Raw genomic sequence first — 57519 nt, 5'->3', positions numbered from 1 at the left:
CTTTGGCCAGGTTCCATATGTGATTCTGACCGATAACGTTCGCTATATGGTCGGTGCAAGAACGCCTCAGGGCTACCGAATATCCAGTGTTACACCTGCTGGTATTGAGTTGGTTAAAGGCGGGCGGGTGATAACAATAGAACTTGGATATGAAGGTGAGACGAACAATGACAAATCTTGAACAAATTTTAAATAACGACACAAACGGTGCGGAAGTGCACAAGATTAAGAGCAAGCTCTTAGAAGCACAAGCGGTGGTGAAACGTCAGTTGGATTTAGGGTGCTCACCACAGCAGTACCAATTGCTACTCAAACAGTATGAAGCTTACACAGCCGCCCATGCGGTCGTTGAATCATACGAAGCTAACTAAAAAATACGAGGAAGTCTTATGTCATTTTACGATGCTAGTAACAGTGTAAACCTTGATGATGTTAAAACTAAGTTAGAAAAACAAGCGAAAGATGCCAACACAGAGGTGACGACTGCCATCAAGAACCTAGAAACAAACGCCGATGATCCATCTAAGCTGGCTGAACTTCAGCACGCGATCAACAAATGGTCTGTTGTTTACAACATCAATGCGACCACTACTCGTGCGATTAAAGATGTGATGCAGTCGATTCTCCAGAAGGTATAAAGCATGGAACGAGAAATGCGCCAATTGCTGGCTGAAATCGCGCTGATGGCAACCGGTATGCATCGTCATCAAGAAGCTAACACGATTGCGGACGGCCTTGAAGCAAGCTCTGGTTCTGAAGAGGCCGTGGTGATGATTCGTACAATGAGCCTTATGAATAAAGGCTTGTACGAAGAGGCTCATCAATTGCTCGAACCACTTTGCAACGCCTATCCAGATCTGATCAGTTTAGCGGCCCTTGCTTCCGCCAAAGCTGGTTTCTTGAGCAAAGCGGAAAGTTGGGTAGAACTCGCATCACAGGGAAGCGAAGAAAGCCAAGCATTTGCTGCAAGCTTTTCTCAGGACATTAGGAACCTTGGATGATCGTTGATTCAAGTAATCTAACTCTTCAGCCTCAACCTCTGCGCCAATCGGAGTCGCGCCATTATGAGCGGAGCGATGAAGATAAGATGAATGTGCTCATGGAGCGTAATGCCAAGCAAGCGGAAGCCTCACACGCCTCTCCAAAAGAGACGTTAGAGAAAACAGAAGCGAAACTGGCGGACATCAAAGCGTGGTATGAATCACTAAAAGACGCAGATGTTGTCAGTAAACAAAGCGTCTTATCGTCGTTGAATGAAGCGTTCTCCGATCCTCAAGTTAAACGAGAGGCAATGTGGTACGCCTTTTATGAGGCGAAGAGTGCAAAGGGCACCGAACACCCGCAAGCCGATTTATTAAAGGTGTTGAAGCAGGAGTTGCTAGGGGATTTTTCGGGCCAGCTTATTGCCGAGCCACCTGTCGATAAAGCAGCACTTAAAGAAATGTTGGCGCAGCATTTTCCACTTGGTGCCCAGAAAGAACAAGCCTTGTGGCACTGCTGGGCTGAGTTGAAGTCGTTACCTGATATGGCATCAACGCTGGACATGGTCCGTGATGAGCTTAGCTTCATGATCCAAAAAAATGCGATGGTGAAAAACATCGTGACTCATAGTCACAAGTTAGATTTGTCTTAGGAGTACATATGATAAACACGCAGTACACCGAGGTGATGCAAACCAACATTGATAAGTTGCAGGATGCACAAGTCGAGGACGGTTTAAGTGAACGTTTCGAACAAGCTATGTCGGTTCCCGAGGCGAATAATGGCTTGGAGGGCGGTTTGCTCGAAAACATCAGCGAGTTAAAAAATACTATCGATAACGCGAAAAGTAACCTGCAAGACAACATGAAGATGGTGGGTGATGATCCGGCGCAATTACTGCAAATGCAGTGGGCACTGACGCGCATTACTTTTCAAGAAGAGCTGATCGCGAAAACCGTGGGTAAAACCACACAAAACGTAGAAACCTTATTGAAGGCACAATAGTGATGATGAATAAAATGAGAGCGGTTTTCATCATGCTCACGTTGTTTCTGGTGGGTTGTCAGACCGAGCTGTACACCAACGTAACTCAGAAAGAGGGGAATGAGATGTTGTCGATCTTATTATCCGAAGGTGTCGTTGCAACAAAAGAACCTGACAAAGACAACACCGTCAAGTTAATGGTAGACAGTTCTCAAATCGCCTTCGCTGTAGACGCGCTGAAGCGAAAAGGGTATCCAAGAGAGCAGTTTTCTACATTGAAAGAGGTGTTTCCCAAAGACGATTTGATCTCGTCGCCATTAGCAGAACGAGCACGTTTGGTGTACGCGAAATCTCAAGAACTTTCTTCAACCTTATCTCAAATTGATGGCGTGCTGGTGGCACGTGTTCATGTTGTTTTAGAAGATCAAGATCTACGTCCAGGAGAGCGTCCAACGCCTGCATCTGCCTCTGTGTTTATTAAACATGCGGCGGATATTGCGCTTGATTCGTATGTTCCGCAGATCAAGTTATTGGTGAACAACAGTATTGAGGGGTTGAATTACGATCGAATCAGCGTAGTGATGGTACCCTCATCAGAGGTACGAGTTGCTACTCAAAACAATCAATTTAAAAGCATTTTGTCGGTTCAGGTCACCAAAGAGACGGCGAATAATTTTGTCGCCATTTTGGTGTTCTTGGTAGCTGCGCTTATCGGTTCAAATATCGCTACTTTTACTTGGTGCCGCAGGAACACAAAGCGTGGTTAAACCAGAAACACCACTCGCGCAGGTACAACATCAGTTTAACTACGCGCCTTGCCAATACATCCATAAAAGTTGGATAGAACAGAAACAGCCTTGGTTACTAAATATTGAAGGTTGGAGAGATAACCCCATGTTTAACCAATGGTGCATAAATGAGTGGGCGTTATCTCCAGTTCCAGAGACGGCTTTTAACAAACCTTGCCATAGCTTGGCGTTGCTCCCAGCGGATGCGTTGAACCAACTCGTACTGATGGTGGGCGGAGCTTTACATTGTGTGGCAATGCGAGGCGTTGTTTTAAAACATCCGAAACAGGTTCTGAACAACGTCTTTGGATTGGAAGGCGCTCGGTTCTTGATTCAAAACGGGCCGATGTTGTTATCCAGTTGGCCGCAAGGTTGGCAACATCCGTTGCCAGAATCATTGGATGAGCGGTCTGTTGAAGCAAAAATGCAAGCGCTTGGGTACGCCTGGATAAGGTTTGTTTTAGTTAACTCGCCAGAAGACATTGTCCTGCGTTGGCAATTCAAACTAGAACAGCAGCTCAGCGAGAGTACGGAAATGGCTAGCTGGTTGGCAAAAGATCAGCGAGATCTGGCGTATCGACTCACAAAAAAAATCGCAAAACAGGTTATTCCCCAATGGTTTCATTTGTTGAAATAAAAACAGACAACTTGCAGCTGGCACCTGGCTTAAAGGTGCTGAAAGCGAAAGATTATGCCAGTTATCTTGATTCGCAACACTTAGTTGAAGCCGCGAACTCCAAAGCTGAAAGCATAATTGCTAATGCCCAACAAGCCTACGAAACTGAAAAACAACGTGGTTATCAAGATGGTCTCGCACAAGCCAAGATTGAAAATGCGCAAACGATGGTTGAAACCCTAGCGCGTTGTAATGATTACTATCAGCAAGTCGAAGAAAAAATGACAGGCGTGGTGTTAGAAGCGGTACGTAAGATCATCGATACCTTTGATGATGTCGATACCACGGTGAGCGTCGTGCGAGAAGCGTTGCAATTGGTGAGCAACCAAAAGCAGGTCATTTTACATGTCCATCCAGAGCAGGTTGTTGATGTGAGGGAAAAGGTGGCTGGTGTATTGAGTGATTACCCTGAAGTCGGTTACGTTGACGTGGTAGCAGACGCTCGCTTGAAAAATGGAGGCTGCATTTTGGAAACTGAAGTCGGGATCATCGACGCCAGTATTGATGGACAGTTGCATGCATTAAAGCAAGCGATGGTGAAGCAGCTCAGTGAGCGTAAAATTACGATTCATGAATAAATCTTAAAAACTCAGCACTTGCTGAGTTTTTTCATTTTAATGCCTTTAAACAAAAAAAATCCGACCATTTCTAAAATATTCACTGCCATAAATCCTTAAGAATACACCTAAGAAAGCTGCTTAGTTGATAAGTGTTGCAACCAAGCAGCGCCTCTAAAACAACAAAAATAGGATTATTTAGTCGAATGGCTAATGGATTTATAACTTCTTTACTGACAGATTTTGCCAGCCGCTGCCAACTGGAGTCGCTGGTTTTTGATGAGGATGATTGTTGTCATCTACTCATTGACCAAAACACAGCAATCACAATTCGCGCACAAGAAGATCGCCTGACACTTATTGGGCTGATTTCAGGCGATAAGCCGAGTGATGATGTTTTGCGTCAACATATGAAAGATGCCTTAACGCAAGGCTCTCCAGCGGTATTCTGGGAGGCAGAAACGGGATACATCGGTTTCACACACCTGCACCAGCAACTGTTAACTGCTTCTTTTCTTGATGAATCATTAGCGAATTTCATCGAATGGCTAAAAAGTGCGAACACGCAAAAAGTAATCAATAAAACAACCGAAGTCCCGGTAACGAGTACTACTCATTTTTCCACATTAAGGGTTTAAAACATGATCAGTTTTGGAAGTGTTAGCGCATTGCAGGTTGCCATGCCGCAAGCTCGCAACGAGATACTAAACGAAGGCAAGCTGAGTATTGGTGGCAAAGAATACCAAATCAACGCAGCGACCCAAGAATTTACTCGTACCAATCCTACTAATGGTGCGGTAGCGCGATTTTTTGAAGCGACAGGAAAATTGTTTCGCGAAGGCAGCTCACAATCGGTTGCGAAAGCCCTTACAAAAGCCGTATTTGATAATGAGCAAGGCCAAGCTCAGCGTTTACGAGCTGCTTCTTCTGTTGAGCATGGACAAATGTTCTTCAAAGATGGAAACATAAAAACCGCATCAGATGTATTAAATGCATTCGCAAAATTGGATAGCAAAACGGTCCAATCGCACTCTGCTGAGCTAAACCAGTTAGCGGAGCGAGCAATGACAGAATCAATGCTAGAAACCGATTCTGGTAAAAACCTCACATCACTGATTGGCGAAAGTGCAGCGAAGTCGCTTGCTGGACGTGTAGTAAAAGACTATGGCGGTGGTGTGTCTGCAGCGCAAAAAAATCCAGCAGGTAGCATCACTCAAATGCAAGCGGTGTTTGATATGGAGGTGATGCATCTTAAATCGGCGCAACGCCATATCGAAGGTCTAGCAAGCACCGATCTAAGCCAAGGTGTATACGCTGAAGGACTGGCAGAGGATGCGTTTAACAAAAGTGGCGTCACCGATAATGTCGAACGAGCTGCGGCGTGGATCATTAATGCTTCTAACTCTAAAGGAAACGATGCCGAAAACATTACGTCTTTACTTAAAGAATACGCGTCTAATGGTAAAGACTTATTGAATATGGACAACTTAAAAGAGCTACACGCTCGATTGGTACCTGATGTTGAACGTGACTACCGAGGGCCAAATATTTCGGGTGGTACTTTGCCTTCAAGTATTGGCGGTGAGGGGATGCTAAAGCAGCACATTGAAGGATTTTTGAAAGAAAACCCAGTGGCGGATAAAGACCTGGGTAAACACTTGTTTGCAGGAGTCATTGGGTATCACGGGTTCACCGATGGAAACGGTCGCATGGGACGCATGCTATACGCGATAGCAGAACTTCGTAACGACTCATTCAATCCTTTGGCTATGAACGCAGAGAACAGCCTTCACGGCATCAAGTAATTTTTCTCTTCTATTCCAATTTTAGAGCGGCGATTGCCGCTCTTTTCTTATTTCTTTATCCAACTTACTCTTCATTTTTCTACCTCGCTAAAACGGCTAATAGCAATAAAATTGAGACGTTTAAATAAAGCTCTTGTGTCTATCACGCCATAAAATCGCTCTTATCCTTATGAGCTTATTTAAATAAGCCGTTATACCCAAGTCGTCTCGCTGCATCATATATTTCGAGGCTACTTAGGTATATTAAATTAGACAGGACACAACATGGATACAGGAAAGATTAATATGCTTCTCTCTGAACTGGGAGAAGTGCTGAACCTTGAGCGCGTGACAGCGTATGACGATCAAATGTGGTCACTGCATTTTGCTGAAAATAACAGTGTCGATGTTCTGCTTGTGGAGGAAAAAGGCGAGTTGTTGATTTCTAAAAACCTGCACATAGAACAAGAGGATATTACGTTAGACAAACTTCAAGTTTTACTTGAATACAACTTCTTATATCGAGAAACCGGCGGTGTGCAGTTTTGCGTTAATCCAACCACTAAAGATGTGGTTCTTCAGGTTGCCATCGCGGCCGAGAGTGAACTCACCAATATTGCTAACTTAATGATCCAACTGAATGAGCTAGTGGATACTTGGGCTCAGCTATTTCAGAACAATACGGTTGTAGATTTTAGCCAAACAGACGTACACGCATTTATTCAGGTTTAAGGCATCAAACATGGTCAATATTAATACATCACACATGCATTCGTTGAGTCAGTTAACGTCCCATTTGGCGACACAAAATCAAGCTGACGATAAAGAGGTTCGAGCGCATAATGGCAAAGATATTTTTGTTAAAGAAGGGGCGCCTAAAAACAAAAGCGTCAGCGCGCGTATTAGCCACCAGAATAAAGCGAAAGACATTGTGGTGAATCTGCTCACGAAGCAGGGCATTCCTAAAGACGTTGCGAAGCTGATGCTACAAAATGTGTTGAACGGTGAAAACAAGTTAACGCTCGGTAGTCTGAAAAATCTTGAGAGATTGTCGTCTGGTCCTAGCTCACATTGGCCAGCCGCACAAACGGCCTCTTCTTCTAAAGCGAATAAAACCTCATCGAGTGTAGCGCTGATCAACGAACATAAAACTAACCTTCAAAAGCTTGGTGATTTTGCCTGTACAGACTTAAATACATTTGGTGTAAAAGGTTCGCAGTTTTATGAAACCAAAGGAAAGCCTAGACTAGAAGCGCTTCACGCGAATCAAGCGCGAATCATGCAAGATCAACGAGCGACTATGTCCGCAAACGGAGTTCAAGCTGCAGCACAAAGAGGAACCGCACCGCAATTAAGCACTCTACAGAACATTGCTAAGGCAGTACAAAACGCGAAAGCCGGCTGCTGTACTACATTTGCCTTTGCTGCCGCAGCGGAGATGATTCAAGGCATGTCAGGCACACCTGAAGGTGAGCCTAAAGTCGAAGTGGTTGCGTTTAAAAAGGGTCATTCAGGTACACACCTTTATGTACTGGTTGGTCGACAAGAGGGGAGTGATATTAAAGAGCCCTCAACATGGAGTAAGGATGTGAAAATTGTTGATCCTTGGGCCACATCCGCATTCGGTGCACCAATGTTTGGAGATGCGCAACGACCACCTGTTTCGAATATGTTCCCGCCAACAGAAGTCATTTTTGATAGTCATAAACTGGGTTAGTCGCTCTGCAAAAGAAGTAAGCAAATACATAATGCTAGTCATCCAACCTTTATTGAAAGAGCAGCCCTGAGCTGCTCTTTTTGATTACTCTGGCAACTCGTTTTTAGAGCGAGATTTCTGCGAAAAACCTCACAATGAAGGCGAAAAAGTGACAAAAATAAAGCCATTACCGACATCGTTCAATCTGCAATCGTTGTTCAATAGAGTTATTGAAACAAAAGGAAAAAGTTATGAACACGATTCAACAACTGCTCTTGGAGTTTTGCCAACTCAATGAGTTGCCCGAACTGAATTTTGAAGACAATGAACGTTGTCAGCTACTGGTCGATGATCGCTACATGCTGTATTTCATCGCGACAGATACGGATGATTTAATGTTGTCCGTGACGTTCGGAGGATTAGAAAAGTCGGGCGAACAAAGACTCAAAGGTTTAGAGCTTCTTGCTCATGCTAATTATCAGGGCATCGGTAGTGGCTGCCTTGCACTTGCTTTAGCCCCAAATGGTCGACAGCTTGTCTTAGCGGGACGTAAACCAGTTGAGCACCTAAACACGACGAATCTTACTGCTTGGTTTCATGAGGTTATTGAACAGACTGAACTGTGGCAAGCGCGTTTTGCAATGTTGGATCAAGCGATTCCAACCACCCCTAATCATGAACAAGCTCATGTTCAATCACTTCGTGTGTAGGAGAGAAAAATGGTCAATACAACGCAAAAAATCAGCCAAAGCCCAGTACCTGATCTAGAACAGTTTCGTGCAGTCGCTGCGCAAAAAGATGACCGAGTGATCAGTAAAAGAGGTGAGGTAAAAGAACCTTCAACGTTCCACAAAGGCCACAAGTTTGCTTCTATCCACGAAGGCGTGTTGAGAAGCAAATACACTAAGTTTTTCCAAGAAAACATCAAAACTCACCTTGATTTGAAACAGGCACTACTTAAACAAGAAAAGCCTGAGGTTGCCTTGCTAGCTTACTCGTTGGTTAGCCCTTCTGGTTATCGCGGTGAGCCGCTTACTGAGCGCAAAATCCTAGAAGTTGTCAGCTTGTTGGATGAAGTCAAGGTGAGCAGCGATACGTACCAGCAGCTTAAAAATACGTTTGATGCGATCAGCAAAGATCCGCGTATGCAGGTGAGTTTAGAGGCTCAGTACCCGGGGAAAATGGATGGTTTTGGTGCCGAACTGTTACAGATGGGCAAAGAAAAACTGAAAGGTTCTGGCGTTAATGCAGTCATCAACCTAGCTTTGCCTGGCGTAGGGCTATTAATTTCAACAGGACGCGAGCTGCACAAAGCGGCAGTCAATGGCGATGCTGAAGCTTACCACCATCAGCTGGAGCAAATTTCGCAGCTTCCAGGGCGAGACCAACGTCTCTCTATGCCGATGCAACAAACATTGGCTCAAGGTCATGCAATGTTATCAGCTGAAGGTGCAGTTGGGGCAACATTGGGCATGGCGACAGGGAGCTTGGGTACTTTTGGGGTGAGCTCCGTAGCGACAGCGGGTGTTACGCCGATAGCAAAAGAAGCCATTGGCTCGGCTGCCACGACTGGCATCATCAGTGGTGGTGGTTTTGTTGCGAATCAAGCTGGAGCATACGGGTTAAATACGGAAGTAAAAGAACAACTCATGCAAGGTGAGATGTCTGGTGTTTTACCAAGGCTTGAAGTTTCTAATGCCAAAGGAGACTTTACCTTCAGCATGCAAGATCCGGCTTCTGTACGCGCATTAATGGCGTACCTTGGCCCTAAAGAGAACACGGCGATGACATCACCTCAAGCGCCTAAAGAAGCACAAGAGATGGAAGCGGCTCGCTTAACGTTGAAAAAGATGTTGGGCTCAGAGTCAGGTGAACACTTAGTCCCTGACGTTGATTCTATCTTGAAGTTAAGTCCAGAAGATGCGCCAAGTAAAACTGAGGCAACTGCTCATAGTGCGTTTAAAAAGCTATTGGGCGAAGATTGGGATTGGCTCATGCCTGCAGTTCGAGCGATCGATAAAGGTGAGGCGAGTCAAATCAATGAAAAGCTGACTTACAAACTGCCACTTGATGCAGAAAATGGACGAGTATACCTTGATAAATGCCCAAACCTGAGTGACGCTCAGTTGGATGCATTAGATAAACTGGGCTCACCAAGTCAATTGCGACTGATGTACTTAGCGGAAGGTTGGGTTTAATTGAAAGTAAGGGAGCAGATGCTCCCTTACCGTATATGGTGTTTTGCCGGATGTTTATCTAGGCGTTAAATTGGCCTACTGATTTCGCTTAAAAAAGCGCTCGGCATTAGCAAATAGAGATTCACAGTGCTTTTTCTGCTTGTCGTAGTCAGCCGAACCTTCTGGCATTGCGTCTAATACTTCTTTTGCGCTGTGGTATTCTTTTACCATCAACTCAAATTTATCTTCATAATTGCTTTTTTTATTCTTTTTTTGAAAGCTATCTCGTTTTTTTCTCATTTTTATTCCTCTAGAGCGTGTTTATAAAAGGTCAATCTAATTAACCTCTACTTTTATAGGAATAACGAAGTCAAAATGGTTTAAATTAAGTCTAAATATTCCATTGTCATCGCGCTGATTAATATATTTCACCGCTAATGACTATTCCTAAATAGTGATGATATATACACGACGTGGCTATGCGCGTTATGTCTTATTTTGACGATTACTGATTGTTTTTATAAGGTTAAATTCCTTATAAACCTATCGATGTAAAGACAGCGCGTTGTAGTAACCATGCTAAGAGAGCTAACTCTCGTTCGTATTTAAATCAAAACTGAGGCTATTTAATGGAAGATAAAGAATAAGTTGCTACAGGAGTTGAGTAACGAAATGACTCGAAAGAAAACTAAGAAGAGACTCGAACTAAATATTTCATCAATAGCTCACGGTTAGGAGCTGAGCTCACTATACACCGATTATAAGAAATAGATAGGACTTTCTATTTTTCTTCAGACAAAACCGTCCATGAAGGAAGCTTGCGCGTTGCAAAGCAATACCTAAAGATACAAAGGCATGCGTACATGCCTTTGTATTTGTGCCTAGCACACTTGGCGCTATGGTAGGTAGGCGCCGCCACATACTGGATTGTATGTGCCCGTGATATGTCCGCTTTTTTCACTTGCCAAGTAGCTCACGGTGTTTGCTACGTCTTCAGGTGTGGCAATTTTCTGCGTTGGTGTGAACATTCGAATGGTTTCTTTAAACTCTTCAGGAGCACCTTTTGTTGCGTCTGTTTCTACAAGGCCCGGAGCAACGACATTAGACGTAATCCCGAAAGGACCAAGTTCTTGAGCGAGGTATTTACTAAAGCTATCAAGTGCACCTTTTGCACTACCATGAGCAATAAAGCTTGGTGCAGGAGCTTCTGATAAGGTGCTAGAGATAAAAATTAAGCGACCAAACTGGTTGGCTTTCATGTTTTCTACCGCCAATTTTGCCGTTTGATATGCAGCGTGCATTTCGTCATTTAGCTTTTGTGCAAACTCTTCCCACGACTGCTCCGTGAAAGGTTTAGCGGTAAAGCTCATGTTTGCGTTTGAGACAAGAACATCAACGCCACCATGTTCATTTGCGATGCTGTCGAACATTCCTTGTATTTGTGCGTCATCTCGAACGTCAGCTTTTAAAGTGTACGCCTCACCATCGGCGTTTTGAATTTCTTGAGCTAACGCTTCCGCGACCGCAGCACTATTTACGTAGTTGATAAAAACTCGGTAACCATCTGCAGCGAGTGCTTTTGCTGTTGCTGCACCAATTCCACGAGCGCCACCTGTAATTAAAGCATTGCGTTTTGTCATCGTATTTCTCCAAGGTTGAGCCTGACTGTTAAACCAGCTTCTGTCGCAACGTACGCTGATAAGTTAAATTTGTCCGTTAAGCTTGCGTAAGTTCGCTACCACGCTAGAAAGTTGCTGTTTGCTGTTGTCTAGGTCGGCATCAGCAAGGTTCTGTTGGGCTTCTTGCAGTACTAGCGAAGCGATATTTGCACATGTATCAACGGTGTCTAAAGATTTTTCTGTTAGCACGACTAACTTACTTCGACTATCCGTTGGCGAAGGTTTCCTCTCTGTCCAACCGCGCTTTTCAAGCCCATCAATTGAGCGACTGACGCTCGATTTTTCTAAGTACAACAGTTCACAAATCTGACTTTGAGAAAGAGCACCGTTGTTTCGCAACAGCAACACGACACCCCATTGTTCTGCTGTCATATCAATACCAGCATCTTTGAAACGGGTAGTGAGTAATCGGTTAAACAGGCGACTAGCAAGCCCCGTAAGGTGACCGAGAGACTGATGATGGTTGTATTGGGACATGGAAAATTTCACCAAATAACATGAACGAACAATATGGTTGTATACACAACTATATTGAGCGATGTCAAATTCGTTTGAAGAAAATGCTACTAGCTTGTGCTTATCGTTGGGTTGATGTGTCAGATTGAGATGCTAATGAAAATTGGTGAGGTAGCTTCGAAAACTTTGGCCAGTCAAGTTGTTTGCGATTGATGCGCCGAGTTGGGGAGCAGGCTTCAATAAAGGTAGGGGAGTTGCAGTCCTCTCTTTATTTATTCAGTTTAAATGTGTTTTTTTATTTACATTACAGATGGTTAGGTTTTAATTCTCTTCATTCAAAACACTTTTCTCAAGAAGTTCATGATAAATCAATGAGATTGATCTTTTTTGATTGGCAATGATCAAATGTATCTTTACTAAAACTGTACGGTACAGTGCAGTTTGTGAAAATCATAAAATGGGTTTCAAACATGAAGAAGAAAGTTATCGCCTTGTCGCTTGTTGTTGGTTCGTTATTTGCTGCTGGCTGTGCCTTATACCAGCCGAATACTGTAATGACGGATAACGCATATGTTCATTCAGACGTTACGGCCATTTCACCTGAGGTTGGGGGGCAAGTAAGCGAAATCTTTGTCAAAGATAACCAGTGGGTAAGAGAAGGAACTCCTTTGTTTGTCATTGATGATGAAGACTTTATTGCCAACCAAGAAATTGCTCGAGCAGCACTAGATGTTGCGAAATCTGAGCTTACTGCAAATCAAATCAAAACGGATATGCAGTTAATGAAAATTGAGCAGGCGAAGCAAGGTATTCGCCGCGCGAGTGCAAATGCCGAACACCAAGCGGCGGAGTTTCAACGTCTTTCTCGTTTGGTACAAAAGCAATCTGTGAGCAAAAATCAGTTTGAAGCACAAAAAACGCGATCTATTGAAGCAAGCAGTAATCTTGAAACCGCTAAATTGGGCTTAGCTGCTGAGCAAAAACAGCTCGACACATTGATGACCGAGAAGTTGCAACTGACAGCACAGCGTAAAAAAGCAGAAGCAAACTTACAACTGGCTAATATTTCACTGGAAAGAACCACGGTGCGTGCGCCATTCGATGGCTATGTGGCAGATAGGCAAGTGCAAGTCGGCAAGTTTGTACAACCAGGAATGGGGCTCATCGTGATGGTGCCAGATTATGTTTGGATAGAGGCAAACTTTAAAGAAACACAACTTGAGAACGTTGTGCCTGGGCAAGAGGTTGAAGTGGTATTGGATATGTTTCCAAACCATCCATTGCATGGCCGTGTTTCTTCGATCACTCCGGCGACTGGTGCACAGTTTAGTTTATTGCCACCTCAAAATGCGACAGGCAATTTCGTAAAAGTAGTACAACGTGTACCAGTACGTATTGAGCTAGAGATCCCTCAAGAGTTGAGTCAACGAGTCTATCCGGGGTTGTCTGCAGAAGTATCGATCGAGACCGCGGCACAAGGTTAACTGCAATGGAAAAACGTTCACCGCTGCTGATTTTGACGCTTTTTGCGATTGCTGCTTTTGGTATTAACTCCGTGATGTTTACCGAGTTATCGTATGAGATGGCGGCAACGTCAGGCTTATCTGTCGATGAAGTTGCTCTGGTTAAAGTCGGCTTTATGATTACCCAGGTATTAGGTTTTATATTCACACCAATATTGGTGCGTAGATTGGGTACGTTAACTCTCTTACATGCCATTTTATTGGTAGGCCTAGCGAGCAATCTTGTCCTTTACTGGGGCGGACAGCAAGAACTGGTGTTCACTCTGACTTGGCTCTCGAGTGGCTTTTTTATGAGCATGTTAATGGTGGTATTAAACCTTTACCTGCTCCACTTTTTTGAACAGCGTTGGCTACCAGCCATTATTGCTTTAACGTTAGTATTCTCAACCTTGCTACCGATCGGCGCTTACCCTTGGGTAGTGGCCAATATTGTCGAAATCTTTGATTGGTCACTGTTGTGTGTCGTGTCGGCTTGGCTGTACTTCTCTGCCTTGGTAATTGCATGCATCTACAATCCTAAGTCGATTCAAATCGAGGCCGAAGCCAAGTCGGGCTGTTGGTTTTATTTAGTTTTTGCCCTGACAATAAGTATCGTTGTATTTCTATTGATGAGAGGCAGTTATTACAACTGGTTTGACTCGGAATGGTTTGTTAAAGCCTCTTCGATTGCCGCAGCTCTGACTTTATTAGTGGTGTATTACTTTGTGAAAACCAGTCCTTTAAATACAGCATCAATACAGCTGCATAGTAAGTTGAAAACTAATGTTTTTATGTACAACGCTTTTTTGGCAGGTTTTGCTGTTATGGCGAGCAATGTGTTGTTTACTAGCTTTTTGAAAATGGCGTTGCAGTACAACAACCTTAATGCTGGATATGCCCAATTACCGGCATTTTATGCCATGCTAGGTGGTATGCTAGTCAGTGTGCTGGTGTATTACTTCCGCCGTCCATTAGCGGATGCAGTCGTCCCGTTTGGTGTGGTGATGATTATACTTTCGGTACATATGTTTAGTCAGTTACCTAGCTTTGCTGGTACGGAATCTTTGTCCGTTCCGATGATGTTGCGTGGGTTTGGTGTCGGCTTATTGAATGTGTCTGTGACCATTGCAGTCTTGATGTACTTCCAGGTCGGGCAGCGTTTAGAAGGCATCGCCAATTTCTACCTCTTTCGTACCATTGGCGGTGTGATCGCTGGTGCCGTGTTCTCACGGGTAATGCAAAGCCATAGTGCACAAGCTGCTGGAGAGATTGGCCGAACGCTAGATGATGTGAATCATGCTTTTGGTGCTTATAAAAATGCGTTGAGCAGTACGATTCTGACTCATGGACACTTGCCAAATTCGGCATTAGGAATGAGCCAAATTAGTTCTGTTGTCAAAGAGCAGGCGACCACTCTCGCACTAAGTAATTCATTATTGATGTTTATTATCTCGGTCTTTGCTCTCGCGCCAATCTTAATAATCGGTAAAAAACTGGCGGCGAAGCGAGAGATTCACTAAGCCATAGAAACAAGAAGGGAGCGATGATGCTCCCTTTTATATTCAGTGAGTTTATCTTTGGTATAGATTTAGGAAGGCGGTGACCGCTTTTTTCGTATGTGCATCTAACTCTTCATCTGTCGGAAAATCGAAGCCAATTAGTGCCATGTTCTGGTAATCAAGTTTAATTAATGCAAGTAGTTGCTCACAAGCGAGGTCGGCATTTTCAACATCGAGTTGTGAGCTGACAGTTTCACTCTTTAAAAAGTCGATGAGGTATTGATGAATGCGATGCGGCCCTGTCTGCCAGAATTGATTTGGTACGGAATCATGTTTGTTGAAGTCAGCCGAAACGATCCGATAAAGTGATAGCATAGGATTGGAGCATACACCTTTTAGGTACTTCTTGGCGAAGTCATTCAATGTTTCTTGTAAAGGCGCCGATTGCTTGTCGGCAAGCTGGAAGACGGACTCTAAGCTGGTTTTGGTATTGTATGCTAAAACTTCAACAAATAACCCTTCTTTGTTCGAAAAATAGCGATATAACGTCTGCTTTGAGCCTCCACAAATCGCGACGATTTGATCGAGTGATGTGTCTTTGTAACCTTGCTTTATAAAAAGGTCAGTGGCAACTTTGATGATTCGAGTTCGTTTCTTTTCGGTAGATATGCGCATAAATAAATCAACCTAAGCAAAAATCCACCTTTGTTGTGGCTGGCGAGGTTTCTTACCGAGCTTTAGGTGGTTTAGAGGTGAAAGTAAAACTGTCCAGTACAGTACCACTATTGACGTTAGTAAACACGACTTTTCATGAACCAAGTGCTTCATTGGGACAAGCAAAAGTAGGCAAATTCGATATGCTGAAATCTATAGCGAAGGATGACACATTTAAAAATCTCATTACGTATAGAAAAGTGATAACCGTTCTTCGTACGATAGCCTTTACTCTCGAAATCATGTTAGTTCAGCGTCTTATCCGACTCCAATGATGCCAACCAACGAAGTACTTCGGCGGTTGCTTCAATAAGATCACTTGGGATGTACTGGTCGACGTTGCCGTCCGCGTATAGTGCGCGAGCAAGAGGGACTTTTTGCATCACAGGCACACCTTCCTCTTTGGCGATTGCGATCATACGTTTGGCTACCGCATCGGTTTCCATCAAGGTGATGACGGGCAGGGGCGTTTCGCCTTTTTTGTAGTACAGACCAACCGCGATATGCGTTGGGTTTGTTACCAACACATTGGAGCGTTTAACATTTTCTCGTTGATTGGAGGCTTGTAGCTCTTGATGTAGCTGACGACGTTTACTTTTGATTTCTGGGCTGCCTTCCATCTCTTTGTATTCGCGCTTCACTTCGTCCTTGCTCATTTTGAGTTTCTTCGTGTGGTCAAATTTTTGGTACGCAAAATCAGCTGCAGCGATGACGATGAAACCTACCGAAGAGATAATCATTAATTGTTTAATCATGACGCCAGTAATGGTCGGGACACATTCTAGCCCGCAAGTTGGAATTTGCATCAAAGCGTTGATGTTACCGCGTAAGGTCACCCAGATAATGCAGGAAAGAAGAGAGACTTTAAGGATCGACTTGATAAACTCAATCACACTCTTAAGCGAAAAAATGCGTTTGGCACCTTCGACGGGATTGATCTTTTTGATGTCGGGTTTAACGGATTCACCACTAAATAGAAAGCCGAACTGCCCCATATTGGAAAAGATGGCGACGAGTGCAGCAACCAGAATAATTGGGGCGAGTAGATAGGCAATTTCTTTTGCGATGGCAATAGCGACATCGACTAGCGCATCTTGGAAGCCCTGATAAGCAAGCTTACTTGGTAGGAGAATAAGCGCTGAGATGTGCGACATGTAATAATCGGCGAACGCAAACAGTACAATTATGAGCGCCAAAATTAATGCAGACGATACGATTTCTTGGCTTTTGGCTACCTGACCTTTCTGCCTGGCATCGCGTAACTTTTTTGCGGTGGGTTGCTCTGTTTTTTCTGCGCTCATAAAGAATCCTAAGCGTTATTGCCAAATGGTATTGAGTTGTTCTGCGAATCGGGTAATGCCGTAAAACTGTACTTCAAAGTGATCCATCATTAACCCGAGATACACGATCAGTAAAACACTCGCGATGGCACTTTTTATTGGCATGGCAAGGAAAAAAACATTCAATTGCGGTGCAAAACGACTGATAAGCGCCAGACCAAACTCAGCAAGAAACATTGCCAACACTAATGGGGCTGACATCAGCACACCAAGCCACATAAGCTGTTCAAATTGTGCGTAGAAGAAGCTCACCCATGCATCACTAACGGTTGGGAAAAAGTCCACGATCGGCCAAGATGTGTAGCTTTTGAATAACGCATAGATAAAAGTGACAAAGCCCCCGCCAGAGAAGAACAGGGTAATCAACGTTTGGGTCAGTAACACTGCGGTTGGCGTCGATTGCGAGCCTAGCGTTGGGTTAAACATACTTGCCATGGCAGCACCACGTTGGTTGTCGACCAGAAAGCCAGCCGCTTCTATTGCCCAAAAGGGGATAGCAGCAACAAACCCGATCAATAGCCCAATTAATACCTCCTTACCCAAAATCACTATCAGCCAAATACCGTCGGTTTCTGCGGGCAAGCTTTGCTTATTAATCATCGGAAATATAAACAATGCGAGTGAGCAAAGCACACCATTTCTCACCATGGTGCCGCCTAGCATTTGCTTGCTCAAAATAGGCAAAAAGATGAAGCATGCCATTAACCGAGGTAACGTCAGGCTATACAAAAATAAAGCCTGGTGTAAGTCGTGATAACTCATCGTATTTGAGGAATTTTATCCATGGCAAGCGAGGCGAAGGCGTGGAGCTCTGCCCCTAGCCACTGCGTTGTGACGAACAGCGTAATAATGACCGCGATAAGCTTGACCACAAAGCCTAACGTTTGTTCTTGGACCTGAGTTAACGCCTGAATAAGCGACACCAATGTACCAACCAACGCTGCGACTAAAATCGGCGGTAACGACAAGTACAAAACTAGGGTTAATGCTTGAGTCGTGAAATGAATGATTTCTGCAGAATGCATACTTTCTCCGTGATTAACCGTAACTCAGCACTAAGCCGTGAGTGAGTTTCGTCCAGCCGTCAAGCAAGACAAAGAGTAACAATTTGAAGGGGAGGGAAATCGTCATTGGCGATACCATCATCATGCCCATGGCGAGCAAGATATTCGATACAATTAGGTCGATAGCGATGAACGGTAAGTACAATAGAAAGCCAATTTCAAAAGCACGGGTAAGCTCACTGACCGTAAACGCTGGCAGCAACAGCAACAAGCTATCTGACTCTAAACGGTCCACGTACTTTTGAGGCCATAATGTGCGCGCAGCATCGGTAAAGAATATGGCTTCGGTTTCCCGAATATGTTTTTTCAAAAACTCTCGATAAGGCTGTAAACCGCTTTCAATGAGGCCTTCTACACTTGCAGAATCTTCGAGGGAGATATCATGCTGCTTTACGTAGTCGTAGGTTTCAAAACCGACGGGAGCCATGATGAAAATAGACAAAATGATCGCCAATCCGTACAGCGCCATGTTCGGTGGAATTTGCTGTACACCGAGAGCGTTACGCAGCAGTGAGAATACAACGGCGAGTTTTACAAACGACGTCGCCATCATCGCGATAAATGGGATCAGTGCCAGCAGTGCTAAGCTGACAATGAGATTGAGCTCGTCAGGTAACTGGATCATGCTGGCTCCTGCGTGCCACCAAACAGTTCCAGTACGCGCACACCTAAATGCTCATTAACATTAACCAGTTCACACTCACCGACGATTTTGCCGTTGGCACGCAATGTTACCGGCTTAGATACAGGTTGGTTTAGCTCGAATACGTACCCAGGCTGAAGCTGGTTAAGCTGTTCTAGAGTGATGGTTTGATGGCCGATATCAAACGTGAGTTCCACGGGCAGTTGCTGGTGGTCGGTTAACATTTCTGAAGTGTTTACGTCATTCATATTGGTTTCTTTTTCAATAATGTGAAGAATTTGGTCATCCAGTTGGCAGCGCCAGAGATTCTGGTTAGATACTTGAAAAATGGCTTGTTGTTGGGCGATATAACAATCGTCAAAAAAGATCACATCTCCCAGTTCGAGCGAATTAAATTCGCTTAACATTAAATGGGTCTTTCCAAGGCTTAACCACACAGGTAAAGCGAGATGTCGCGCCTGAAGAGCAGCGCTGTTTGGTAGTGCATCCAACAGCACGTTTGCTCCTTCGCTAACCCACAAACAAAGAGAGCCGTTAGGTTTATTGAGGGTTAACATCAAGGTATGCTCTTGAACTTGGCTCGACTCTAACGGTTGTAACTGGCTAAGAATGGGCAACTGACCAAATAGTGCTTTGAATGCCTCACTATGCGGTTCAATCTGAGAACTCAAAAGTGCTAACTGGAGCGAGTTGGGCAGTGACTCGAATGCAGTGGCATTCAGAGTAGACTCAAGCCATTTCTGGAGTTGCGCACGACAAAAATCCACTTGGATCGTTTGCCCTCCAATCAACGTGGTTAAACGGAATCCTTCAAATGAAGGGATTTGAGAAACAGTAATCGATACGCTCTGACCATCAGCCCCTTGGAAATGGCATTGCTTTGCACAAAGTTGATTACTGAGCGCAATACTGTCTGAATCGACTTTGGGTATCGTTAACGGCGTCATAGGTCATTCTCCGCTTGCCATTCTTCATACACGCTACGTTTCTGGCGTGAGTGTTGTTGTTCATGTTGTTGTTGATCGAGCTGTTGAGTTTGTTCGCTGATCGCTAGACGAAGTGGCTGATCACCGCCAAATCGATTTAGGCGTTCGGCAAGATCTTGTCTAGCTTGTTGGCTAATAATGGAAAGGGCATGCTCTTGTCGAATCGTCACGCTATAACCTTGCGCGTCCAACTTGATGTGGATTTCGCCACCTTTTAATTGTCCTTCACTCAGAAACAGCCGAACCTCTTTGTTGTCCGATGCGGTTGGCAGCGAAACATAGATTTTGTCCACCAATTGTTGGAGTAACGTGTTTACTTCTCGTACAGGGGCCGGCTGAGCCTGTGAAGCAACACTCTTTAAAATGACATCGCCTTGTGTTGCCGCGCTCGCAAGGTGTTGAGGTTCTGCTTTTTCGTCATCCGCTTTAACGGCCACTAGTGCGCTTTTCGTCTCGACTTTCTCAAGCGATTTAGTTTCAGAACGACTATCGGTTTTATCTGTTAGTTTGCCTGTGTCTTGTAGTCGCTGCGTTGCACGCTTATTGTGTGTCGTTTCGGTTTGTTTCGTCGTGAAGTTAGCATTGTTAATTGCATCTTGAGCGAGCGATTTCCCTACGGCCTTTTTAGGGAGAGAACCGTCGAGAGAAGCTTGTGCTTGAGAATGGGGGCCAACGCGCTCAATCGAGGATGAGTTTGGAGCCTGATCGCTCTCAAGTTTCTTATCTTTCTCATGCAATTTACTGTTTTCAATTAGGTGTTCTTCGCTATTTGTTGCGTCGTCTTGTGGTTTCTCTACGCCTCTCTTGGTGACGACGTCACTTTTGCCTTTTGATGTGGCGGTATTTCTATAAGTGCTGGCTTCTTGGTTAGAAAGTTTCGATTGTTTGTCTAGGCTTTGAGATGCTTCATGTCTTAACGGAAGGCTCTCGTCTCTGCTCTGAGTGTCTTTTTTGCTCGCAACGGTAGATTCTTCTTCCTTGCTAGGTTTCTCCGTCATTGCACGCTCGAACTGTGACTGAAGCTCAGCCTCTCGCTCCAGGGGCTTTTTTTCTGGCGTTGATTTGTACAGCGTATTCGGTGTTTCTTCTGTTGGAGTAATGCGCATAATGAACCTTTAAATAATATCGACAGTGCGAAACTCTTCTTGTTCGAGTTCTTCTTGGTATTGTCTTTCTCGCGACTGTTCCGCGAGTTCTTGTTGTTGCAACTGAACGAATTTTTCTTTGGTTTTATGGGCTTGCCGTGCCTCTTTTTGTTTTTCTTTAAGTACCGAACGTTCGTACTCAAGCGCTTTTTTTGCTTCGGCAACGCGCTGTTTAAGCTCGGCTTCTCGCTCTCTCAACAACGCGATTTCTTGTCTCAATGTTTCCAACTCTTTGAGAACGAGTGTGTGTTGCTTTGCTTTGGCAAAACGTCGTTCTTCTTCTTCCTGACGCCAAACGTGATAGTCCGCTACGGAACGTTCGGCCTTTTGAACCTGTGCTGCCGAATTTGATACTCGGTATTCTTGGCGCTTAACGGCTTTATCCGCACGTTCCGCTCGAATTTGTTTGATCTCTAGTAACCGTTCGATCATTGGTTCGCCATCCCTTTTAGTTGAGCGATAGCACCATCAAGATCACTTGGCTCATGCGTTCCTTGACGCAAAAAGGCGCGTATATCATCACTTTGTGCAATCGCCATATCCGCTCGGCTATCCGCCCCATGCTGGTACTCGCCAATTTTGAGCAGTAGCTCAACTTCTTCGTACTTGGCTAACATTTCGCGAAGGTGAGCAGCAGACGCCTGATGATCAGGTTCAACGATTTGATTCATCACGCGGCTTGCTGAACGGAGTACATCAATGGCAGGATAATGGTTCATTGCAGCAAGCTTGCGCGAGAGAATGATGTGCCCATCTAAAATGGAGCGAGTTTCATCGGCGACAGGCTCTGTCATGTCGTCGCCTTCAACCAACACGGTGTACAGCGCTGTAATTGACCCTTTGTCAGATTGACCGGCTCGTTCCATCAGCTTTGGCAAAGCGGCAAAAACGGAAGGCGGATAGCCGCGTCGTGTTGGTGGCTCACCTGCGGCTAGGCCAATTTCTCTCTGTGCGCGGGCGAAACGCGTTACAGAATCCATCAGCAGTAACACGCGTTTACCTTGGTCACGAAAATATTCCGCAATAGAAGTGGCAACAAAAGCGGCTTTGGCACGTTCCATGGCCGGGCGATCGGATGTCGCGACCACTAAAACCGATTTGGCCATTCCTTCTTCGCCCAAGTCATGCTCAATAAACTCTCGTACTTCGCGTCCGCGTTCACCAATCAAGGCGAGAACGGTCACGTCGACGTCTGCGGATCGAATCAGTTTTGCCAGTAGGGTACTTTTACCACCGCCCGCCGCTGCAAAAATGCCCATGCGCTGACCTTCACCACAGGTCAGTAGTCCATCAATGGATCGAACCCCAAGAGAGATTGGCTTTTTAATCAGTTTACGTTGCATTGGTGGCGGTGCATCGCGATAAACCGGATACCAAGCACTTGGTTCCTGACTTTGCGTACCATCGAAAGGACGCCCAAGCCCGTCAAGCGTTGTACCTAATAGGTGATCGCCAACGCCGACCTCATGCATTTTTCCCATTGGGCTAACTTCTGTATTTGAGGAAATCCCAAACATATTTCCTAACGGTGTGAGCAGAGCGTGATGCTGTTGAAAGCCAACGACTTCCGCTAATAAAGACAGAGTTTGATCAGGATTACGCAACTCACACAGCTCACCAACACGAACGCCGGGGACAACGGCCTTGATGATGGTGCCGGTTACTTGCGTAACGCGCCCGCGAATTTGGATCAGACGAGTTTGCCTGATCGCAGATTGTTGGATATCAGTGATGTATGAGAAATCGTTCAAGGTAAAAATATGCGCAATGATTGATGTTGGGAGGATAGAAAGGATGAGGGGGTATTTATAGTGAATATCAGTCGGGAGTTTTTAGAAAACTGAAAACGCACTAAAAAAACACGTCTGATTTTGACAGCTTCGAGAAAGCGCACTTCCTATAATTCGCCTGTATTGTACGGAAGGAGTGCAAGTGAATGAGTATTATCAACAATCATATCGCAACAAACCCAAAGTTTGATGCGTCTATCCAAAACGGGTTGGAATCGTCTCGTACCGACGCTTCACGAAAAGGCAATTACCGCGGTGAAACGGTCCGTGTTCACAATGCCACACAATCACTTTTTGATGCGATGGAAGAGCTCACTTCACTCGGTTCCGAAAAAGCAGAAAAAGATTTGACCAAGCGTAAAGTAAAAGACAGTGGCGTTCGAGTTAATGAAGCGCACGAACTCGTTTCTGACTATCTGCGAAAAGTCCCTGATCTTGAAAAGAACCAAAAGATCAAAGATCTGGCTGCAAAAATGGCGGGAGGAAATATCTCGACCATCGCTCAATTGCAAGCTTATTTGAATGGATTTTCAGAGGAGAAAAGCCATCAATACCTTGCGTTAAAAGCCGTTAAAAAGTTTTTGAGTGCGAGCCCAGAAAGTAAACATCTACTAGCGCTGATTGAGCAAGCGATTCTGAGAATCGAGCAAAACCCAGATTCTTGGGCTCAAATTGATACGGAAATTCGCGTCTCAAACTTTGCTGATGAGTACAGCCAAGAGCAAGAGTTTAGCTCATTACATCAGCTGCGCGGTTTCTATCGCGATACCGTTCATAGCTATCAAGGGCTCGGCGCTGCTTATCAAGACGTAGTGGCGCGCTTTGGTGAACAGGAGGTATCGACCGCTGTTGAGTTTATGCTGCAAGGCATGAGTGCAGATCTTAGTGTTCAAGGCAGCAGTATCGACTCGGTTAAGTTGCAGTGGTTGATGTCCGATATGCAAAAACTCAAAACTCTAAATACGTTGCAAGATCGCGTGAGTCAGTTGTTCCAAATGTTTAAACCGGAAAGGACGAGTTATGGCTTATCAAGTTTCTAATTTGATGGCTGATGTGATTGCGTTGGTAGAGCAGCGATGGGTAAGCAGTGATGAGATTTGGAAAGTCGCCAACGCAATGGAATTGACGGCGGTACAACAAAAAATCGATTTTTTTCGAGAGTTCCACAAGTTAGTTCGCGCGATCCCTATTGATGTATTCGCCGATGCAGAACAACGACAGAATTTAATACAAGCGGTACAAAAGGCGCTAGACGAAGCCATTGATATAGAAGAAGAGGAAGCGTGGGAAGATGAGTTGGATTGATGCATCCGTCAATGAATTTTGCCGAGGAATGGGGCTCGATGCCGTCGATTTCTCATCAGCTGGACGGGTGCAGCTGGATTTTGAGCAAAGCGGTACACTACATATTGAGCGACACGGAGAACAGCTATTCTTGATGTTGTCTCAAGCGTTATCTTGGCATCAAACCAGTGACATCATTCAAAGAGCCCTCAGTTTGTGTCATGCCGATCAAGGCTGGCCTTTCGAAATTAAAACTGGTTTGTTAGATGAGCAAACTTTGGTTTTTTCCGCGAGGTTAAACGGAGAAGAGGTCACGCTTCCGACTTTAGAACAAGCGTTTACGCTTTTGGGTCGTCTACATAACGATGTGGCAACCTCATGACTCGAGTAAGCACTTTAAACGTAGGCATAGAAGCCTTCACGCATGTTACTCATAGTGAGGTTAAGGCCGATTTCCCTGAACGGTTTCAATTACTTCCTGATGGACAGGCGGTCGCTACGCATTTAGAGAAGCTCTATGACCTCAGGCCTTCAGACCAATACCTAATCGCGTTAACCAAGCCAAAATTGTTGCACTCAGAATTGTTGCGCCCAGAAAAGTACCGCCAACAGTTCGATGAAACGTTGGCTCAGTTGCAAGTTCTTGCACAGGATTCAGGCTCCGCTTCTTTTATCAAAGCATCCGAAACTCTACAAAGTACGCAACTTGATCAGCGTTACCTCACTATGGCGCTCAATCTCCTTATCCAGGTCTAACCAACATGTTGAGATCCAAAGACATTGAACTGTTGCTTGTTCACGCTGCACTACAAGTTCAATACCAAAAGCCAGAGCATGCTATCTCTATTCTCGATGCGGTTTTAGAGATAGACCCGCAACACAAAGAGGCGATGCAAACGCTCGCAGTGGCGTGTTTACAAAGTGGTCGATATGCCCGTGCGGTTGAGGTATGTGAGCACTTATTAAAATCCGACCTTAAACCTGATTCGGCAGGACTCTGGTTTTGCTTAAGCCAAGCTCGTTGGAAACAAAACGACGTCGATGGGGCACGCCAAGCGCACCGACGCTATCTGCAATCTTTAAATAGTGAATCACATGAATAAGTTGATCGATATTTTAAACAAGGTAGGGCAACGTAAAGACATTATGCTTGCTGTGATGTTGCTCGCGATCGTCTTTATGATGATATTGCCACTGCCTACCGCGCTGGTGGATGTGCTGATTGGCACCAACATGAGCATTGCGGTGGTGCTGCTTATGTTAGCGATTTACATCACTACGCCGCTTGAGTTCTCAGCGTTTCCCGCAGTGCTACTGATCACGACATTGTTTCGTTTGTCTTTATCCATCACGACAACCCGTTTGATCTTGCTGCAAGGCGATGCTGGTCAAATCGTTTATACCTTCGGTAACTTTGTCGTGGGCGGTAACTTAGTGGTCGGTATTGTTGTTTTCCTGATCATTACTATTGTCCAGTTTATGGTTATCACCAAAGGCTCGGAGCGGGTTGCAGAAGTTAGTGCGCGATTCTCACTTGATGCCATGCCTGGTAAGCAGATGAGTATTGACGGTGACATGCGCGCTGGGGTGATTGACGTACACGAAGCACGGCACCGACGATCACTGATTGAAAAAGAAAGCCAAATGTATGGCTCGATGGATGGCGCGATGAAGTTCGTTAAAGGCGACTCCATTGCTGGTTTGGTCATCATTGTGGTCAACATCTTAGGTGGCGTCACTATCGGGGTAACGCAAAAAGGCATGAGTGCTTCTGAAGCACTTGAGTTGTTTGCGATTTTGACCGTTGGTGATGGTTTGGTATCGCAAATTCCGGCGCTGTTTATCGCGATTACGGCCGGTATTATCGTGACGCGTGTATCTCATGAAGATTCTTCTGATCTCGGCTCGGACATTGGTGGTCAGGTCATTGCTCAGCCGCGTGCACTCCTCATTGGCGGTGTGCTTTTGGTGCTGTTCGCACTGATTCCTGGTTTTCCAAAAATTACTTTTCTGGTCTTGGCCACAGTGGTTGGTGGTGGTGGTTTCTTCCTTTTCTATCAACAGAAAAAACAGGCTGAATCAGATACTACCGACTTATCAAGCTTTGTTTCGCAAGGGGCGGGTTCACCAGCAGCGAAGCCAAGCAAACCAACCCCATCTAGAAACAGTAAAGGTAAATTAGGTGAGCAAGAAGAGTTCGCCATGACGGTCCCGCTCTTAATTGATCTTGACGCGAGCCTTCAGGAAAGCTTGGAAGCGGTCGCATTGAATGAAGAGCTAGCAAGGGTGAGGCGCGCACTATATCTCGACCTCGGCGTGCCTTTCCCGGGTATCCACCTGCGTTTTAACGAGGGGATGCAAAATGGCGAATATTTAATTCAGTTACAAGAAGTTCCGGTTGCACGAGGACGAATTGTAAAAGACCAACTCTTGGTGACAGAAGGGAATGAGCAGATCGACTTATTAGGCGTGCCTTATGAGCAAGATGAAGATTTTCTACCCGGTATTTCTAGCATTTGGGTGGCACAAAGTTACGAGCAAAAACTCACGACTAGCCATGTCGGCTTTCTTACACCCGACAGAATTTTAACGTACCACTTGTCTCATGTTCTCAAGGAGTACGCACAAGACTTTATTGGTATTCAGGAGACGCGTTATCTATTGGAGCAGATGGAAGGCAGTTATTCGGAGCTAGTTAAAGAGGCCCAGCGCATTGTCCCGTTACAAAAAATGACGGAAATCTTGCAACGCTTGGTTTCTGAGGATATTTCCATCCGAAACCTTCGCGTGATCTTGGAAGCCATGGTTGAGTGGGGCCAAAAAGAGAAAGATGTTGTACAGCTGACGGAGTACATTCGTTCCAGCTTAAAACGTTACATTTGCTACAAATACGCGAGCGGACAAAATATGTTGCCCGCTTACTTATTGGATCAAAGTCTCGAAGACACAATACGCAGTGGTATTCGTCAAACCTCAGCAGGGAGTTACTTGGCGTTAGACCCGTCAGTAACTCAACAATTTGTCAGTGATGTGAAACAGACCATTGGTGATTTAAGTCGCATGCCGAATAAGCCTGTGTTAGTTGTGTCTATGGATGTACGCCGATATGTGCGAAAGCTTATTGAATCGGAATACTACGATCTGCCCGTTTTGTCATTTCAAGAATTAACTCAGCAAATCAATATTCAGCCACTTGGAAGGGTGGGGATGTAATGAAAACAAAACTAATGCTCTCGCTTGCGCAAGCGGGGATCGAAGTGACGCCATACTTTTGGCAAAAAAGTGAAATTCAACTTGGCTATCGAATTGAAGTTGAGGGTTTAGAGCTCGTTTTTCGTGTGGAGGACGGAGAAATCATCATCGTTCTTTTGAAACGTGTGCATCCAAACCTAGGGTTGAGTAACCCTTTTGCAGGCTTATTTCTCTTAGCTGAGCATGCTGTTCAACTTTACCCCTCCGATTGGGTCATTCGCGGAAACGTCGATGTGTTACGTGGTAGCAACATGAGCAGCCAGCGATTAGCCCAGTTTTATTTAAGAGCATGTGGTGCTAGCCATGATGAGCTAGACGACTGGTACTGTTTACGCCTGGCAGATTATAGACCTTTGAAAAAGTTGAAAAAGTAAAAACTCACGACTGTTACTGACAGCACCGATGAGATGACCCGCTTTAAGATAGGAATCAAGATGAAGCAGCCGTTTACCGATGCGATTGAGAACGCTGAGCTCGCCATTAGAAAAGCTGAAGACAGAACCGATATTTTTAACGAGCTATTGGAAGGCTTAGGTGTTGGTCCTGTTGCGGGTGATGTTTTACTTGGCGGCATAAAAGCGCCAGTAGATACCATGAAACGTGCAGAGCAAGAGCTAATAGACGAAGTCCAGCGCCGCCGGCAACAACAAAATCAGCTACAAGGTACGTCAGGTAAACGCAGAAAGCGTCCCACAGTGATGCGCGGCATGATGATTTAGAGGTTTGGAAATGACGAATATGAAAACGACTGGCTCTACGACAGGAGCAACAGACACAGCTGCGAGTAGTGCACCATTACCCACTTTCCAACAAAACTTGATAGAGGCATTTACCCCTGTACTGGGTGAAGCAGAGACTCAGCAACTTGCCTCGATAATCTCTTCATTGCCAACTATCTCGGGACAAACGGAATCACAAAGCATCGCGCTTTATGTTGATACACTTGAAAACCTAAAAGCGAAAAATAACGCGTTTGCTGGTATATCATTGACCGACACCGCATCTGTTTGGATAAAGTCGCTACAAAGTGCTAATTCAGATGGCGAATTAACCACAGCCGAGTTTAATGCTCAAACAAACCAAACGCTATCAAATCAGTTTCAGGCTTGGTTTAGTAAGTTACTGAAGGAAAACGTAGATAGCTCGTTATCTACTGAGTTTGTTAGTCAATTTAATTTGGGGACTCAGAGTAACCAAGCGGAGCAGATCGCCAACCTCTCCGAGACAGGTCTGGCTAATGCCACCAAAGAAATTTCTCTTTTTGTTGCAGAGCTTGCTAATCAAATGGGCTCCCGTGAAGTGAGAGATGCTTCTATTTCTTTTCTTCGCAATGCCTTTAGTAGCTTAGGTTCCGTTAATCTCGCGCAACTGAAGAGCTCGGACTTTCTGTTGACTAAAGAGAGTTTCGCTCTTCAAGTCTCAGCTCAATTAAAAAGTAGTTTTCAAGGTATCGGTATTACTTTAAGCACCGATGACGCAAGTGCGCTAGCTAACAGAATTACATGGACTCCTGGTATTTCTAAACAGCAGCTTAAAGAAGCGTTAGATGAAATGGCCGCTCAAGTGAAAGGCCAATATAGCGCAGCTTATGGGGAGGCGGCTGGAACAAACAACCTAAAAGCAGCACTTAACACCGTCATTGGTGGAACCGAGCCTTTGACCCTTTCTAGTCTGTTCGCCAACTTCGCGGTGAGTTTAACAAATATAGAAATCGACGACTTTTACCAGGACAGCGCGATAGCCGATGTCCAAAAGACACAAATAACGTCAGCTCAAGTTACTTTGATCAAAGAAAACACCGAACGAGACATCCGATTACAGTTTGAAAAAATAGTAAAAGATGAATCTACCGGGGCTTCATTTACTGAGCGATACGAGGCATTGCGCAAGAACTTAGGGGCATTGAAAGAGCGTCTACTCAATATCACCGACAAAGAGAAAGCGGATCGCGAGGTGAGAGCAGAGCACTCTCTAACGGCTCGTGATTTGTTGGCTGTCGTTGAATCTAGTATTGGTGATCGCTTTGATGAGCGCGTGCTGCTTGCACTAAATGAGCGTCGTGTTAACCGTTTAGAGAAACGTAATGACCAGAAAGAGGCATTAGAGGATCTCACAATACAGCTTAAAGTTTTTGGTGTTGTGCAATCAAAAATTCACTCTACGCAAAGTGTTGATGGGGTTTATAAACCGGGATATCCAGAAAGTAACTTCAAAGCGAGTGACTTTAACTACAGTAATCAAACGGATTTTGAAGCTTCACCTGAGTACAAGTATTTGACGGATAATAAGATAACAAACCATCGAGACTTTCTTCAAAAACAAGGTATTACTATCGGTGATGGTGCGTCGTACCAAGACGAAGAGAAGTCGAAAAAACTGTCTAATTTTTCTAGTTCTGTCAGTGCTAAATCCAAGTTGCTTAACGATGAAGTGCAAATCAAAACCACTGAGCTGAACGACACCAGTTCCCAATACAACTCGACCGTTGAAGCAATGAACAAATTTGTTCAGAAGTACCACAGTATTTTACAAGAAATCCTACGAGCCATTTAAGGATAACAACCATGACTAAACAAAACGCGACCGATCCATCCCAAATGCAAGCAGAAGAGCTGCTGTCTTTTCTGGAAGAGGGAGGCACGCTAAAAATGTTGCACGATGTGTCTCAGGACACCATCGAACATATTTATGCCGTAGGTTACAACTTTTTCCAATCGGGAAAGATTGAGCAAGCAGCGAAAGTATTTCAATTACTCAGCATGCTTGATCATTATCAGGCGCGATTTTTCATTGGCCTTGGCGCGGCTCGTCAGGAGTTGGGTGAGTATCTGCAGGCAATAGATGCCTACAGCTACGCAGCGCTAGTGGACGTAAATGATCCACGTCCACCTTTTCACTCTGCTGAATGTCACCTGAAACTGGAACAACTGACAGAAGCAGAGAGTGGGTTTTACAGCGCGAAGGAGATGTCTGCCGGAAAATCACAATATGCAGATTTGCATGAGCGTGCAGGCATCATGTTAGAAGCGGTGAGAAATAAAAAGGAGTAATTAGACTATGAGTTCTATTGCACTTGACCGCATCCAGACACAGGTTTATAGCCCTGAATCTGGCCAAGCCACGTTAGATAACGTGCAGAAAACGGCGTCTACAGCGACGCCGTCTGTGACGGTAGAAAACGTGAAGAGTAAAGATGCAGATGTACTGAACACCGGAAAAGTAAAAGTTCAGTTAGATGCACCTAACGCAGCTGTTAGCGACAAAGTGAATGATTTGACGCTAAAAGCCATGGCACAGCTGCAAAAGATCGTCGATACCATTGCAAAATCTCTCCATGCAGTTGCAGATCAAACAGGTTCGATTGCAGTCAAAATCATCGCAGGTTCTGCTGATGATTTTGAAGTAGAGCTTGCTGCTATCACGGATAAACTGAAAAGTGCTCAAAACGAGCTGAAAATTCAGGAAGTGAAGGTCGCAAAAGCTAAGCACGAAAAAGAGATGGTTGAAAACCAAGACAAAATCAAAGAATCGGAAGCCGCTGCAAAAGAAGCCCAAAAATCAGGCTTAGCAGCGAAGATCTTTGGTTGGATCAGTGCGGTGGTTTCTATTGTTGTTGGTGCCGTAATGGTGGCAACGGGTGTTGGTGCAGCAGCCGGTGCACTTATGATCGCTGGTGGCGTCATGGGAGCAGTGAGCATGGCGTTGCAAGAGCCAGCCGTTCAAGATGCTCTAAAAGAAGCGGGCGTAAATGTCGATGTGTTAAACAAAGTCGTAATGGCATTAGAAATCGCCGTCGCGGTTATCGGAGCTGTTGTGACGTTTGGTGGTGCAGCAGCTGGCGGTATCGCGAAACTTGCAGCGAAAGGTGCTGGTAAGGTAGCTCAAAAGGTCACAGAAATCGCTACGAAAGCCGCTGCAAACATGGCGAAAGTGGCGGATATGGGCACAAAAGCTGCGACAACAACAGCGAAAGCGATTCGTTATGGCGCAGAAACCGTTGATCTCGCCGTCAATGTGGGTAAAGGCGCAACGGACAGTGTCCATGCTGCTAACAATGCTCACGTGACAGAGATTCAGGCTGATATCACAGATCTTCGAGCCAAAATGACGTTAAGCCAGGCTGTCATTGATAAGCTCAAAGAAGAGATTGGTAAGTTGATGGAAGACTTCCAAGAGCTGATGAGCCTCATCATGCAAATGATTCAAGCGAAAAGTGAAACTATGCAAACGGTGTTAAGCCGTCCTGCAACGGTATAAGGAGTTTATTATGCTAGATAAAGTAGGCGGAACGGGTCGTGGTGAACTATACGGTTTAGGCGATACCATTAAAACCAACAAAGCAGAAAAAGCGCCGGAAACAAAGCTTGAAGCAGGCGCCGTTAAAAGCCAAAGTGAGTCAGGTGTTTCTGGTGCAGCACGCTACCAGTTAGAGATGCCTAAAGCTCCTACAGTGAGTAACCAAGCTCAAGTTGTTGCAAACCTAATGAGCGCTCTTGCACCGACGGTGAGCTCATTAATGAGCACAACGATGAAAGCGCTTAACGGTGAGGAGGTGATCAAGTCACCATCAGATGCGGTATCACAATCGTTGACGCTATTAACATTGTTGTATCAAGTATCAAAGCTGAGCCGTGAACAGCAAGTGCTACAACGTGAAATTGCTGTTGAAGCAAACGTCGCGAGTTTAGAAAGCCAAGCGGCAGAACTAAACAACTCGGCAAGTGCGATGATCGCGATGGCAGTCGTTTCGGGTGTATTAGCGGGTGCTACCGCAATTATTGGTGCCCTTGGTTCTTTCAAAGCAGGGAAAGAAATCAAGAATGAAATGGCGAGCAATAATGTACTGAAAACGCAAAAAGCTGGCTTCGATCAAGCAGAAGAGTTATTGAATAACAATAGCTTGTCTAAAACTCAGCAAGATCAGGTTAAGCGTGCGCACTCACTTGCAAAAGACAATATCGCGGACACGACAGCACAGCTGACAAGTGGTGGTCGTAAGTTCGATAAGCTGATGAGTTCAAACCAAGCGAAGAACGCCATTCTTCAAGCTTTGGGCCAGATGGCAAACTCTGCATCGAATGTAGAGCAAACCAAAGCGCAAGCGCGCAGCAAAGATGATGAAGTACAAGCGACTCGCGCACAAGCAGCCAAACAGAAAGCCGATGAAAACATTGGTTTCCAAGAAGGTCTGTTGAAAGAGCTACGTGAATTGTTCCGTTCTATCTCAGATAGTCAGAACCAAGCGTGGCGAGCGTCAGTCCCAACGGTGTAACCGTCCATCTCATTAACTACAAAGCGTTGTTTATACGACGCTTTTTTTGTTTCAGTTATCTAAGCTAATAACTAGATATTGATACTTACTGAGGAATTGGTTTGTAACACATATAACGTAGTTAGACATTTACTCTATCCCGCTTCCTTAGTAATCATCAATGATTTGATCACCATGCTAAAAGAGATTTATCTTGCATAGAAGTTGTTGTTTTTGTTGAACTCAGCTCAAAGTTATCACTCCATAGTGGCTTTGTTGCATAAAATTGAGTTAGAGTGTCATTATTACTCACAAAAAGTGTTTTTTTTGTAGTGGGAGTACTTAAAAGGAAAATATGGCGGTTCGACTGGTGAGTATTTGGGAACAGAATTATATAAAACTCAACTTAATAAGTAGTCGAAGATGGAAGATATCAGTTTAGCATCAGATTTAGTTATTTATCTGACTACGGTTGGAATTTTAGGTATATTCACCTGGGTTTTGTTTGTTATTTATTTGAAATCCAACTGGTTGAAGTATCTTGAAGATACTCTTGATAATGGAGTCCGATACTACACTCTGAATATATTCTTATCAGGTCAAGGTGTCCTACAATATGGCACTGTCTTTCTGAGCAAGTTTCATGCGAAACGGTATAAAATGCTAGAGAAGAGAGATAAAGTTCCAAAGCATATTAAACGATTATTTGTTCTCTCTTTCGTCTTGTTTATTTCAAGTGCCTCATGTCTTTTGTCTGGAGTTATAATTCATCATATTTATATAGAATAAAGGTTGTTTAACAATATTATTTTAATTGTCCTGAGTGTTTCTATTTAATATATAATATCGAATGGATATGTCTGTCTAAAAATTTAATAAATTAAAAACTTTAAAAAGATTTAATTTTCTATGCGATATGGGTTGCGCTTATATAGAGTCTTGTACGATGGCAGAGTATGCTGATAAAAGTGGTGATTAGCTAAGCTAATCTGCAAGGATGAGAACTCAAACGTTATCAAATTGTTAACGGTTGCTATACTTAAACGGTCATCAACACAGGTAAAAGGGATGTTCAATGTTTAAGTTTAAGCAAATCGCACTTGCTGCTTCTTTAGCGGCACTCACAACAGGCTTTTCTGCGTCTGCGGAAGAAACGTTTGTCACGATTGGTACTGGTGGCGTAACAGGGGTTTATTATCCGACTGGTGGAGCAATTTGTCGCTTGGTTAACAAATCGCGAGAAGATCACGGTATCCGTTGTTCGGTAGAAAGTACTGGGGGATCGATTTATAACATCAACACTATTCGTGCTGGTGAATTGGATCTCGGTATCGCTCAATCAGACTGGCAGTATCATGCTTACAAAGGAACCAGTAAGTTTAAGGAAAGCGGGCCTTTTAAAGAACTACGCGCCGTATTCTCCGTTCATCCAGAACCGTTCACTGTCGTTGCACGTAAAGACGCGAACATCAAAACTTTTGATGATTTGAAAGGTAAGCGCGTCAACATTGGTAACCCTGGCTCAGGTCAACGAGGCACCATGGAAGTGTTAATGAGCCAGTATGGCTGGAGTAACGATGACTTTAAGCTTGTGTCTGAGTTAAAAGCAGCAGAGCAATCAAAAGCACTTTGTGATAACAAAATTGATGCGATGATTTATACCGTTGGTCACCCAAGTGGAGCGATTAAAGAAGCCACTACGTCGTGTGATAGTAATATCGTAACGGTAGCTGGACCTAATGTAGAAAAATTGGTTGCAGACAATAGCTTCTACCGTGTCGCAAATGTACCGGGTGGTATGTATCGTGGCACAGATAGTGATGTTCAAACCTTTGGTGTGGGTGCGACGTTTGTTTCCTCTACTGCTGTACCAGAAGATGTGGTTTATAACGTGGTTAAAGCGGTATTTGAAAACTTCGATGATTTCCGCCGTCTCCACCCAGCGTTTGCGAACTTGAAGAAAGAGGAAATGGTAAAAGACGGTTTATCTGCGCCTCTTCACCCAGGTGCGCTCAAATACTACAAAGAAGTAGGGCTGATTAAGTAACCGTTACTTTCTCTTCTTATTGATGTAAAACGCCATCTTTCTCGATTAATGCCACTCGTTTAACAGCGAGTGGCATATTTCTATCTCTCGTCATCCTGTACAGCGACGGAGGAGCGTGATACAGGATCTTCTATCCGAGCCCTTTATGGTCAAAATTGTTTCATTAGCCGCTCAGCGTACTGCTATTAGATCCCTAGTCACGCCAAGGCTCGCTGTAATGACACAAAAACCTCGTTCAGCGATCAGCATTAATCATTCGCGATGGCGTTTTTTATAGGAGTGTTATCTACATGTGCAAGTTTTACTTAAGCATAAACATCAATGAAAAAGTAGATAGTGATGAGAATAGAAGAAAGAGCAACAAACCCTTTAACATGATTGGGATTAAGTTGACGAGATACACGAGCTGCAAGATAACCACCCACCAACGTACCGACCAAAACAACGCTACCTGTGCGCCAGTCAATGGAACCATTCGCAACAAAAATCACGATAGCAATGAGTGAAACACACGTAGATACCAGCAATTTCAAACCGTTCATTAAATTAATGTCTTGGTGACCCGCTACTACCAGATAACTCAGAACAATAACCCCTAAACCTGCGTTGAAAAAACCACCGTAAGCAGAGACACCAACAAGTAATAGACCCAAAGCGATTGCTCCGAGTATTCCTGCGTGTTTGTGCTCTTTCGCGACAGTTTTGATAAGCATTGTTAAACGAGAACCAGTCAGGAAAAGCATGGTGGCAAACAAGAGTAGCCAAGGGATGGCTTCCAAAAATAGCGATTCTGGTGTGTTGAGCAGCAGATATGCTCCGACAGCGCCACCTACTAAACTGAATGAGACTGTGAACAACAGTTCTTGCTTGTTCTTCATGATCTCTTCTCTGAAGCCAACGGCTCCGCTAATGTACCCCGCACATGAAGCATAAGTGTTTGTTGCATTGGCCATAATAGGAGGCACACCAACCGCCAATAGGGCCGGAAAAGTAATAAAGCTTCCGCCTCCCGCAATGGAGTTAATGATCCCACCAACTACGCCGGCAACGAATAAAAGCGCTAGTTCTAAAAGCATAAACAATCCTTGTTATGTTCTTTTTCATTGTTAGAGCTTTAGATGGCCCATCCCATATGCTCTAGTGTCCTGATATGAAGTTTACTTTACCCACTCTAAAACAAAATTGTTCAGTTCTGTAACGTTTTTGATGACATGAACGGTTTTACTTTGAGAGTACCCTTCGAGACGAGACATGAAGTCATCATTCCAGAATGCAGGGCATTGCTGAAGAACTTTGTAGCTTTGTAATGTCCCTTTCAATACCGAACTGCCATCAGGCCAACCTTCGGGTTTAATAAATAGTCCTTTAAGGAGACGTTTCGTCACAAACCAATAGCTTACTGAATATGGTAGATCGATATAAACGAGAGTATCGGCTGCATCTAAACGAGCATTAAAGGAGCTGATAGGCCCTAGACCATCTATAATCCAACGATCTGAGTGAAGTATATTGCTATGTGCTTCATCAAAAACGTTACGCTCAATGGGCTCACCGTTTGGTTTATAGACTATGGAATCTAATTGATGAAGAGGGAGAGCGGTAGCAGACGCGATTGCTTTACTTACCGTCGATTTTCCGCTGCCGGGTTTACCAAAAACCGCTACTTTTTGCATGTGAACGCCTCCAAGAGAATATTTCCCATACGGCAGAGACAGAAAACCCACCGTTATGGGTGGGTTCGATAAATATTGAGCGCATCAAATATCCCACCATTCCTATGGAATGATGATAATTCGTTGGTTAAGTTGTGCTAAGTGTGTATTCATGCAACTACTCTTATATATAGGCGATGGCTTGTCAATATTATTTTGCTTAATAAGTGAACGATTTGATAGGAGAAAGAAAAGCCATCGCGATGGATGGCTTTATCTAGGTTGTAAGAGACAGTTGTTACTGCTCAACGCTCACTGGCTGTGCTTTAAACTTTTGAATCAGCTTTACGATTAGTGGACTTGCCAGTACCAATACGGCTAAAACAGTAAAGGTAAGGGTAATAGGGCGCTCCCATAGGAAACTCAATTCGCCGTCTGAAATCATTAATGCGCGGCGTAAGTTCTCTTCCATTAATCCCCCAAGGATGAAACCCAGCAATAAAGGCGCAAGTGGGAAGTTAGCGAGTCGAAGTGCAATGGCAGCCATAGCGACAATCAGCATCACGAACACATCCATGGTATTGAATGAGACCAAATAAACTCCGGTGATTGAGAAGAATAAAATCATCGGCAGAAGTACCGTTCTTGGAACCGCCAAAAGCTTTGAAATGTACGGAATCAACGGTAAGTTCAGGATCACGAGTACGATGTTGCCGAAGTACATGGAAATGATCACCGACCAGAACACATCTGGATGTTCAACAAACAGGCGAGGGCCTGGCTGAATACCGTAAGCGATCAGCGCGCCGAGCATAATAGCTGTCGTACCAGAACCTGGAATGCCAAGCGTTAGCAGTGGAACAAATGAACCACTAGACGCTGCGTTGTTCGCTGATTCTGGCGCGACCAAACCACGGATACTGCCTTTACCGAACTCTTCCTTTTTCTCTTTAGGTACGAGGTTGCGCTCCATACCATAGCTTAAAAAAGCCGCAATGGTTGCTCCTGCGCCAGGAAGAACGCCAGTGAAGAAACCTAATATTGAAGAGCGAATTGAAACAGGCGCAACGTCTTTGATTTCTTCCTTCGTCACTTTCATTGAGCCAATGTTGCTCAGCTTTTCCTGTTCTTCATCGCTGGTGTCTTTTGATGGTTTAAGGATGCCCATCAGCGTCTCACCCAGTGCGAATGTCGCCATTGCAAGCAACAAGAAGCTAAAGCCATCCATTAAATCCGTTAAACCGAAGGTAAAGCGTTCAACGCCTACGCCTTTATCGATTCCAACGGTAGATAGCATCAAACCAAGAATGGTCATCATCCACGCTTTGATTACCTGACCTTTCCCCGCAAAAGCCGCGACTGCTGATAACCCAAGTAGCATCAACGCAAAATAGTCTGACGATTGGAAGCTAAGGGAGACGCTAGCCAATGCTGGTGCGGCAACAAGCAACATAATGGCAGATAGCGTACCGCCAGTGAAAGAAGAATAAGCAGCCAAAGCTAATGCTTTACCTGCTTGGCCTTTTTGAGCCATTGGGTATCCGTCGAATGCTGTCACCACGGTTGAAGAACAACCCGGCGCGTTAATTAAAATCGACGACGTAGAGCCACCAAATACCGCACCGTAATAAACACCCGCCATCAAAATAAGGCCAGAAGATGGCTCTAGGCCATAAGTAATTGGGATCATCAAAGCAATGGCTGAGATCGGCCCAAGCCCAGGTAACATGCCGATAAATGTACCGACGAAACAACCAACGATCACCATCATGATGTTCATTGGCATTACTGCGGTGGATAAACCTTGTAGAATTCCATCTAACATAATTCAGTCCTTTCTTTGACTACCAGATGGTGAAAATCAAACCCGGTTCGAGATAGATGTCCAAACCTTGAGTGAGTAATAAATAGAACGCGATCACGAATGGAAACGACGCGCCGAACAGAACGGGTTTACGTCTTTCCCCCAGCAGATAAAAGCCAGCCAATAAAAAGAAGCCAGTAGCTATAACAAAGCCGAGGTAAGTCAGGCCCACGCCGTACAGCGCCATCAAAACCAAGAAAGCGATCAGTAACTTCCAATTAAAGGTCAGCACCGCGCCACTTTGTTTATCTGGTTGTCCTGTTACCAGTAATAACAAAGAAAGGCCTGCACCAACGTAAGTCAGGATGGTTGGCAAAGTACGTGCGGTGAACGGTTCGTATTCATCACCAGGGAACAATGGAATTTGCGAGGTTTGATAACCGTAGCAAAGACAGAAGAGTAGAAAGATCATTGCGCCGACACGGTCACGACAGAGCAAATATTCTTTGGTGAAAAAGTTGGTTGAACGAGACATATTCAACTCCTAACAAAAATAAAAAAGACCGCATATGGACGTTAATGAATAAACTAAACCATTAACAATTAAGCATTTCGCTGCTAGTCGAGCTGCTTTGGGTATATAAACAAAGGAGTGTGCATGCCGATTGTCGACAATATCCATATACGGTGAAACTTAGAGTGCAAATACAGTTGGGGAAATACCAACCCCACGTTATTGGGTGAGGTTGGAATCTGAGGGACCCAGTTCGACTGTTACTTTAGGAAGCCTAACTCGCGCATTAAGTCACCCATTTGCTGCTCTTGCTCTTCAAGGAACGCGAAGAACGCTTTGTCCGCCTTGTAGTTGTCTATCCAACCATTGCGGTCACGGACGACTTGCCATTCGTCAGTGTTGTACATTTTGGTAAATGCTGCATTCCATTCATCCAGCTTTTCTTGGCTAGTACCTGGTGCAGCAAAGAATCCACGCCAGTTAGCGAAGACAGTTTCGTTACCATATTCTGTTAGCGTAGGAATGTTTGGTGCGGCTTCTAGGCGTTTTGGTGCAGTTACCGCTAGCACTTTGACTTGACCAGATTTTGACATCTCCAGTACTTCACCTAGGCCCGTAGAGAGCAGTTGAGTTTCGCCTGAAAGAAGGGCTGCCATGGCTTTACCGCCCGCATCGTAAGCGATGTAACGAACTTTACGCGCATCAAATCCTTCGCCTTTAAATGCGGCGGCAACGACGAGGTGGTCCATCGAGCCACGAGCAGAGCCACCTGCAATTTTCACTTTGCGAGGGTTAGATTCAAATGCTTTTACTACGTCTTCCCAAGAATTGTATGGCGAATCAACAGAGGCTACGATGGCACCGTAATCCGCAATGGTGGCTGCAACGGGAGTGAGATCTCTAAAGGATTGAGGGAAAATACCTGTTAGAGAGCGAACGACGATCGGTGTTGAATTCACCATCAGCGTATCTTCTTGGCGATCTGCCGTTTCAATCAAGTGCGCAATGGCTTTACCGCCGCCGCCACCAGAAAGGTTTTGGAAAGATACCGTCTCAACGATGTCTGATTTAAGTAGCACATCACCTGTACCTCGTGCGGTCATGTCCCAGCCGCCACCGGCACCTCCAGGGATCAAGAAATGCATTTTTTCTACATCAGCAGCAAAAGCGTTAAATGAAAATGAAGCTGCGATGATCGATGCGGCGAGCGTTGGTTTGATTACCTTTAACATGTTCACGTTCCTTATGTTGGTGACTCTATTTTTAGATGAGTCTTATTTTTGTTTCAGCTTTTAACTCGAACTGGATGCTGATGTGTCAAAGGTTAATCAAGTGTTAAATTGATGTCTTTAAAACGTCGATAAAGAGAATATTGAGCATAACGGATATTTTGTTCATAAAGTTCACGCTGAAAAATTGGTTGCACATCACGCGTGCGTGCTAACAATTGCGTCATAATGGAATGACATCAAACGAATAAGGAAACAGAGAATGAAAGGGACATGTTTGTGCGGCGCTATTGAAGTGATCGCAGATGCTAAGAATGAAGTGAGTCTATGCCACTGCTCGATGTGTCGAAAATGGTCGAGTGGAGCACTCCATGCTGTGCATTGTGGTCCTAACGTAACGTTTAAGGGGGCCGAGCCAAAGCGTTATCAATCGTCTGACTGGGCGGTGAGAGGTTTTTGTGGCGAATGCGGCACAAACCTTTTCTATCATTTGTTACCGACAGGCGAGTACATTCTCTCCGCTGGTTTGTTCGACAATCCAGATTTCAAACTCTCATTAGAGATCTTTACCGATGAAAAGCCCGCGTATTATGACCTCAATCCCACCTCACAAAAGATGACATCGCAGCAAGTTTTTGAGCAATTTTCACCTAAAGAATAGCCTTTTGTATCCTTAATTGTTCGACGGCTTAATTGTTTTTCTTTTATATCATAATGTTAAGAGGTGTTTAGTTGTCGACAATTTTCTTTTTCCTTCGCAATTACCCCTCCATTTAGCTCGTAATAGATGATTTTCATCGATTTAAATTACGACCTTAGTCTAAATTGTCGACAATTTACTTGATTGTCGACACTTTGATCGACTACTTTATATTCAGGTTAAGAAATTGTAGACATTTTGATGTCGGTAACGTGAGTATCTGAGTATGAACTCTGAGTTGAAAACTCGTTATAAAGTACTGGGTTCTGAGAAAGAACACACCAAGTCAGAAACACTGACAGAAACACTGATTGAAGTCATTGTGAATGGCGATGTTAAGCCTGGTCATAAAATCTCGGAGCCTGAACTGGCGAAGAAATATCAAGTCAGCCGGGGCCCTTTGCGTGAAGCATTAATGCGTTTAGAGGGGCTAGGGCTCATTGAACGTATTCCTCATGTCGGGGCTAGAGTGACCACTTTTTCTCCAGAAAAGCTGATAGAACTCTATGCGGTTCGCGAAGCGCTAGAAGGTATGGCGGCAAGGTTAGCAGCGCGACATATTACGCAAGAAGAGCTCTTGAGCTTGGAAATGCTATTGTCGACACATTCTAAGCACATTGATCAAGTGGAAGGAGCCTCTTACTTCCATCAGCATGGAGATTTTGATTTTCACTATCGCATCATCCAAGCAAGCCGAAACAGCAAGCTGATTTCTCTGCTGTGCGACGAGCTTTACCACTTGTTACGCATGTACCGCTATCAGTCACCGCGCGCGCAATCTCGTCCAAATGAAGCGCTGACTGAACACAAATTTATTCTGGAAGCCATCCGTAATCGAGATGAAGAGCTTGCAGAAATGTTGATGAGACGACACATCTCAGGAAGTCGAAAGCTCATCCAATCGCAAATTATACATACAGAAAGTTTAGACAAAGACTAGAAGGAATTCGTCATGAGCTTAACACCGGGAGCGAAGTTCAGACTCGCCATTGAACAAAACAATCCGCTGCAAATTGTCGGCACCATCAACCCTTACTGCGCCATGATGGCGAAAAACTTGGGGCATCAAGCGATTTATTTGTCTGGCGGCGGTATTGCAAACGCGTCATACGGATTGCCGGATCTCGGTATTACAACATTGAACGACGTACTGGTCGATGTTGACCGTATCACTAACGCGTGTGATTTACCGCTATTGGTCGACATCGACACCGGTTTTGGAGGTGCATTTAATATTGCTCGCACGATCAAAGCAATGGAAAAGGCGGGTGCTGCTGCGGTTCATATGGAAGATCAAGTCGCACAGAAACGTTGTGGGCACCGTCCGAACAAAGCAATTGTGAGCCAGCAAGAGATGGTTGATCGCGTAAAAGCCGCGGTTGACGCACGCAATGATGAAAGCTTCGTGATTATGGCTCGTACAGACGCGCTAGCTGTTGAAGGTATGGACAGTGCAATTGAGCGTGCGATTGCGTGTGTGGAAGCTGGCGCAGACATGATCTTCCCAGAAGCGATGACCAAGCTGGATCAGTACCTTCAGTTCTCAAACGCACTTGAGCAAGCAACTGGAAAGCACGTTCCTATTCTGGCCAACATTACCGAGTTCGGCGCAACGCCACTGTACGGCTGCGACGAGCTTGCAAAAGCGAAAGTCGATATGGTGCTTTACCCGTTAAGTGCGTTCCGTGCGATGAACAAAGCCGCTGAAACGGTTTACAAGCATTTGCTAGAAGTGGGCAATCAGGAAGCTTTGGTTGATTCAATGCAAACACGCAAAGAGTTGTATCAGCACCTGAACTACCACGATTACGAAGACAAACTTGACCAGCTATTCTCTGAAGGAAAATAGCTGGAAAAGAAAAGATAGACGGAAGCCCAAGAAAAGATAATCGGAATTTATCTAATTCAATAACGTGAAATTCGTCTGGCTAAAAAACGCTCCAAAGAGGGCAAAGCCAGACAGAAAAGGAGTTCAAACAATGTCTCAAACTGCAGAAAAAAAAGCAGAGTTAGGTGGTGCAGGCCTACGCGGTCAAAGCGCTGGAAGCACAGCTTTATGTACTGTCGGAAAAACGGGGACCGGTCTGACTTATCGCGGTTACGATATTACTGACCTTGCCAATAATGCTCAATTTGAAGAAGTTGCACATCTTCTGTTACGCGGTCACTTACCAACTCAGAAAGAACTGGATGCGTACAAGACACATCTCTTAAACCTTCGCGGCTTACCAACTGAGCTTAAGCAAGCGTTAGAGCTTATTCCTGCTACTGCTCATCCAATGGATGTGATGCGCACTGGTTGTTCTGTGTTAGGAAACCTAGAGCAAGAAATGAGCTTCGATGAGCAATTGCATTCGACGGAACGTATGCTGGCGCTTTTCCCAGCTATCATCTGCTACTGGTATCGTTTTAGTCACGATGGCGTTCGTATCGATACAGAAGATCAAACCGAAGACTGCATCGGCGGTTACTTCTTGCGATTGCTTACAGATAAAGAGCCATCAGCGCTACACAAGCAAGTGATGCACTGTTCCTTAATCCTTTACGCTGAGCATGAATTCAACGCATCAACTTTTGCAGCGCGTGTTTGTGCATCAACGTTGTCAGACATTCATTCTTGTATCACGGCAGCAATCGGTACGCTTCGCGGACCACTTCATGGCGGCGCAAACGAAGCAGCGATGGAAATGATTGAAGATTGGCAAACGCCAGATGAGGCGGAAGCGAACATCATGAAAATGCTGGCCAACAAAGACAAGATCATGGGCTTTGGCCATGCCATCTATCGCGAAAGTGATCCTCGCAACGCGTTGATTAAGCGCTGGTCGAAAGAGCTGTCACAGCAAGTCGGTGATACACATCTATATGCTGTTTCTGAGCGTGTAGAGTCAGTGATGAAGCGAGAGAAAGGTCTGTTCTGTAATGCGGACTTCTTCCATGCATCGGCTTACCACTTCATGGACATTCCAACCAAGCTGTTCACACCAATTTTTGTGATGAGTCGTTTAACGGGCTGGGCGGCACACGTTTATGAGCAACGTGCCAATAACCGCATCATTCGCCCAAGTGCTGATTACACGGGCCCAGACCATCAAGAATGGGTACCTATCGAGAATCGCTAGCGCGAAGGTCAATTAGGGCACATACGCTTTGATTGACCACCTCCTTCCTTTGTACCTCTCTCTGACAGAGGAAGGAGCTCCTCTCATCACGATGTTTCTGGAGCAATGGAAAAACGTTGATGAAGGCAAGATGTACAGACTGAATGGAAGCAAACCATGAACACAAATATTAATACCCAATATCGTAAGCCGCTTCCGGGAACTCAACTGGATTACTTTGATGCACGCGAAGCCGTCAATGCCATTTCTCCTGGAGCCTATGAAAAACTCCCTTACACCTCCCGCGTACTAGCTGAGCAACTGGTCCGTCGCTGTGAACCGAACACATTGACGGATAGCCTAAAACAGTTAATTGAACGTAAACGTGATCTTGATTTTCCTTGGTATCCAGCACGCGTGGTTTGTCATGACATTCTTGGTCAGACCGCTCTAGTCGATTTAGCGGGTCTGCGCGATGCTATTTCGGATCAGGGTGGCGATCCTGCAAAAGTGAACCCTGTGGTTGAGACTCAATTGATCGTTGACCATTCTTTAGCGGTTGAGCATGCGGGCTTTGAACCTGATGCCTTCGACAAAAACCGCGCGATTGAAGAGCGCCGTAATGAAGACCGATTCCACTTTATCGAGTGGTGTAAAACAGCGTTTGAAAACGTCAGTGTGATTCCTGCGGGTAACGGCATCATGCACCAAATCAACTTGGAGAAAATGTCTCCTGTGGTGCAAGCGAAGCAGGGTATTGCCTACCCAGATACCTGTGTGGGTACGGACAGTCATACGCCTCACGTAGACGCCCTCGGTGTTATCGCGATCGGTGTTGGTGGTCTGGAAGCTGAAACCGTAATGCTTGGCCGACCATCAATGATGCGTTTACCTGATATTGTCGGTGTAAAACTAACGGGTAAACGTCAACCGGGCATTACCGCAACGGATATTGTCCTCGCGATTACTGAGTTCCTACGTAACGAGCGTGTGGTCTCTTCATATCTTGAATTCTTTGGTGAAGGTGCACGCGATCTAACGATCGGAGACCGTGCAACCATTTCCAACATGACACCAGAATACGGCGCGACAGCTGGCATGTTTTATATTGATGAGCAGACCATCAATTACTTGAAACTAACTGGTCGTGATGAACAGCAAGTTAACTTAGTTGAGAAATACGCAAAACAAACCGGTCTTTGGGCTGACGATCTAGATACTGCCGTTTATGAGCGTGTACTGGAATTCGATTTATCATCAGTAAGTCGTAACATGGCCGGCCCGTCAAACCCTCACCGCCGTTTACCAACATCGGAGTTGGCGCAGCGTGGCATTTCTGGTGCGTGGGAAGAGAAAGAAGGCGAGTTGCCAGATGGTGCAGTGATCATCGCTGCTATTACCTCATGTACGAATACCAGCAACCCAAGAAACGTCGTCGCTGCTGGCCTTGTCGCGAAGAAAGCCAATGAGCTCGGCCTTGTACGTAAACCTTGGGTGAAATCGTCTTTTGCTCCGGGTTCTAAGGTAGCGCGTCTTTACCTGGAAGAAGCGGGCTTATTACCAGAGTTAGAAAAGCTTGGCTTTGGTATCGTCGGTTACGCATGTACCACTTGTAACGGCATGAGTGGCGCGTTGGATCCAAAAATCCAGCAAGAGATCATTGATCGCGATTTATATGCGACAGCCGTTCTGTCTGGTAACCGCAACTTCGATGGCCGAATCCATCCTTACGCAAAACAAGCTTTCCTTGCATCACCACCATTGGTTGTTGCTTATGCGTTAGCGGGTACCATTCGTTTTGATATCGAGCGCGATGCTCTGGGTATTGACCAAAACGGTAAACCAATTTACTTAAATGATTTGTGGCCAAGTGACGAAGAGATCGATGCAGTTGTCGGCAAACACGTTAAGCCAGAGCAGTTTAACCAAGTTTACATCCAGATGTTTAAGCTCGATGACGCAGAGAAAAGCTCTAGTCCGCTTTACGACTGGCGTCCGATGAGTACCTACATTCGCCGTCCACCTTACTGGGAAGGTGCGCTGGCGGGTGAAAGAACACTGTCTGGCATGCGTCCATTGGCGATTTTGGGCGACAACATCACGACTGACCACCTGTCACCATCCAACGCGATCATGGCGAGCAGTGCTGCAGGTGAATACCTTGCCAAAATGGGCGTTCCGGAAGAGGACTTCAACTCTTATGCGACTCACCGTGGTGATCACTTAACGGCGCAACGTGCGACCTTTGCTAACCCGAAACTATTTAACGAAATGGTGAAAGAGAACGGTGAAGTGGTTCAGGGTTCTCTAGCGCGAATCGAACCAGAAGGCCAGGTTGTACGCATGTGGGAAGCGATTGAAACCTACATGAATCGTAAACAACCATTGATTGTTGTCGCCGGCGCGGATTACGGTCAGGGTTCATCTCGTGACTGGGCAGCAAAAGGTGTTCGTTTGGCAGGCGTAGAAGCCATTGTTGCTGAAGGCTTTGAGCGTATTCACCGTACTAACTTGGTTGGCATGGGCGTACTGCCGTTGCAATTCAAACCAGGTGTAAACCGTAATACGTTAGAACTGGATGGTACGGAACTTTACGACGTAGTTGGCGAGATTAAACCGGGTGCGGATCTGGCCTTGGTTATCACGCGTAGCAACGGCGATAAAGTTGACGTTCCTGTTACCTGCCGCCTAGACACCGCTGACGAAGTTCACGTGTACAACGCAGGTGGTGTTTTGCAGCGTTTCGCGCAAGATTTCTTGGCGCAATAAGGAGTGGGTATGGAAAGCAAAACTCCGAATCAAATGAGCCAAATCAAAGTGCCGGCGACGTACATGCGTGGCGGCACAAGTAAAGGTGTCTTTTTCAACCTCGACGATTTGCCACAAGAAGCGCAAGTGGCTGGAGCCGCGCGTGACAAGCTGTTGTTACGTGTTATCGGCAGCCCGGATCCTTACGCGAAGCAAATCGACGGTATGGGTGGTGCAACCTCCAGCACCAGTAAAACAGTGATTGTTTCACGCAGTAGCCGTGACGATCACGATGTTGACTACTTGTTCGGACAAGTATCCATTGATAAGCCATTTGTGGATTGGAGTGGGAACTGCGGTAACTTGTCTGCCGCAATTGGACCTTTTGCTATCCATGCTGGACTGATCCCACAAGATCGCATTCCAGAAAATGGAATTGCGACTGTCCGTGTCTGGCAGGTGAACATCAGCAAAACTATCTTGGTTCATGTGCCGATTGTGAACGGATTCGTGCAAGAGACCGGTGAATTTGAACTTGATGGCGTGACGTTTCCGGCCGCCGAGATTCAAGTTGATTTCGTTGACCCTTCTGATGGCGAAGGCAGCATGTTCCCAACAGGCAACTTAGTCGATGATTTAGTGGTACCGGACGTAGGTACGTTTAACGCCACCTTTATAAATGCGGGCATTCCAACCATTTTTATTGATGCTGAATCGATTGGTTATCAGGGCACTGAGCTACAAGACGATATCAACAACGATGATGCAGCATTGGCGATGTTCGAATCTATCCGTGCGCATGGCGCATTAAAAATGGGTCTGATTTCTGATTTAGAAGAAGCTCAAACACGCCAGCACACACCGAAAATTGCGTTTGTTTCTAAACCGAAAAGTTACCTGTCTTCAAGTGGTAAAGCCGTTAATGAGTCGGATATTGATGTGCTCGTTCGCGCGCTGTCGATGGGCAAACTTCACCATGCAATGATGGGAACAGCAGCTGTTGCTATCGCTTCAGCGGCGTGTGTACCGGGTACGTTGGTTAACTTGGCTGCTGGTGGAGGTGAAAAAGAGTCAGTGACTTTTGGCCACCCCTCAGGAACGTTAAAAGTTGGAGCACAAGCGAAGCAAGCTGAACAGGGCTGGGTGGTACACAAAGCCATCATGAGCCGAAGTGCGAGAATACTAATGGAGGGATTTGTGCGTGTACCCTCTGATGTCTTTGAGTGAAAAGAACGGTCTTTGAATAGAACGAGAGCAATGTCAGGACATACTGGAGGAAGCAATATGTCTTCATACGAAAAAGAATACTTATGGGCGAAGAATGAACCGGAGAGTTTTTGGCGCGCTCAAGCGGAGAATATCGATTGGTTCGAATCTCCTAAAACCATCTTGAAATCTGATGAGAATGGCATAGAACGTTGGTTTCCAGATGGAGTAATGAATACGTGCTGGTTAGCATTGGATTACCATTGCGAGCAAGGACGCGGTGATAATACGGCACTCATTTATGACTCGCCAGTAACCGGCAATAAAACCACGTATACCTATAGTAACCTGCGTGACCAAGTGGCAAAAATTGCCGGCATGCTGTCTGCGCAAGGCGTTGAAAAAGGCGACCGAGTCGTTATTTACATGCCGATGATTCCAGAAGCCGCAATGGCGATGCTAGCCTGTGCGCGTTTGGGGGCGATTCACTCCGTTGTATTCGGTGGTTTTGCACCTAATGAACTTGCTGTACGAATTGAAGATGCAGAGCCGAAAGTCATCATGACGGCGTCGTGTGGGATTGAGATCAACAAAGTTATTCCATATAAGCCAATGGTAGACAAGGCCATTATGGACAGCCGATGGAAGCCTGAAAAAGTATTTATATTCCAGCGTCCTGAGTGCGAAGCCGATCTAAACCAAGAAAGAGATCTGGATTGGCAGCAAGAGTACAACCAAGCGTTGCCACACGGTTGTGTTCCGGTGTTGGCAACCGATCCACTCTACATTCTTTATACTTCGGGTACGACAGGTAAGCCAAAAGGCGTTGTGCGTGACAACGGTGGCCATGCCGTCGCGATGAAGTACTCTATGAGCGCAATCTACAACATTCCTCAAGATGGCGTATTTTGGGCGGCATCTGATGTTGGCTGGGTAGTAGGGCACTCTTACATTGTTTACGCGCCACTGATTCACGGTTGCACAACAATCCTATTCGAAGGCAAGCCCGTCCGAACACCTGATCCTGGCGCGTTCTGGCGAGTTTGTGACGAATACAAAGTAGATGCGTTGTTCTCTGCCCCGACAGCGTTCCGTGCGATCAAGAAAGAAGACCCAGAAGGTGAGTTTTTAAAACAGCATGATCTCTCTAAATTGAAAACCATCTTTATGGCAGGAGAACGCCTTGACCCTCCAACACTGGAATGGGTTCAGAGCAAAGCAGACAAACCCGTTATTGACCACTGGTGGCAAACGGAAACGGGTTGGGCTATCGCGGGCAACCCAACAGGTGTTGAAATGATGCCCGTTAAAGCGGGTTCTTCGACGAAGCCAATTCCGGGCTATCAGGTCGAGATTCTGAATGAACTTGGAGAGTCGGTCGGGCCTAACCAACAAGGCTTTGTCGCATTAAAACGTCCGCTGCCACCGAGTTGTCTGCCAACGGTTTGGCGTAACCATGACCGTTTTGAAACCGGTTACCTCAGCCAATTCCCTGGCTACTATGTGTCAGGTGATGGGGGCTATCTGGATGAAGACGGTTACCTGTTCATTATGGGACGTATTGATGACGTGATTAATGTCGCGGGGCATCGTTTATCGACAGGCGAAATGGAAGAAATTGTCGGTGGTCATCCGGCGATTGCGGAATGTGCAGTGGTGGGTATTCACGATGATCTGAAAGGGCAACTCCCACTTGGCTTTGTGGTACTGAAAGACGGCGTAAAAGTGGACGAGCTTGATCTTGAAGGTGAGCTTGTTGGCAAGGTACGTAGTGAGATCGGTGCGGTTGCCTGCTTTAAGCATGCATTGGTTGTGGATCGCTTACCGAAAACACGTTCGGGTAAAATTCTGCGCCGAACCATACGTCAAATAGCCGATGGTGAAAAATACACCGTTCCGTCAACGATTGATGACCCAAGTAGCTTGAACGAAATTGAACGAGTGTTAAGACGTTAATTAAAACTCAATTCTAACTAACCCCTGATCCTCGAACTCTGTAGGTTGGTTCTGCCTCTGTACGCTTATTAAGTACAGGGGCTTTTTTGCTTGTAGATCGCGTAAACGTCTCGTGCAGGCAATTTTGTGACTTGCCAATACGGCATTTTCCTCACAAACTACAGCCATTCAATTTTTAGTGACCCTTTGTATGACCACGTTTGTAATTAAATCTGCGTGTTTTAGCGACCTTGAGTCGCTCAACGACCTTATGTTTGATCTGCATGATGAGCATCATCTTCAATCTCCTGAGCTGTTCAAAACTGCAGAGGAGATAGAGCAAGAAAAAAGTATTGCTCGATACATTGATGATCCTGAATGCCTTGTTTATGTAGCAAAACAAGGAGATGAAATGATTGGTTTTATCTCTGGCCATTTCTGTGAACTGGTTTCTACTGTCAGTCAGCCGGTTATGATGGGAAGTGTGGATGAGCTCTATGTATTACCTGAGTTTCGGAAACAAGGCACGGCTCAAGCATTGATTAACAAAATTGAGTCAACGTTCTCTGATTACGGTGCAAAACAGATGTTTGTTGAAGTATGGCACTTTAACCAGGGTGCAATCTCTTTGTATGAAAAACAAGGGTTTGCACACCATATTCACTATCTAAGAAAGCCGTTGAGCTAATGGCCATGCTTAATTTTAATATTGTGATACACATTCTAGCGAATTGAAATCATTCAGTTCGTCAATAGACTTTTCTCTATAAGTTGCTCGCAATGTTAGTAAATTAATATGCGCCCACATTGGTATTGGCGTTTTTGTCTGCTTGTTTATTAGTAGCACGAGGATCGTGCTTACAAAAACAAGAGGACAATATTTTGAAACTAACAAAATCGTTACTTGCGTTGGCTGTTTTGCCAATGTTCGCAAGTGCTGATGATTTGTCACAGACACAAAATCACACTATACAACCCCAGATCGTAGGCGGCATCACTGCTGATCCTAGTGAGTGGAGATTCTACACCCAAATTGTTAGCCGTTATGGTAACCGATCATATTGTGGTGCCAGCTATATTGGGAATGGCTATGTCCTGACTGCGGCCCACTGTGTCGAGGGTGATTCACCGAATCAGATTGCAGTTAAAATCGGTGGCGTCGTTTACAATGGCACTGACGGTGTTCGAGCTAACGTCAGTGAAATCCACATGCACCCGGCATATCGCCGAGCAACGCTTTCTCACGATCTCGCAGTCTTAAAGTTAGACTCTGTACCTCAAGGTGTTGCTGCGGTTGAAATTGCCGATGGCAGTCTAACGCAATACGCCAGCATCGGAGATTGGCTTACAGTCGCAGGTTTAGGGAGAACCTCTGAAGGAGGAAGCTCTCCATCTCGGTTGCAAGAGGTTGACGTTCCACTCGTGTCAGACACGACTTGTCGTCAAGCCGGTGGCAATTACACAACCGTTGGAGAAGTGTCATTCTGTGCGGGAATTCCTCAAGGTGGGATAGATTCCTGTCAGGGAGATAGCGGTGGCCCAATCGTTATTAATCGTGGTGGCGTAATTACTCAACTTGGCGTGGTCAGTTGGGGGATAGGTTGTGCTCGTCCGGGTATGTATGGTGTTTATAGCGATATCGCCGCCATGCGTAATTTTGTTAATGGTGTCATTGGCACGACTACACCTCCGAAAGAGAATGTTTCTATTGGGTATACCACCGAACAGACATTGGCATCATTTAATGTTGGCGAGTTGCAGCAACATAGTTTTGTTATCAAAAATTCAGGTAACACGACATTCACTGTAGAAAACGTTCGCGCGTTTGCTTCTGGCGTTGCTGATGCTGCCGTTATTACAAATGATCAGTGTTCTCAGGCGACGTTAGCAATGAATGCAAGCTGTCGTGTCGATGTCGAATTTGGAGCAGCTCAGGCGGGAGAAGCAAGAGTTGCTTTGAACTTCAACGTTGATAAGACCAGTACACAATATCAGGCGCTAGTGTCGGCTCAAGCGAAAATAGTGACAACGCCTCCAACAGATAACTGTGCAGCAGAATGGCAAGCGAGTACGGTGTATCTCAAAGGGGATAACGTTACTTGGAATGGCAAAGTGTGGCAGGCGCAGTGGTGGACTCAAGGCGATAACCCAGCAGACTCTGGACCTTGGGGTGTTTGGCAAGAAGTTCGCGACGCACATTGCAAGTCTAACTAACCATCAAGCATTCAAAAGCTGATTCGTTGGTGACTTGAGGTAGAATTCATTCTTGGTTTCAACGAACAGCGCATAGTTATCATAAGCAGGGTTTATTGTTTTCGAATAATAAGCCCTTTTTTATTGTTCCAACTTTGAGAACCCATAAAATGTGTATGACTTTATCCTGACGCTACCTTCATATAACTGGCAGAATTGCGATCAACATTTCATATTTTGTCTGATTTTTGTCAGGTTTGCATTAAATTACTCTCCAATGAGCTTCAAGATCATGCTTTATTCGATCGACGTTGTTTGGCATAACTCGTTACTTAATTTTTATCGAAAAAGATAAGATTAACTGCCATTATTCATTGGTTATCATAATGTTTACTTAAGGTCATATTTTGTGTTGAGACAGCTGTTATTACTCATCCTTTGTTTTATTTTGTTACCTGTTTCACCAATCTCTACGGCTAAAGCTGCCGCGAGCGAAGTAAAAGGGGCGCTCTGCGTTGTTCGTGCTGACGACAAGTTAGTGCTAGTTCATGAAATATTGACGGATAAGATTTCTCTACCTGGTGGGACAATTATTGATGGAGAATCCCCCAAAGTTGCTGCGCAACGAGAAACGTGGGAAGAAACGGGTTTAGTGGTCACGGTTGGGGAGGAACTTGGCAGAACAGATACCGCGGTTTATTACGATTGCATATCAGACTCTGAGATTATTGCTTTTTCGATGAACAATTCCTTAGGTGGGAATGAGTTACCTATTTGGTTTGCTCCTCACTACGGAGTAGAAATCGCATCAGCAATGTTACTTGGACCATCCGAGTTGCCATCATTTTTGTACCGCTATCCCGCTCAATGGCCACAAGCAATTCAGTTTTTTGAACAAGCTACTCAGCAGTCTGCATCTTATGTGACTCAGCTGATCGAATCCGCGCCTTCATTTCGTCAGATTGAATTGAGGTGGATGAAAGACTTACAAAGCTGGGTAGGGGCTTTATCAGAAACGAGTTTCGAGGTAGCGAATCAGATCTCAAATCTTGTTATAGAACTGACAGAACCTACGATACTGCTTTTTCTATTTCCGTTAGTAATGATGCGTTTTGGCAGTCGATTTGTATTCCGACTCTTTTTCGCTATTAGCGCGACGTCCCTGATGGTACTTGTAGCTCAACAGGGCTTTGCGCTTCCTCGCCCGCATGTCTATATACCAATGATGGAGTTAACACACAGCTTTGGATTTAGTTTTCCAAGTTTGCCTATTGCCGTTTGGTTTTGTGTTTTAACCTTTTTATTTCAGAGAACACATTATTTCGGTTTGAATGGTACGACCGCTGTCATGATGCTCATCACGCTTACTATTATGTTATGTAAGTTTTTCCTTGGTAGCGCCTTTTTCTTAGATATGTTGTTTGGTGCGGTGTTAGGAAGCTTGGTGGCCTGGCATGTTCTGCGATTGGAAACAAATCAAGACGTGAATGTTGATCAAGTGCTGAGCTCAAAAGGCGTCTGGTTCATTATGACTGCGGTAACGGCGGTCATCTCTGTTATCTGGCCATTACCTGTGTTTGGCCGCTGGTTAGCTATTTTAATTACGGCATCAGCGTTGGTTATGATGTTTAGAGAGTCAAAAGTGCATTTGGATTCTCGTCAGATGATTTTTGTAACGCTTGCGTTGGTATTCGTTGAGCAACTTTATTTATACTCAAGCTCTGTTGTCTCGTTTAGTGGTTTGTGGTCATTGGTATTGTCGACGTTGCATTATCCATTGTTGATGTTGCTGTTTATCTTGCTTGCAAGAAAGCTGATTCATGAAAAACAACAGAGAGAAACAGTGCTAGATTGATGGTTGTATGTTTTCTTTCTCAGGCATACGAGTAAAAAGAAAGCCTTGCTTTACAGCAAGGCTTTTTTGTATGTTGAGTAGCTCAACAATGTGGCTTTGCGTATATCTGACGCCATGGCTGAGTTAAAGGTAATAACGTTGACGCCATAGCGGCGGAGAGAATTAAGCGTTAAGGACGAATTTTTCAATCGCTTTAGCTACACCGTGTTCATCATTACTTACCGTAATGTAATCAGCGATTTGTTTGGTCTCTTCCATCGCATTTCCCATCGCGATACCAAGGCCAGCGTACTTCAGCATGTGGTGGTCATTTTCAGCATCACCCATACAGATCACTTCTTCCGGTTGAATACCTAGATACTCAGCAATTGCAGCAACACCAATACCTTTGTTGCTCGCTGGGTTAAGAAATTCCAGGAAGAACGGGGCGCTTTGAACCACCGTAAACTCGTCACGCATTTCAGACGGAAGCGCAGCGATGACCTCAGTTAACTTACTTGGCTCGGCAACCATCATTGCTTTGATGATTGGATGATCATCTTCTAGCGATTCAAAATTAATCTCTGTTACATTTAAGCCATTAATGTTGGCTTCGATGTCAGTGTATGGGTTTTTCTCATTGGTGATCAAGCCATGTACTTGGCTGAATGCGTGCACATAAGCGCCTAATTCTTTCGCTTTACGAGCGACTAATTTAGCTGCCTTACCATCAATGATTTGCTGGTGGATGATTTCATTTGTTCCTACGTTCTTAACCATAGAGCCATTGTAGAAAAGGACAAAATCTTTATCGGAATGGATATTCAGTTCGTCGAGCTTGCCTTGCATTCCTTCTAATGGGCGACCAGAAGCGAGAACGACAGTAACGCCTGCTTCGCGAGCCTTTGCGATCGCTTGTTTGTTTTCTTCAGAGATTGCTTTATCACTATTAAGCAGTGTGCCATCCATATCTAATGCGATCAGTTTATACATCATTTCTTACCTTAAAGTTTTTGGGAACTGTAAGTGAATAAGGTTTGGTATAACGCTAACCAGAAACCTACGCTCACCGCGACTATGAAACTACAAAATGGTCTATTTTAACAATTAATTTTTGGTTTAAATTGACCTAGACACGTGTGTCCATTAAGGTCTTCGCCTCGAAGTATTATGAGTTGAGTGAGTTCTACGTTGTATAAGCTAAATGAGATGTTTGAAACCATCCAAGGGGAAGGGGTTTTCACTGGAGTACCTGCTGTTTTTGTTCGCCTTCAAGAGTGTCCGGTTGGTTGCTCATGGTGCGATACCAAACAAACGTGGTATGCAGATGAGAATGACCAACGTCAAATTGGTGATATTTTGGTGAAGACGGAAGATTCTCCGACATGGTGCGTCGCATCTGCCGAGAACATCGTAGAGCAATATCAACTGCAAGGCTTTAATGCTAAACATATCGTGATTACTGGTGGTGAGCCTTGTATTTATGATCTACGCCCTTTAACAAAGGTGTTTGAAGATATGGGTTGCCAATGCCAAATCGAAACCAGTGGCACATCAGAAGTCATCACGTCAGAAAATACATGGGTGACCGTGTCACCAAAAGTGGCGATGAAGGGTAAACTGCCAGTTCTCAATAGCGCGTTAGAGCGTGCGAATGAGATTAAGCACCCAGTTGGTACGCAAAAAGACATCGACCACCTTGATGAGCTATTGGCAAATGCGAATGTCGCGGTTGAGACTGTCATTGCATTGCAGCCTATTAGCCAAAAGCCTCGTGCAACGCAATTGTGTATTGAAACGTGCATTGCTCGCAATTGGCGCTTGTCTGTTCAAACTCATAAATACCTAAGTATTGCTTAAGAGCGGAGAGAGAAATGAAAAAAGCCGTTGTTGTTTTTAGTGGTGGTCAGGATTCCACGACTTGTCTGGTTCAAGCACTTAAAGAGTTTGATGAAGTTCATGCCATTACTTTTGATTATGGTCAGCGCCACAAGTTAGAGATAGAAGTGGCACAAAAGATCGCAAAGGATCTTGGTGTCAAAGCGCATAAAGTGATGGATGTTGGCCTTTTAAACGAACTTGCGATTAGCTCTCTCACGCGCGATGACATCCCTGTCTCACACGAATTGCAAGAAAACGGCCTGCCAAACTCTTTTGTTCCTGGCCGTAACATTCTATTTTTAACGCTCGCAGGAATCTACGCCTACCAAATTGGGGCTGAAACCGTAATTACTGGCGTGTGTGAAACTGACTTTAGTGGTTATCCAGATTGTCGTGACGATTTTGTGAAAGCAATGAACACGGCTTTGGTGAAAGGGATGGACCGTAACCTGACGATCAAAACACCGTTAATGTGGCTAAATAAAGCAGAAACGTGGGCGTTAGCTGATCAATATGACGCGTTGCAACTGGTTCGTGAAAATACGTTGACCTGCTACAACGGGGTCATTGGTGATGGTTGTGGTGATTGCCCATCGTGCGACTTGCGCAAAGCTGGCTTAGATGATTACCTAAACAATAAAGAGACCGTAATGCAGTCTCTTGTGAACAAGCAGGCTGCTGACGTTTAGTCGTGCCTTGTTTTACTGGCTAACATAGTCAGAACTTAGGCTAATTGGCTCATCGTATGCGTCTATAATGATGTTTTTTCCCTGCTTTTTAGCCTGGTATAAAGCTTGGTCTAGTATCGAATAAAGTTCATCAAAGTTGGTAAGCGGCATTGATGTTGATAGATAGGCCAAGCTAGCAGTTACACTCAGATCACTATTATTTACCGTGCGTACGCGCTTCTCTGAAATCGTTTTGTGTAGGCTTTGCACCCGGAAAGGAACGTCAATTTCATCGACGTTTTTCAATAATAAGATAAACTCTTCTCCACCCAAACGGCCGATATACTCTCCCTTATTGAGCTTAGCTTTAAGCACTTGGCAAACTTGCTGTAACACCAAGTCGCCAGTCGGATGACCGTATTGATCATTTATCGTCTTAAAGTCATCAAGGTCGATTAATGCTAAAACATAGCGGAAGTCTTCGTCCGCTTTGGAGGTTTGACCTTTGATGGTCTCTATAATTGCCGCTCTATTCAACGCACATGTTAGACTATCTATTTTGGCTTTTTGTCGTGTTTGTCGCTGAAGTATCAATGCCAGAATGAGCAAGACCAACAAACAGGAAACAACAAAATTATAAGTGCGCTTTTGATCGGCAAGCTTCTCAAATTGATGCTGATTTAAGCTTTTTTCATTATTCAACCGAGCGACTTGAAGATCATATTCGTACTCTTTCTTTGTGAGGTCTAATGCCTCTAATGCTTTAATATTGCTAGCGTCTCGGTTGGCCAATTCAATGGTTGAATAGGCTTCGTGGTGCTCTAATGCCAGTTTATAATCACCTTGGGCTTGGTATGCTTCGGAAAGGAGTAATTGAGCTTGTGCCTGTAATAATGGTCTAGAGTTATTGCTCGCTAGTGTTAACGCGACTTTGCCATGTGCAATCGATTTTTCATTAGCATAGTTTTTCAAATACGCGAACCCAGCAGCTAAATGCCCTTCCGTTTCGAGGTGCGTATTTTCATACGTTTCAGCAATGTCTAAAGCTTTTCTAATGTAATCTACTGCGGTATCCAGTTGCCCACTTTCGGCTAAAACCGCAGACAGCCCTAAGTAGCTTAACCCTTGACCATATGGGTAGTGGAGCTGGTTGAGTATTGTTAATGCATTTTGATAATGATTGATGGCTTTATCGAATTCTTTGGATTTCTTATACATTGCCCCAAGGCTATGTTCGACTTGTGCGACTTTGAGTGGTGTCCCTTCATCTTGACGAGCGAGTAGGGCTTGGATGAGATATTGTTCTGATTGTTCAAACTGCCCAAGCTCTGCTAGCAAATTTCCGACGTCATTGTAAATGCCAGAAGGATCGCTTTGAGCAGACATGTTGGCCAGCAGCTTTCGATAAAGGCTCAGCGCTTTTTCATAGTCACCACGATAGTTATAGTTATTCGCTACCACACGTAACGCGAGATCAATAGGGAAGTTTTCTTGGTGTTGTTGACTTAGATGGCTTTCTAACGACGAGCAATAAAAGTTTGCTTTGTGATAACGACCTTGTTGATTCAACGTATAACAGAGCTGATAGTTCATCAAAGCTTTGCCTTCAGAATCTGAAGTCTGCTTCATTTTTTGTCGCAATGAAGAAAAGCTCTTTACTGAGGCGTCATAACTACCATGCTTACGTTCATTTAAGGCAAGAATGTACTCTGACTCTAACTGAGCAAAGTTATTGTTGAGAACTTGGCTGCTTCCATAG

Annotated in this window: 61 protein-coding genes (2 of these 61 running past the window's edge); 42 read left to right on the top strand and 19 right to left on the bottom strand. The window is 44.9% G+C overall.

Annotated features, from left to right (window positions below):
* The 15 genes from sctD to OO778_RS09400 all read left to right on the top strand — a co-directional run.
* On the top strand, positions 1 to 181 hold the end of the coding sequence (sctD, locus tag OO778_RS09470; RefSeq protein WP_005377197.1) for a type III secretion system inner membrane ring subunit SctD. 1121 nt of this gene lie to the left of the window's left edge; only the last 181 of its 1302 coding nucleotides appear in the window; the start codon falls outside the window, past its left edge; it ends in the stop codon at positions 179 to 181.
* Complete coding sequence (locus tag OO778_RS09465; RefSeq protein WP_005377198.1) at positions 168 to 371, top strand: EscE/YscE/SsaE family type III secretion system needle protein co-chaperone; 204 nt, start codon at positions 168 to 170, stop codon at positions 369 to 371. The genes sctD and OO778_RS09465 overlap by 14 nt, the downstream gene beginning before the upstream one ends.
* A gap of 18 nt (positions 372 to 389) precedes the next feature.
* A complete protein-coding gene (gene sctF / locus OO778_RS09460) occupies positions 390 to 638 on the top strand; it encodes a type III secretion system needle filament subunit SctF (RefSeq protein WP_047009831.1) in 249 nt (82 codons plus the stop codon).
* Between the two features lie 3 nt (positions 639 to 641).
* Positions 642 to 1001 carry a YscG family type III secretion system chaperone gene (locus OO778_RS09455; protein WP_264909440.1) on the top strand — a complete coding sequence of 120 codons (360 nt, stop codon included), beginning with the start codon at positions 642 to 644 and terminating at the stop codon, positions 999 to 1001.
* Positions 998 to 1633 (top strand): YopR family T3SS polymerization control protein, encoded by a 636-nt coding sequence (locus tag OO778_RS09450; protein WP_005395152.1) that lies wholly within the window; start codon positions 998 to 1000, stop codon positions 1631 to 1633. The genes OO778_RS09455 and OO778_RS09450 overlap by 4 nt, the downstream gene beginning before the upstream one ends.
* An 8-nt stretch (positions 1634 to 1641) precedes the next feature.
* Complete coding sequence (gene vscI, locus OO778_RS09445) at positions 1642 to 1986, top strand: SctI family type III secretion system inner rod subunit VscI (protein ID WP_005377202.1); 345 nt, start codon at positions 1642 to 1644, stop codon at positions 1984 to 1986.
* On the top strand, positions 1986 to 2732 hold the full coding sequence (sctJ, locus tag OO778_RS09440) for a type III secretion inner membrane ring lipoprotein SctJ (RefSeq protein WP_086015689.1): 747 nt from the start codon (positions 1986 to 1988) through the stop codon (positions 2730 to 2732). Before vscI ends, sctJ begins: the two co-directional genes overlap by 1 nt.
* Positions 2725 to 3390 (top strand): SctK family type III secretion system sorting platform protein VscK, encoded by a 666-nt coding sequence (gene vscK, locus OO778_RS09435; protein WP_074191273.1) that lies wholly within the window; start codon positions 2725 to 2727, stop codon positions 3388 to 3390. The genes sctJ and vscK overlap by 8 nt, the downstream gene beginning before the upstream one ends.
* Positions 3369 to 4007, top strand: coding sequence for an HrpE/YscL family type III secretion apparatus protein (locus OO778_RS09430; protein WP_006741524.1), 639 nt, complete (start codon positions 3369 to 3371; stop codon positions 4005 to 4007). The genes vscK and OO778_RS09430 overlap by 22 nt, the downstream gene beginning before the upstream one ends.
* A 185-nt stretch (positions 4008 to 4192) precedes the next feature.
* A complete protein-coding gene (locus tag OO778_RS09425) occupies positions 4193 to 4624 on the top strand; it encodes a CesT family type III secretion system chaperone (protein WP_074191274.1) in 432 nt (143 codons plus the stop codon).
* Positions 4625 to 4627: 3 nt separating this feature from the next.
* Positions 4628 to 5791, top strand: a complete 1164-nt coding sequence (locus OO778_RS09420; protein ID WP_074191275.1) for a VopS family T3SS effector adenosine monophosphate-protein transferase — start codon at positions 4628 to 4630, stop codon at positions 5789 to 5791.
* A gap of 264 nt (positions 5792 to 6055) precedes the next feature.
* Positions 6056 to 6502, top strand: coding sequence for a type III secretion system chaperone (locus OO778_RS09415; protein WP_031780449.1), 447 nt, complete (start codon positions 6056 to 6058; stop codon positions 6500 to 6502).
* A 10-nt stretch (positions 6503 to 6512) separates the two neighbouring features.
* On the top strand, positions 6513 to 7487 hold the full coding sequence (vopR, locus tag OO778_RS09410) for a type III secretion system effector VopR (protein ID WP_074191276.1): 975 nt from the start codon (positions 6513 to 6515) through the stop codon (positions 7485 to 7487).
* 230 nt (positions 7488 to 7717) lie between these two features.
* Positions 7718 to 8176 (top strand): CesT family type III secretion system chaperone, encoded by a 459-nt coding sequence (locus OO778_RS09405; RefSeq protein ID WP_074191277.1) that lies wholly within the window; start codon positions 7718 to 7720, stop codon positions 8174 to 8176.
* A 9-nt stretch (positions 8177 to 8185) separates the two neighbouring features.
* Positions 8186 to 9664: a cation transporter gene (locus OO778_RS09400; protein WP_104969407.1), complete on the top strand. Its 1479-nt coding sequence runs from the start codon at positions 8186 to 8188 to the stop codon at positions 9662 to 9664.
* A gap of 75 nt (positions 9665 to 9739) precedes the next feature.
* Here the strand turns inward: OO778_RS09400 and OO778_RS09395 are convergent, their stop codons facing one another.
* The 3 genes from OO778_RS09395 to OO778_RS09385 all read right to left on the bottom strand — a co-directional run bounded on the left by OO778_RS09395 (position 9740) and on the right by OO778_RS09385 (position 11799).
* On the bottom strand, positions 9740 to 9943 hold the full coding sequence (locus OO778_RS09395) for a hypothetical protein (protein ID WP_005395134.1): 204 nt from the start codon (positions 9941 to 9943) through the stop codon (positions 9740 to 9742).
* A gap of 596 nt (positions 9944 to 10539) precedes the next feature.
* Positions 10540 to 11283, bottom strand: a complete 744-nt coding sequence (locus tag OO778_RS09390; RefSeq protein ID WP_256949065.1) for an SDR family oxidoreductase — start codon at positions 11281 to 11283, stop codon at positions 10540 to 10542.
* Positions 11284 to 11346: 63 nt separating this feature from the next.
* Positions 11347 to 11799 carry a MarR family transcriptional regulator gene (locus OO778_RS09385; protein ID WP_005395130.1) on the bottom strand — a complete coding sequence of 151 codons (453 nt, stop codon included), beginning with the start codon at positions 11797 to 11799 and terminating at the stop codon, positions 11347 to 11349.
* 449 nt (positions 11800 to 12248) lie between these two features.
* Here OO778_RS09385 and OO778_RS09380 point away from each other — a divergent pair, with 449 nt between their 5' ends.
* Positions 12249 to 13262 (top strand): HlyD family secretion protein, encoded by a 1014-nt coding sequence (locus OO778_RS09380; protein ID WP_074191279.1) that lies wholly within the window; start codon positions 12249 to 12251, stop codon positions 13260 to 13262.
* Between the two features lie 5 nt (positions 13263 to 13267).
* Complete coding sequence (locus OO778_RS09375) at positions 13268 to 14800, top strand: MFS transporter (RefSeq protein ID WP_264909431.1); 1533 nt, start codon at positions 13268 to 13270, stop codon at positions 14798 to 14800.
* 51 nt (positions 14801 to 14851) lie between these two features.
* On the opposite strand, the gene OO778_RS09370 is transcribed toward OO778_RS09375, so the two are convergent.
* From OO778_RS09370 to vscN, 9 genes are all read right to left on the bottom strand, one after another.
* Positions 14852 to 15454: a TetR/AcrR family transcriptional regulator gene (locus tag OO778_RS09370; protein WP_053807479.1), complete on the bottom strand. Its 603-nt coding sequence runs from the start codon at positions 15452 to 15454 to the stop codon at positions 14852 to 14854.
* Positions 15455 to 15738: 284 nt separating this feature from the next.
* Complete coding sequence (vscU, locus tag OO778_RS09365) at positions 15739 to 16794, bottom strand: SctU family type III secretion system export apparatus subunit VscU (protein ID WP_048626449.1); 1056 nt, start codon at positions 16792 to 16794, stop codon at positions 15739 to 15741.
* Between the two features lie 15 nt (positions 16795 to 16809).
* Positions 16810 to 17595 (bottom strand): type III secretion system export apparatus subunit SctT, encoded by a 786-nt coding sequence (sctT, locus tag OO778_RS09360; RefSeq protein WP_253658451.1) that lies wholly within the window; start codon positions 17593 to 17595, stop codon positions 16810 to 16812.
* Positions 17592 to 17858, bottom strand: a complete 267-nt coding sequence (gene vscS, locus OO778_RS09355) for a SctS family type III secretion system export apparatus subunit VscS (protein WP_005377227.1) — start codon at positions 17856 to 17858, stop codon at positions 17592 to 17594. Before vscS ends, sctT begins: the two co-directional genes overlap by 4 nt.
* A 13-nt stretch (positions 17859 to 17871) precedes the next feature.
* Entirely contained in the window at positions 17872 to 18522 is a 651-nt protein-coding gene (vscR, locus tag OO778_RS09350; protein ID WP_005377232.1) for a SctR family type III secretion system export apparatus subunit VscR, read from the bottom strand.
* Positions 18519 to 19487, bottom strand: coding sequence for a type III secretion system cytoplasmic ring protein SctQ (sctQ, locus tag OO778_RS09345; protein ID WP_046874924.1), 969 nt, complete (start codon positions 19485 to 19487; stop codon positions 18519 to 18521). The genes vscR and sctQ overlap by 4 nt, the downstream gene beginning before the upstream one ends.
* Entirely contained in the window at positions 19484 to 20632 is a 1149-nt protein-coding gene (locus tag OO778_RS09340; protein ID WP_074191282.1) for a type III secretion system needle length determinant, read from the bottom strand. The genes sctQ and OO778_RS09340 overlap by 4 nt, the downstream gene beginning before the upstream one ends.
* 9 nt (positions 20633 to 20641) lie before the next feature.
* Positions 20642 to 21103: a type III secretion protein gene (locus tag OO778_RS09335; protein ID WP_048626446.1), complete on the bottom strand. Its 462-nt coding sequence runs from the start codon at positions 21101 to 21103 to the stop codon at positions 20642 to 20644.
* Entirely contained in the window at positions 21100 to 22422 is a 1323-nt protein-coding gene (vscN, locus tag OO778_RS09330) for a SctN family type III secretion system ATPase VscN (RefSeq protein ID WP_145473971.1), read from the bottom strand. The genes OO778_RS09335 and vscN overlap by 4 nt, the downstream gene beginning before the upstream one ends.
* Before the next feature lie 185 nt (positions 22423 to 22607).
* Here vscN and sctW point away from each other — a divergent pair, with 185 nt between their 5' ends.
* From sctW to OO778_RS09265, 13 genes are all read left to right on the top strand, one after another.
* Positions 22608 to 23501 (top strand): type III secretion system gatekeeper subunit SctW, encoded by an 894-nt coding sequence (sctW, locus tag OO778_RS09325; RefSeq protein WP_104969411.1) that lies wholly within the window; start codon positions 22608 to 22610, stop codon positions 23499 to 23501.
* Positions 23482 to 23766 (top strand): TyeA family type III secretion system gatekeeper subunit, encoded by a 285-nt coding sequence (locus OO778_RS09320; RefSeq protein ID WP_104969412.1) that lies wholly within the window; start codon positions 23482 to 23484, stop codon positions 23764 to 23766. Before sctW ends, OO778_RS09320 begins: the two co-directional genes overlap by 20 nt.
* The gene (sycN, locus tag OO778_RS09315; protein WP_264909344.1) at positions 23753 to 24127 is read left to right on the top strand and encodes a type III secretion chaperone SycN; all 375 of its coding nucleotides are present in this window, start codon (positions 23753 to 23755) and stop codon (positions 24125 to 24127) included. Before OO778_RS09320 ends, sycN begins: the two co-directional genes overlap by 14 nt.
* Positions 24124 to 24501, top strand: a complete 378-nt coding sequence (vscX, locus tag OO778_RS09310; RefSeq protein WP_005377246.1) for a type III secretion system protein VscX — start codon at positions 24124 to 24126, stop codon at positions 24499 to 24501. Before sycN ends, vscX begins: the two co-directional genes overlap by 4 nt.
* Positions 24502 to 24506: 5 nt before the next feature.
* Positions 24507 to 24848, top strand: a complete 342-nt coding sequence (vscY, locus tag OO778_RS09305; RefSeq protein ID WP_005395110.1) for a type III secretion system chaperone VscY — start codon at positions 24507 to 24509, stop codon at positions 24846 to 24848.
* Positions 24832 to 26958 carry a SctV family type III secretion system export apparatus subunit VcrD gene (gene vcrD, locus OO778_RS09300; RefSeq protein WP_104969413.1) on the top strand — a complete coding sequence of 709 codons (2127 nt, stop codon included), beginning with the start codon at positions 24832 to 24834 and terminating at the stop codon, positions 26956 to 26958. Before vscY ends, vcrD begins: the two co-directional genes overlap by 17 nt.
* Positions 26958 to 27371: an LcrR family type III secretion system chaperone gene (locus tag OO778_RS09295; protein WP_104969414.1), complete on the top strand. Its 414-nt coding sequence runs from the start codon at positions 26958 to 26960 to the stop codon at positions 27369 to 27371. Before vcrD ends, OO778_RS09295 begins: the two co-directional genes overlap by 1 nt.
* A gap of 60 nt (positions 27372 to 27431) precedes the next feature.
* Complete coding sequence (locus OO778_RS09290) at positions 27432 to 27716, top strand: LcrG family type III secretion system chaperone (RefSeq protein WP_005395092.1); 285 nt, start codon at positions 27432 to 27434, stop codon at positions 27714 to 27716.
* Positions 27717 to 27726: 10 nt separating this feature from the next.
* A complete protein-coding gene (locus OO778_RS09285; RefSeq protein ID WP_269468966.1) occupies positions 27727 to 29550 on the top strand; it encodes a virulence-associated V antigen in 1824 nt (607 codons plus the stop codon).
* 11 nt (positions 29551 to 29561) lie between these two features.
* A complete protein-coding gene (gene vcrH / locus OO778_RS09280; protein WP_005395089.1) occupies positions 29562 to 30047 on the top strand; it encodes a SycD/LcrH family type III secretion system chaperone VcrH in 486 nt (161 codons plus the stop codon).
* A gap of 7 nt (positions 30048 to 30054) precedes the next feature.
* The gene (vopB, locus tag OO778_RS09275; RefSeq protein ID WP_005377260.1) at positions 30055 to 31254 is read left to right on the top strand and encodes a type III secretion system translocon subunit VopB; all 1200 of its coding nucleotides are present in this window, start codon (positions 30055 to 30057) and stop codon (positions 31252 to 31254) included.
* 10 nt (positions 31255 to 31264) lie between these two features.
* The gene (vopD, locus tag OO778_RS09270; protein WP_258615922.1) at positions 31265 to 32269 is read left to right on the top strand and encodes a type III secretion system translocon subunit VopD; all 1005 of its coding nucleotides are present in this window, start codon (positions 31265 to 31267) and stop codon (positions 32267 to 32269) included.
* Positions 32270 to 33323: 1054 nt separating this feature from the next.
* Entirely contained in the window at positions 33324 to 34295 is a 972-nt protein-coding gene (locus OO778_RS09265) for a TAXI family TRAP transporter solute-binding subunit (RefSeq protein ID WP_006741544.1), read from the top strand.
* A gap of 305 nt (positions 34296 to 34600) precedes the next feature.
* Here OO778_RS09265 and OO778_RS09260 read toward each other — a convergent pair whose 3' ends face one another.
* The 5 genes from OO778_RS09260 to OO778_RS09240 form a co-directional block, all read right to left on the bottom strand.
* Complete coding sequence (locus tag OO778_RS09260; RefSeq protein ID WP_256895085.1) at positions 34601 to 35371, bottom strand: sulfite exporter TauE/SafE family protein; 771 nt, start codon at positions 35369 to 35371, stop codon at positions 34601 to 34603.
* 81 nt (positions 35372 to 35452) lie between these two features.
* Positions 35453 to 35968 carry an adenylate kinase gene (locus OO778_RS09255; RefSeq protein ID WP_264909331.1) on the bottom strand — a complete coding sequence of 172 codons (516 nt, stop codon included), beginning with the start codon at positions 35966 to 35968 and terminating at the stop codon, positions 35453 to 35455.
* Positions 35969 to 36245: 277 nt separating this feature from the next.
* A complete protein-coding gene (locus tag OO778_RS09250; protein WP_264909329.1) occupies positions 36246 to 37772 on the bottom strand; it encodes a tripartite tricarboxylate transporter permease in 1527 nt (508 codons plus the stop codon).
* Positions 37773 to 37791: 19 nt separating this feature from the next.
* Positions 37792 to 38286 (bottom strand): tripartite tricarboxylate transporter TctB family protein, encoded by a 495-nt coding sequence (locus OO778_RS09245; protein WP_048626438.1) that lies wholly within the window; start codon positions 38284 to 38286, stop codon positions 37792 to 37794.
* Positions 38287 to 38525: 239 nt separating this feature from the next.
* Positions 38526 to 39497 carry a tripartite tricarboxylate transporter substrate binding protein gene (locus tag OO778_RS09240; RefSeq protein WP_005395072.1) on the bottom strand — a complete coding sequence of 324 codons (972 nt, stop codon included), beginning with the start codon at positions 39495 to 39497 and terminating at the stop codon, positions 38526 to 38528.
* Positions 39498 to 39756: 259 nt separating this feature from the next.
* Here OO778_RS09240 and OO778_RS09235 point away from each other — a divergent pair, with 259 nt between their 5' ends.
* The 10 genes from OO778_RS09235 (at position 39757) to OO778_RS09190 (ending at position 53232) form a co-directional block, all read left to right on the top strand.
* Entirely contained in the window at positions 39757 to 40155 is a 399-nt protein-coding gene (locus OO778_RS09235) for a GFA family protein (RefSeq protein ID WP_053807462.1), read from the top strand.
* Positions 40156 to 40420: 265 nt separating this feature from the next.
* A complete protein-coding gene (locus OO778_RS09230; protein ID WP_005395069.1) occupies positions 40421 to 41134 on the top strand; it encodes a GntR family transcriptional regulator in 714 nt (237 codons plus the stop codon).
* 12 nt (positions 41135 to 41146) lie between these two features.
* Positions 41147 to 42043 carry a methylisocitrate lyase gene (gene prpB, locus OO778_RS09225; RefSeq protein WP_005395068.1) on the top strand — a complete coding sequence of 299 codons (897 nt, stop codon included), beginning with the start codon at positions 41147 to 41149 and terminating at the stop codon, positions 42041 to 42043.
* A 130-nt stretch (positions 42044 to 42173) separates the two neighbouring features.
* Complete coding sequence (gene prpC, locus OO778_RS09220; protein WP_012841784.1) at positions 42174 to 43316, top strand: 2-methylcitrate synthase; 1143 nt, start codon at positions 42174 to 42176, stop codon at positions 43314 to 43316.
* A gap of 156 nt (positions 43317 to 43472) precedes the next feature.
* On the top strand, positions 43473 to 46064 hold the full coding sequence (acnD, locus tag OO778_RS09215; protein WP_104969420.1) for a Fe/S-dependent 2-methylisocitrate dehydratase AcnD: 2592 nt from the start codon (positions 43473 to 43475) through the stop codon (positions 46062 to 46064).
* A 9-nt stretch (positions 46065 to 46073) separates the two neighbouring features.
* Complete coding sequence (gene prpF, locus OO778_RS09210; protein ID WP_264909321.1) at positions 46074 to 47270, top strand: 2-methylaconitate cis-trans isomerase PrpF; 1197 nt, start codon at positions 46074 to 46076, stop codon at positions 47268 to 47270.
* Between the two features lie 57 nt (positions 47271 to 47327).
* Positions 47328 to 49205, top strand: a complete 1878-nt coding sequence (locus OO778_RS09205; protein ID WP_192943693.1) for a propionyl-CoA synthetase — start codon at positions 47328 to 47330, stop codon at positions 49203 to 49205.
* Positions 49206 to 49395: 190 nt separating this feature from the next.
* Entirely contained in the window at positions 49396 to 49872 is a 477-nt protein-coding gene (locus OO778_RS09200) for a GNAT family N-acetyltransferase (protein WP_074191292.1), read from the top strand.
* Between the two features lie 194 nt (positions 49873 to 50066).
* Positions 50067 to 51398 carry a trypsin-like serine protease gene (locus OO778_RS09195; RefSeq protein ID WP_074191293.1) on the top strand — a complete coding sequence of 444 codons (1332 nt, stop codon included), beginning with the start codon at positions 50067 to 50069 and terminating at the stop codon, positions 51396 to 51398.
* A 388-nt stretch (positions 51399 to 51786) separates the two neighbouring features.
* Positions 51787 to 53232, top strand: a complete 1446-nt coding sequence (locus tag OO778_RS09190) for a bifunctional NUDIX hydrolase/phosphatase PAP2 family protein (RefSeq protein WP_074191294.1) — start codon at positions 51787 to 51789, stop codon at positions 53230 to 53232.
* A 162-nt stretch (positions 53233 to 53394) separates the two neighbouring features.
* Here the strand turns inward: OO778_RS09190 and OO778_RS09185 are convergent, their stop codons facing one another.
* A complete protein-coding gene (locus OO778_RS09185) occupies positions 53395 to 54204 on the bottom strand; it encodes a Cof-type HAD-IIB family hydrolase (RefSeq protein ID WP_074191295.1) in 810 nt (269 codons plus the stop codon).
* A 216-nt stretch (positions 54205 to 54420) separates the two neighbouring features.
* Between OO778_RS09185 and queE the strand changes: the two genes are divergently transcribed.
* Entirely contained in the window at positions 54421 to 55071 is a 651-nt protein-coding gene (gene queE, locus OO778_RS09180) for a 7-carboxy-7-deazaguanine synthase QueE (RefSeq protein ID WP_264909317.1), read from the top strand.
* Between the two features lie 14 nt (positions 55072 to 55085).
* Positions 55086 to 55781: a 7-cyano-7-deazaguanine synthase QueC gene (gene queC, locus OO778_RS09175; RefSeq protein WP_048626429.1), complete on the top strand. Its 696-nt coding sequence runs from the start codon at positions 55086 to 55088 to the stop codon at positions 55779 to 55781.
* Positions 55782 to 55793: 12 nt separating this feature from the next.
* Here queC and OO778_RS09170 read toward each other — a convergent pair whose 3' ends face one another.
* Positions 55794 to 57519: the 3' portion of a diguanylate cyclase gene (locus OO778_RS09170; protein WP_258633771.1), read on the bottom strand. The gene runs 248 nt beyond the window's last position; 1726 of the gene's 1974 nt are visible here — the last part of the coding sequence; its start codon lies off the right edge, out of view; it ends in the stop codon at positions 55794 to 55796.

It is taken from the genome of Vibrio sp. STUT-A16 (assembly GCF_026000495.1).
GTDB lineage: Bacteria > Pseudomonadota > Gammaproteobacteria > Enterobacterales > Vibrionaceae > Vibrio > Vibrio diabolicus.
Note: the sequence above shows the minus strand (reverse complement) of the source record. Positions and strands in the feature narration are given on the sequence as shown.

Excerpts from the sequence above, each read along its gene's own strand:
- OO778_RS09455 (WP_264909440.1), top strand. The coding sequence starts at position 642 with ATGGAACGAGAAATGCGCCAATTGCTGGCTGAAATCGCGCTGATGGCA.
- queC (WP_048626429.1), top strand. The coding sequence starts at position 55,086 with ATGAAAAAAGCCGTTGTTGTTTTTAGTGGTGGTCAGGATTCCACGACT.
- OO778_RS09450 (WP_005395152.1), top strand. The coding sequence starts at position 998 with ATGATCGTTGATTCAAGTAATCTAACTCTTCAGCCTCAACCTCTGCGC.
- sctQ (WP_046874924.1), bottom strand. The coding sequence starts at position 19,487 with ATGACGCCGTTAACGATACCCAAAGTCGATTCAGACAGTATTGCGCTC.
- OO778_RS09465 (WP_005377198.1), top strand. The coding sequence starts at position 168 with ATGACAAATCTTGAACAAATTTTAAATAACGACACAAACGGTGCGGAA.
- OO778_RS09255 (WP_264909331.1), bottom strand. The coding sequence starts at position 35,968 with ATGCAAAAAGTAGCGGTTTTTGGTAAACCCGGCAGCGGAAAATCGACG.
- vopD (WP_258615922.1), top strand. The coding sequence starts at position 31,265 with ATGCTAGATAAAGTAGGCGGAACGGGTCGTGGTGAACTATACGGTTTA.
- OO778_RS09430 (WP_006741524.1), top strand. The coding sequence starts at position 3,369 with ATGGTTTCATTTGTTGAAATAAAAACAGACAACTTGCAGCTGGCACCT.
- prpF (WP_264909321.1), top strand. The coding sequence starts at position 46,074 with ATGGAAAGCAAAACTCCGAATCAAATGAGCCAAATCAAAGTGCCGGCG.
- sctF (WP_047009831.1), top strand. The coding sequence starts at position 390 with ATGTCATTTTACGATGCTAGTAACAGTGTAAACCTTGATGATGTTAAA.
- vscI (WP_005377202.1), top strand. The coding sequence starts at position 1,642 with ATGATAAACACGCAGTACACCGAGGTGATGCAAACCAACATTGATAAG.
- prpC (WP_012841784.1), top strand. The coding sequence starts at position 42,174 with ATGTCTCAAACTGCAGAAAAAAAAGCAGAGTTAGGTGGTGCAGGCCTA.
- sctT (WP_253658451.1), bottom strand. The coding sequence starts at position 17,595 with ATGAGTTATCACGACTTACACCAGGCTTTATTTTTGTATAGCCTGACG.
- OO778_RS09185 (WP_074191295.1), bottom strand. The coding sequence starts at position 54,204 with ATGTATAAACTGATCGCATTAGATATGGATGGCACACTGCTTAATAGT.
- sycN (WP_264909344.1), top strand. The coding sequence starts at position 23,753 with ATGAGTTGGATTGATGCATCCGTCAATGAATTTTGCCGAGGAATGGGG.
- OO778_RS09405 (WP_074191277.1), top strand. The coding sequence starts at position 7,718 with ATGAACACGATTCAACAACTGCTCTTGGAGTTTTGCCAACTCAATGAG.
- OO778_RS09385 (WP_005395130.1), bottom strand. The coding sequence starts at position 11,799 with ATGTCCCAATACAACCATCATCAGTCTCTCGGTCACCTTACGGGGCTT.
- OO778_RS09340 (WP_074191282.1), bottom strand. The coding sequence starts at position 20,632 with ATGCGCATTACTCCAACAGAAGAAACACCGAATACGCTGTACAAATCA.
- OO778_RS09290 (WP_005395092.1), top strand. The coding sequence starts at position 27,432 with ATGAAGCAGCCGTTTACCGATGCGATTGAGAACGCTGAGCTCGCCATT.
- vopB (WP_005377260.1), top strand. The coding sequence starts at position 30,055 with ATGAGTTCTATTGCACTTGACCGCATCCAGACACAGGTTTATAGCCCT.
- vcrH (WP_005395089.1), top strand. The coding sequence starts at position 29,562 with ATGACTAAACAAAACGCGACCGATCCATCCCAAATGCAAGCAGAAGAG.
- vscR (WP_005377232.1), bottom strand. The coding sequence starts at position 18,522 with ATGATCCAGTTACCTGACGAGCTCAATCTCATTGTCAGCTTAGCACTG.
- queE (WP_264909317.1), top strand. The coding sequence starts at position 54,421 with ATGTTTGAAACCATCCAAGGGGAAGGGGTTTTCACTGGAGTACCTGCT.
- OO778_RS09245 (WP_048626438.1), bottom strand. The coding sequence starts at position 38,286 with ATGTCTCGTTCAACCAACTTTTTCACCAAAGAATATTTGCTCTGTCGT.
- OO778_RS09205 (WP_192943693.1), top strand. The coding sequence starts at position 47,328 with ATGTCTTCATACGAAAAAGAATACTTATGGGCGAAGAATGAACCGGAG.
- sctW (WP_104969411.1), top strand. The coding sequence starts at position 22,608 with ATGAGTATTATCAACAATCATATCGCAACAAACCCAAAGTTTGATGCG.
- OO778_RS09415 (WP_031780449.1), top strand. The coding sequence starts at position 6,056 with ATGGATACAGGAAAGATTAATATGCTTCTCTCTGAACTGGGAGAAGTG.
- OO778_RS09260 (WP_256895085.1), bottom strand. The coding sequence starts at position 35,371 with ATGCTTTTAGAACTAGCGCTTTTATTCGTTGCCGGCGTAGTTGGTGGG.
- vopR (WP_074191276.1), top strand. The coding sequence starts at position 6,513 with ATGGTCAATATTAATACATCACACATGCATTCGTTGAGTCAGTTAACG.
- OO778_RS09235 (WP_053807462.1), top strand. The coding sequence starts at position 39,757 with ATGAAAGGGACATGTTTGTGCGGCGCTATTGAAGTGATCGCAGATGCT.
- vscS (WP_005377227.1), bottom strand. The coding sequence starts at position 17,858 with ATGCATTCTGCAGAAATCATTCATTTCACGACTCAAGCATTAACCCTA.
- OO778_RS09425 (WP_074191274.1), top strand. The coding sequence starts at position 4,193 with ATGGCTAATGGATTTATAACTTCTTTACTGACAGATTTTGCCAGCCGC.
- acnD (WP_104969420.1), top strand. The coding sequence starts at position 43,473 with ATGAACACAAATATTAATACCCAATATCGTAAGCCGCTTCCGGGAACT.
- OO778_RS09320 (WP_104969412.1), top strand. The coding sequence starts at position 23,482 with ATGGCTTATCAAGTTTCTAATTTGATGGCTGATGTGATTGCGTTGGTA.
- vscY (WP_005395110.1), top strand. The coding sequence starts at position 24,507 with ATGTTGAGATCCAAAGACATTGAACTGTTGCTTGTTCACGCTGCACTA.
- OO778_RS09200 (WP_074191292.1), top strand. The coding sequence starts at position 49,396 with ATGACCACGTTTGTAATTAAATCTGCGTGTTTTAGCGACCTTGAGTCG.
- OO778_RS09420 (WP_074191275.1), top strand. The coding sequence starts at position 4,628 with ATGATCAGTTTTGGAAGTGTTAGCGCATTGCAGGTTGCCATGCCGCAA.
- OO778_RS09390 (WP_256949065.1), bottom strand. The coding sequence starts at position 11,283 with ATGACAAAACGCAATGCTTTAATTACAGGTGGCGCTCGTGGAATTGGT.
- OO778_RS09335 (WP_048626446.1), bottom strand. The coding sequence starts at position 21,103 with ATGATCGAACGGTTACTAGAGATCAAACAAATTCGAGCGGAACGTGCG.
- prpB (WP_005395068.1), top strand. The coding sequence starts at position 41,147 with ATGAGCTTAACACCGGGAGCGAAGTTCAGACTCGCCATTGAACAAAAC.
- OO778_RS09295 (WP_104969414.1), top strand. The coding sequence starts at position 26,958 with ATGAAAACAAAACTAATGCTCTCGCTTGCGCAAGCGGGGATCGAAGTG.
- OO778_RS09370 (WP_053807479.1), bottom strand. The coding sequence starts at position 15,454 with ATGCGCATATCTACCGAAAAGAAACGAACTCGAATCATCAAAGTTGCC.
- OO778_RS09265 (WP_006741544.1), top strand. The coding sequence starts at position 33,324 with ATGTTTAAGTTTAAGCAAATCGCACTTGCTGCTTCTTTAGCGGCACTC.
- OO778_RS09285 (WP_269468966.1), top strand. The coding sequence starts at position 27,727 with ATGACGAATATGAAAACGACTGGCTCTACGACAGGAGCAACAGACACA.
- vscX (WP_005377246.1), top strand. The coding sequence starts at position 24,124 with ATGACTCGAGTAAGCACTTTAAACGTAGGCATAGAAGCCTTCACGCAT.
- OO778_RS09250 (WP_264909329.1), bottom strand. The coding sequence starts at position 37,772 with ATGTTAGATGGAATTCTACAAGGTTTATCCACCGCAGTAATGCCAATG.
- OO778_RS09240 (WP_005395072.1), bottom strand. The coding sequence starts at position 39,497 with ATGTTAAAGGTAATCAAACCAACGCTCGCCGCATCGATCATCGCAGCT.
- OO778_RS09375 (WP_264909431.1), top strand. The coding sequence starts at position 13,268 with ATGGAAAAACGTTCACCGCTGCTGATTTTGACGCTTTTTGCGATTGCT.
- OO778_RS09400 (WP_104969407.1), top strand. The coding sequence starts at position 8,186 with ATGGTCAATACAACGCAAAAAATCAGCCAAAGCCCAGTACCTGATCTA.
- OO778_RS09395 (WP_005395134.1), bottom strand. The coding sequence starts at position 9,943 with ATGAGAAAAAAACGAGATAGCTTTCAAAAAAAGAATAAAAAAAGCAAT.
- OO778_RS09230 (WP_005395069.1), top strand. The coding sequence starts at position 40,421 with ATGAACTCTGAGTTGAAAACTCGTTATAAAGTACTGGGTTCTGAGAAA.
- vscU (WP_048626449.1), bottom strand. The coding sequence starts at position 16,794 with ATGAGCGCAGAAAAAACAGAGCAACCCACCGCAAAAAAGTTACGCGAT.
- OO778_RS09380 (WP_074191279.1), top strand. The coding sequence starts at position 12,249 with ATGAAGAAGAAAGTTATCGCCTTGTCGCTTGTTGTTGGTTCGTTATTT.